Below are 54,203 nucleotides of genomic sequence, written 5' to 3'. Positions count from 1 at the left end.
AGCCTCCTGCAGATCGATGCCGGCTCCTCGGTCGCCTTCACGATGGGAGAGCGCGACGGCTTCGTCTCGGCGCTCTATGGCGCAGGAGCCTGGCTCGTCATCGACGCGGCTTTCGCCCGTCTCTGCACCGGCAGCGCTGCAGGGAGCAGCCGATGAACAACGTCCTGCGCTTTCGCGAGCGCTTTTCCCGGTTCCTGATTGCGATCCTCTGGGCGAACGCAGTCTTTCTGGCCTTCGGGACGCCATCGGCCTCGCCGCTGAACAGCCCGGCGATCGCCTTGGCCGGCGTCGCGCTCGCCGCGCTCGGGACAATGGTCTGGCGCATAGAGCGCACCGGCTGGATCACGCGCCAGATCACCAGCATCGTGACGATGGGCCAGGTCATGCTGATGGTCTATGCCTTCGCCGGCCATCCCTACCAGTCCGACATGCACATGTACTTCTTCGCCATGCTGGCGGTGCTCGCCGGCTGGCTGGACTGGCGCATCTTCATCCCGGCGACGCTTGCCATCGTCGTGCATCATTTTGCGCTGAGCCTGCTGCTTCCCGGCGGAGTCTTCCTCAACGGCAGCCAGATCGACCGCGTGCTGCTGCATGGCGTGATCGTGGCCGTGCAATCGATCGCGCTCAGCTGCGTGGTCTGGTCGCTGCGCCAGTCGCTCGAAATCTCGGAATGCGAGCGCGACAAAGCCGACGCCGCCCGCGCCGTGGCGGATGAGGCACGGCAGGATCTGGCCGAGACCATGGAGCGGGGCGCCCTCGTGCGTCGTCAGGTCCTGCACAGCGTCGCCGACGATTTCGAACGCGAGATCGCCGGCATCGCGCGCGACGTCATCGCCTCCGTGCAATCCCTGCGCACCGCCTCGCAGCAGATGAAGACCGGGGCGCTCGAGGTTTCCGAGCGCTCCAGCGCGGCATCGCAATCTTCGCGCCAGACTTCCTCCAACGTCGTCGCCGTCACGCAGGGCACGGCGGAGCTGGCGCATTCCTTCGCCGAGGTCGACCGCCAGGTCGCGGAGACCACGCGCGTCGTCGGCGAAACCACCCGGCAGGCGCAGGCCGTGCTCGACACGGTCGGCGAACTGTCCCGCAAGGCCGGCCAGATCGGCGACATCACCGATGCGATCTCGACCATTGCCAAGCACACCAACCTGCTCGCGCTCAACGCCTCGATCGAGGCCGCCCGCCTCGGCCATTCCGGCGGCGGCTTCACCATCGTCGCCCAGGAGATCAAGTCGCTCGCCAACCAGACCTGGCGCGCGACCGAGGAGATCCAGAGCCAGATCGGCGCGATCCGCGACTCCAGTTCCGACGCGATCGGCGCGATCGATGCCATGAACGCTACCGTCGGCTCGCTCAACCAGATCTCGGGCAATGTCGCGACCGTGGTCGAGCAGCAGAATGCGGCCGCCGCCAACATCGCCCAGATCATCCGGCGCGCGGCGGACGAGACGGTCTTCGCCGCCGGCCATATCGACATCGTCAGCCGCATCGCCGCGGAAACCGACGAGGCCGCCAGCCATGTCGCCGAATCCGCCGACAAGCTCTCGCGCCAGTCGGTCCATCTCGATACGGAGGTCGCGCAGTTCCTCGGCCGCATTCGCGCTGCCTGAGGGCCGGTTTCCCTGCCGGGCGCGAATGCGCTATGGCGGGGCCATGTCTACCGATGATTTCCTCGCCCGTTTCGGCTCGCCCGGCGCCAGCCAGCCCGATCCCGTCGCCGCCGCCCAGCAGGCGATGCGCAATCCCCTGCCCGCCCGCTTCTACAAGGAAGCCGGTGTCCTGGAGCGGGACGGCCTCTTCCATGTCGCCCTCGACGGCAAGACGGCACGGACTCCGGCCCGCAAACAGCTCGCGGTGACATCCCGCCCCGTCGCGGAGGCGCTCGCCGTCGAATGGCAGGCGCAGGCCGAGCGGATCGACCCCGCACGGATGCCGCTGACCCGGCTCGTCAATTCGGCGCTCGACGGCGTCGAGGATCAGCAGGAGGCCGTGCGCGCCGAGATCGTCCGCTATGCCGGCTCCGATGCGCTCTGCTACCGCGCCGGCGAGCCCGAGGCGCTGGTCGAGCGGCAAAACCAGATCTGGCAGCCGATCCTCGGCGATATCGAGGCCTTGATCGGCGCCCGCTTCCTGCTGGCGGAAGGCATCGTCTTCGCGCAGCAGCCGCAAGAGACGCTCGCCGCCGTCACCCGGCAGGTCGCGAAGATCCCGGCCCCGCTCGCGCTCGCCGGCGCCCATAACGTCATGACGCTGACCGGCTCGGCCATCCTCACGCTGGCGCTGGCGAACGGACGGATCGATCCGGACGCCACCTGGGATGCCGCCCATCTCGACGAGGATTACCAGATCGGCATCTGGGGTCAGGACGAGGAAGCGGCCGAGCGCCGCATCATCCGTCGGCGCGAGTTCGATGCGGCCGTGCTGTTGCTGCTGAAAGGCTAGGCGCGATGAAAATGGGGCCGGCGGCGACATCTCCCGATGCTTACGTCGAGGCCCTCTCCGGCTGGCAACGCGCCCTCGTCGAGCAATTGCGGCGGGATGTCCGCGCCTCCGCCCCGCTCGACGAGCGGATCAAATGGACCCATCTCGTCTACTTCTCCAACGGCCCGCTGCTATTGATCCGCGCCGAGGACAAGCGCGTCCTGTTCGGGTTCTGGCGCGGCAAGCGCCTGCGCGAGATCGCGCCACGCCTCAAGGCCGGTGGCAAATACGAGCTGGCGACCTGGGAATTGCGCGAGGGCGACAGCGTCGACCCCGCACTGGTGACGGCACTGGTGCAGGAGGCCGTCCGGCTGAACGACACGCTCGGCAACCCGGCCGCGCCTTCCGCATGATTGCGGTTCCGGCTTCAGCAAACGTCGCAATGGACTCATGCGCGATGGCCGCTTAAGCCGGCTTTCGAGACGCGATTTCCGGCCGGGAGCCTGCCGCCATGAAGGACATCCTCGAACAGCTCGAAACCCGCCGCGAGGGCGCCCGCAAGGGCGGCGGCGAACGCCGTATCGAGGCGCAGCACAAGCGCGGCAAGCTGACGGCGCGCGAGCGCATCGAGCTCCTGCTCGACAAGGACTCCTTCGAGGAGTTCGACATGTTCGTGCAGCACCGCGCCGTCGATTTCGGCATGGACAAGGCCGAGAAGATTCCCGGCGACGGCGTCGTCACCGGCTGGGGCACGGTCAATGGCCGCACCGTCTTCGTCTTCTCCAAGGATTTCACCGTCTTCGGCGGCTCGCTCTCCGAGACGCACGCCCAGAAGATCATCAAGATCCAGGACATGGCGCTGAAGATGCGCGCGCCCATCGTCGGCCTGTTCGATGCCGGCGGCGCCCGCATCCAGGAGGGCGTAGCGGCGCTCGGCGGCTATGGCGAGGTCTTCAAGCGCAACGTGCAGGCGTCCGGCGTCATCCCGCAGATCTCGGTGATCATGGGCCCCTGCGCCGGCGGCGACGTCTATTCGCCCGCGATGACCGATTTCATCTTCATGGTCCGCGATACCTCCTACATGTTCGTGACCGGCCCGGAGGTGGTGAAGACCGTCACCAACGAGACCGTGACCTCCGAAGAGCTCGGCGGCGCCAAGGTCCACACGAGCAAGTCCTCGGTCGCGGACGGCTCCTTCGAGAACGATGTCGAGGCACTGCTGCAGGTGCGCCGCCTGCTCGACTTCCTGCCGGCGAACAACACGGCCGGCGTGCCGGAATGGCCGAGCTTCGACGTGCCCGACCGCGTCGACATGAGCCTCGATACGCTCGTCCCGGACAATCCGAACAAGCCCTACGACATCAAGGAACTGATCCTGAAGACGGTCGACGAGGGCGACTTCTTCGAGATACAGGCGGCCTATGCCGGCAATATCGTCACCGGCTTCGGCCGTATCGAGGGCCGCACCGTCGGCATCGTCGCCAACCAGCCGATGGTGCTGGCCGGCGTTCTCGACTCCGACGCCTCGCGCAAGGCCGCCCGCTTCGTGCGCTATTGCGACGCCTTCGAGATCCCGATCGTCTCGCTGGTCGACGTCCCCGGCTTCCTGCCCGGCACGGCGCAGGAATATGGCGGCCTGATCAAGCACGGCGCCAAGCTGCTCTTCGCCTATAGCGAATGCACCGTGCCGCTGGTCACGATCATCACGCGCAAGGCCTTCGGCGGCGCCTATGACGTGATGGCCTCGAAGCATATCGGCGCCGACGTGAACTATGCCTGGCCGACGGCGCAGATCGCGGTGATGGGCGCCAAGGGCGCCGTCGAGATCATCTTCCGCGGCGGCGATGCCGAAACCATCGCGCGCCAGACCAAGGAATACGAGGACCGCTTCATGTCCCCCTTCGTCGCGGCCGAGCGCGGCTATATCGACGAGGTGATCATGCCGCACTCGACGCGCCGCCGCATCGCCCGCGCGCTCGCCATGCTGCGCACCAAGAGCGTGGAACGCCCCTGGCGCAAGCATGACAACATCCCGCTCTGAGCGGAAGCTTTACGACCAGCGCCTGAACACGGCGCTGGCATTCACTCCGCCGAAGCCGAAGCCGTTCGAGATGGCGTGCTCCATCGCGAGCGGTCGCGCCTCCTTCGCCACGAGATCGAGCCCGGCCGCAGCTTCGTCCGGGTTTTCGAGGTTGAGCGTTGGCGGGGCGATCTGGTCGCGCAGGGCCAGGATCGTGAAGATCGCCTCCAGCCCGCCGGCAGCGCCGAGCAGATGACCGGTGGCCGATTTCGTCGCGCTGATCGCGATGCCGCCCTCATCGCCGAACACGGCCTTGATCGCGGCGAGCTCGCCGCGGTCGCCGACCGGCGTCGAGGTCGAATGGGCGTTGAGGTGGACGACATCGGCCGGCTGGAGCCCTGCCTGCCTCAACGCCGTCTCCATGGCGCGCCGCGCGCCTGAGCCATCCTCGGGGCCTGACGTGATGTGATAGGCATCGGCGCTGGTGCCATAGCCGGTCAGCTCGGCCAGGATGGTGGCGCCCCGCGCCTGCGCATGCTCCAGCGCCTCGATCACCAGAAGCCCTGCACCCTCGCCCATGACGAAGCCGTCGCGATCCCGGTCGAAGGGCCGCGAGGCCTTCTCAGGCTCGTCATTGAAGCCGGTCGAGAGTGCGCGGGCCGCCGCGAAACCGCCGAGCGCGACGAGATCGACGCAGGCCTCGGTGCCACCGCAGAGCGCGATATCGACCTCGCCCGCCCGGATCATGCGCGCCGCGTCGCCGATCGCCTGCACACCGGCCGCGCAGGCCGTGACGGGCGCACCGATCGGCCCCTTGAAGCCATGCTCGATCGAGACATGACCAGCGGCGAGGTTGACCAAGAAGGACGGGATCGTGAAGGGCGAGAGCCGGCGCGCCCCGCGCTGATCGGTGGTCCGCACCGCCTCGGCGATGGCCGGGAAGCCGCCGATTCCGGAAGCGATCACCGTCGCCGTGCGCTCGCGTTCGGCCTCGCTCTGCGGCTGCCAGCCGGCCTGCGTGAGTGCCTCCCTGGCGGCGACCAGCGCGAACTGGATGAAGCGGTCCATCTTGCGCTGGTCCTTCGGCGCGATCACCGCCTCGGGGTCAAATCCGCCCTCGGGATCCTCGGCCTTGGACGGAACGACGCCGGCGACCTTGGCCGGCAAGGTTTCTACGATCGCATCCGGCAGGCGGCGCAGGCCGGAGCGCCCCGCGAGCAGGCGCTGCCAGGCGATCTCGGTTCCGCAGCCAAGTGGCGAGACCACGCCCATTCCGGTGACGACGATACGGCGCATGGAAAGCTCCTATATGCGTGAGGCCGGCGCAACCGCATCCCGCGCCGCCACGATGGCGAGGCGTTGCAGCATGCCGGGGCTGGCCTGCGGGCCGGCGATGACGGTGACGTTGTCGGGATTCACGGGCTGCAAGCTCTGCGCATCGGCATAGGCCGGCACGACGGCCCGCCCGCTTTCGCGATCGGCGAGCAGCAGGGCCTGCCCCTCCGGCGCGAGATGGCGGTTGCCGAAGGCGACCAGCGCCGCGACGACGGGAAAGAAGTCCCTGCCCTTCTCCGTCAGCACATACTCGTAGCGCTTCGGCCGCTCGCTATAGAGCCGCCGCTCGAACAGCCCGGCTTCGGTGAGATGCTTCAGCCGCCGCGCCAGCATGTTGGGCGCGATGCCGAGGCTGCGCTGGAATTCGTCGAAGCGGGTGAAGCCCTGCAGCGCATCGCGCAGGATCAGGATGCTCCACCATTCGCCCACGGCCTCGACGGCGCGGGCGCAGGGACATTCGGCAAGCGGGATGAGCCGGGGCTGCATGCGCCCCAGCTAATGCAGTAACTATCATTTTGCAAGTCACTATTGCGACCTGCATGCGGCGCGACAGCTCTTTTCAGTCCAGCGTGCTCCGGAACCGCATCAGCGCGAGCCCCGCATAAACCGGTACGAACAGGCTGAGATAAAAGACCTCGTCGCCGATATCGGCGAGGCCCGCCCCCTTCAGCATGATCGCCCGGATGATCCGCAGGAAATGCGTCAGCGGGAAGAGTTCGCCCAAAGCCTGCGCCCAGCCCGGCATGCCGGCGAAGGGGAACATGAAGCCGGACAGCATCAGCGAGGGCAGGAAGAAGAAGAAGGTGAGCTGCATCGCCTGGAGCTGCGTGCGCGCCACCGTCGAGATCGTGTAGCCGAGCAAAACCAGCGCCAGCACGAAGATCAGCACACAGGTGAGCAGAAGCCCGAGCCCGCCAAGGAAGGGCACGGCGAAGAGCAGCTTCGCCGCACCCAGCACGATCACCACCTGCACGGCGCCGATGGCGAGATAGGGCAAGACCTTGCCGAGCATGATCTCGCCCGCCGTCGCCGGCATCGCGAGCAGGTTCTCCATCGTGCCGCGCTCGATCTCACGGGTCAGCGCCATCGCCGTCATCATCACCATGGTCATTTGCAGGATGACGCCGAGCAGGCCGGGCACGATGTTGTACTGGGTGATGTTCTCCGGATTGTAGCGCCGGTGCACGACGAAGGAGAGGCTGTCGCCGCCGGCCCCGGCCGGATCGGTGACCGGCTCGCGCCCCTGCGCCCGCTGCAAGGCCCGGCTGGCGATGGTGCCGAGCGCCGAGACGGCGCCGCTTGCCGCGGCAGGATCGGTCGCATCGGCCTCGACCAGGATGCGCGGCTCGTCCGCACGCTCGACGCGGGCGCCGAAATCGCTGGGAATGGTGACGAGGAAGGAGATCTCGCCCTTGGCCATCAGGCTCTCGGCCTCGGCCGCGCTCTGCGGGCGCTCGCCGAAGCGATAATAGTTCGAGACCTCCAGCGCCGAGACCACGGCGCGGGTATAGCGGTCCTGCCCGAGCGCGAGGATCGCCGCCGGCAGGCCGCGCGGATCGTTGTTGATCGCATAGCCGAAGAGCAGGAGCTGGAGGATCGGCACCGCCAGCATCATCGCGAAGGTGATGCGGTCGCGCCGCATCTGCACGAACTCCTTGGCCAGCATCGCGCCGAGCCGGCGGGGCGAGAACAGGCCGGTCATGCCGCCCGCTCCTGCGCGCCGGTCATGAACTTGATGAAGACATCCTCGAGGCTGGTCTCGCCGGGCTCGACCTTGATCCCGGCCTCGCGCTTGAGCGGCTCCAGCGCCGTTTCCAACTTGCCCCGGTCGGTGCCGACGACATGCAGCGTCGCGCCAAAGGGCGCCACCTGCTCGACGCCATCAGCCGCCGAGAGCGCCCGCATCTGCTCGGGCCTCAGCGCGCCATGCACGACATAGGTCACGAGCCCGGAGCCCTGCACGACCTCCTCGACCGTCCCCGTCGCCAGCATGCGGCCATAGGCGATGTAGCCGATGCGGTGGCAGCGCTCGGCCTCGTCCATGTAATGGGTCGAGACCAGCACGGTCAGCCCGTCGCCGGCGAGACGATGGATCTCGTCCCAGAACTCGCGCCGCGCCTTGGGGTCGACGCCGGCCGTCGGCTCGTCGAGCAGCAGGAGCTTGGGCTGGTGCATGATGCAGGCCGCGAGCGCCAGGCGCTGCTTCCAGCCGCCCGAGAGCGTGCCGGCAAGCTGGTCCTTGCGCGAGGTGAGGCCAAGCCCGTCCAGCGTCTTCGCGACGGCCTCGTCGACCGGATCGAGCTCGTAGAGCCGCGCCACGAAAGTGAGGTTCTCGGCGATGGTCAGGTCTTCGTAGAAGGAGAAGCGCTGGGTCATGTAGCCGACCTGGCGCTTGATCGCGGCGCTCTGGGTGCGGACATCGAGCCCGAGCACGGTGCCCTCCCCGGCATCGGGCTTGAGCAGACCGCAGATCATCCGGATCGTCGTGGTCTTGCCCGAGCCGTTGGGGCCGAGGAAGCCGACGATCTCGCCCGTCGCCACCGCAAGATCGACATCGTCGACCACCGTGCGCTTGCCGAAGCGCTTGGTCATGCCGCGCACATCGATGGCGAGCGGCGCGTTCACCGCTGTCCCCTGAGCGTCACATCGACGATCTGGCCGGGCTGCAGGGCCGATTGCGGGCCGCCATCCGGCCGGGCCTCGACCAGATAGACCAGCTTCTGGCGCGTCTGCGCCGAATAGATCACCGGCGGCGTGAATTCGGGCTCCGGCGAGACATAGGTCACGGTCGCAGTCAGCCCGGGCGCGCAGCCGTCGCAGCGGACATCGAGCTTCATGCCTGTGGTCACGCCGGAGATCCGCACCTCCGGCACGTAGAGCATCAGCTTGGCCGCGCCGTCCGGCAGCATCAGCAGCACCGGCGCGCTCGGCCCCGCGAGCTCGCCGACGCGGCGCAGCACGTCGCTCACCCGCCCGGCCGAGGGCGCGACGAGCTGGCGCTGCGACAGCCGCCAGCGCGCCTGCGCCAGGGCGGCCTTGGCCTGCTCGACCGCGTTCTCGCTCGCCTTGATCTCATCCGGCCGCGCCGGCAGGCGCGCCACATCGAGATTGGCTGCATTCTGGCGCACGCTCGCCGCCGCGACATCGCGCGCCGTTTCCGCCTGGTCGAAATCGGCCTGGGTCGAGACGCCGCGCCGCAACAGGTCCTGCCGGCGCTCCAGCGCCCGCTCGGCCTCGCGCTGCTGCGCCTTGGCCGAGGCCAGATTGGCCTCGATCACCGCGATCTCCTCCGGCCGCTTGCCGCTGCGCAGATTGTCGAGCTGCGCCTGCGCCTGGACCAGTCGCGCCTCGCTCTCCCGAACCGCGTTCTCGGCATCGGTCGTCTCCAGCCCGGCAACGACCTTGCCGGCCTCGACGCGATCGCCGCGGCGGATATCGATATGCTCGATCCGGGCCGTATCGATCGGGCCGAGCCGGACATATTCGCCCTCGACATAGCCGGCGATCCGGACGGTATCGCCGCCGCAGGCGGAGAAGCTCCCGGCGATGAGCCCGAAGGAACAGAGGAAGCCGAGGATCATGACCTGTTCTCCCGCATGGCAGCGATGCTCGCGCGGATATTGGCGCGGATAACTCCGGCGATCGCCTCGCTCTCAGCCGGGCCGATGGCGGCCCAGCCCATGCGCCGCATCACGGCGGGCCGGGCGAGCCGGAAATAGAGCACCTGCCCGATCGTCGCGAAGACCGCGAGCTTCGTCTCCTGCGCCTCCGGCGCCATGCCGGTCGCCCCTGCCCAGAGCCGGCAGAGCTGGCCATGGACCGGGCCGACCAGCCCCTCGTAAAGCGTCTCGAAGGCGGAGGTCGGCTCCATCATCTCGCGCAGGACGAAGCGGGCGATGGTCTCGCTTTCCTGCGCCTGCGTCGCGAAGGCGGCGACGCGCCCGACGACGCCGAGCAGCAGCTCGACCGCCATCTCAGGCGCGAGCCCGTCGAGCGGCGGCACCGCAGCGGCGGCACCGAACACCCGCTGCTTCATCGTCGCGACGACCGCCTCGGCACAGGCCTGGCGCAGGCCGTCCTTGCCGCCGAAATGATAGGCGATGCCGGCGCTGTTGACGCCGGCCACTAGGGCAATCTCGCGGATCGAGCTCGCCTCGAAGCCGTGCCGCCCGAACAGGTCGAGCCCGGCCCGGATCAGCGCCTCGCGCGTTCCTGCATCCTTGTCAGAAATGGCTTTCATGCGGTCTCTGTAGCATTGTCGGAGTATTCAATCAATCGATTGATTGAAATCTTACCTATCGAGAATTCCCCTCCCGTCATGGTCGGGCCTGTCCCGACCATCCACGCCTTCCTTCGAGCCGCACGGTGTTCAAGACGTGAATGCTCGCCACAAGGGCGAGCATGACGATCGCGGTGTTTCCGGCAAACCCAAACACACGCCCGCTCGCTTGAGGCCAGCCACGACATGACTCGCCGCCGATAATGGTCTAAGGCGGCAGCCATCCCTTGATCCGCTTCCCGCCCGATGCTCTTCAATTCCTTCGCCTTCCTGCTTGCCTTCCTGCCGCTCGCGCTCGCCCTTCACTGGGGGGCGGAGCGCTTTGCGCCGAGCCTGCGGCTGCCGGTTCTGGTCGTGCTGTCCTTCGCCTTCTACGGTTATTGGGACTGGCGCTTCCTGCCGCTGCTGGCGCTCTCGATCGGGCTGAACTGGCTGATCGCCGAGGCTTTCCAGAAGACCAGGTCGAGCGTTCTGATCACGCTTGCGATCATACTGAACCTCGCCGTGCTCGCGGTGTTCAAGTACTTCAACTTCTTCGCCGATCTCGCTGGAATGATTCCCGGATTGCCAGCGCCGAAATTCGATATCGCGCTGCCGCTCGGCATTTCCTTCTTCACCTTCCACCACATCATGTACCTGACGGATCTTCGGCGCGGGCAGGCGCCGCGCTACGATCTCGTCCGTTACGCGCTCTACATCGCCTTCTTCCCGCAGGTGCTCGCCGGCCCGCTGGTGCGCTGGCGCGAGATCATGCACCAGTTCGACCAGCGGCCCTATCAGCGCCCGGACGCGGCCGAGCGGATCGCGCGCGGGCTGATGCTGCTGACCTTCGGTCTCGCCAAGAAGGTGCTGATCGGCGATCCGCTTGCCGAATACGCCAACCCTGTCTTCGCCGCGGCTGCGGCCGGCAAGGTCATCAGCATGGCGGAAGCCTGGCAGGCGACGCTCGCCTTCACCTTCCAGATCTATTTCGACTTCTCCGGCTATACCGACATGGCGCTGGGCCTTGCCCTGCTCTTCGGCGTCGTGCTGCCGCAGAATTTCGAAGCTCCCTATCGCTCGCTATCGATCCAGGATTTCTGGCGGCGCTGGCACATGACGCTGTCGCGCTTCCTGCGCGACTATCTCTACATCCCGCTCGGCGGCTCGCGCAGCGGCCTGCCGACGCAGATCTGGGCGCTCTTCGCCACCATGGCGCTGGGCGGGCTCTGGCACGGCGCCGGCCTCACCTTCGTCGCCTGGGGCGTGGCGCATGGACTGGCGCTGATCGTCGCGCTGTTCTGGCGCCGGGCCAACCTGCCGATGCCGGCCGCACTCGGCTGGCTGCTGACCTTCCTGTTCGTGGCCCTGTGCTGGGTCCTGTTCCGGGCCACGAATTTTCAGGCCGCGCTCGCCATCTACAAGGGCCTGTTCGGCTTCGGCCCCGTCGGCACCGGCTTCAAGTGGCGCGCCCTGCTGCCGGCCGCCGCCTTCGCCATCATCGGCCCCACCGCCTGGAACCTCGCCCACAAAATGCCGCCGGCCCGCTGGCTGGCGGTCCTGTGCGGGCTCCTGTTCGTCATCATCCTGCTGAAGATCGGCGAAGACGCCAATTATGAGTTCATCTACTTCCAGTTCTGAGCAGGCCGGCGTGCCGGCTTCGGCGGCCCGGTGGACGAACTTCGTCGTGACGCTCCTGGGAGCGGTCGCATTGCTGTCGGCCGCCTTCCTGGCGACGGCCTTCCTGATCGACCCCTACGACACCGGCCGCTCGCCCCTGCATCTCAAGGACGGCGTGCGCCCGCAGGGGCCCCGCACGGCCGCCCCCAGCCGCGGCCGCGATCCCGCGTTCAATGCCGCAATCTTCGGCAACTCCCATGTCCAGCTGCTGTCGCCCGAGCGGCTCGACGGCCAAACCGGCCTGTCCTTCGTCTCCCTGATCGCGCCCGCCTCGGGCCCGAAAGAGGGCCTGACCACGATGGACTGGTTCCTGCGTCACCGGACGCAGCCGGCTAAGGCGATGATTGTCGGCATCGATGCCACCTGGTGCACGCCCAATCCGGACATGCCCAACAACAAGCCGTTTCCGTTCTGGCTCTTCAGCCGCAGCCTCGGCGACTATCTCGGCGGCCTGATGCGCTATGACCTGCTCGAAGAGGTAACTCGCCGCTTCGGCTATCTCCTGTCACGAAACCCCGATCGCGCCCGCACCGACGGCTTTTGGGACTATGAGGCGGGCTATCGCGACCAGGGCTATGAGACCAACCCCGATCTGCGCGCCAAGCTGCGCGAGACCATGGAGGTCGGTGGCGGCAATGTCGAAGGCCCCTTCCCGGCCGCCGCCGCGCTGGAAAAGCTCATGGCGTCCGCGCCGGCCGGAACCGCGCTGATTCTGCTGCGCCCTCCCGCCTACACCACCGCCTTGCCTCGCCCCGGCAGCCGGGACGCAGCCGCCGACGCGGCCTGCCGCAAGGCCTTCGCCGATTTTGCGGCGCGCCGCCCGCGCACGACACTGCTCGACTGGCGCGTCGACCGGCCCGAGATGCACGATTCGAATCTGTTCTTCGACCATACCCACTACCGGCAGCCGATCGCGCGCCTGATCGAAGCCGATCTCTCCCGCGCGATCCGCGCACTGGATTGAGGCATTGGAGTGCGAAACCGCCTTCGGATCGGGCATTCGGCATGTCTTTTCACGAAGCCGTTGAAGTCCTGTCGGAAGCGATTGTTCCGCTTGAGACTGATCGCTATAAGGGCGCCAAATCGGCTCCCCTCCCGCGGCACAGCCGATGGGTGCGTGAGGCGACAAACTAGAGAGCGCGCCCATGTCGAAGCAGATCATCCTCGAGGCGGATTACAAACCGAGCGATGACGAGCCGTTCATGAACGATCGTCAACGCGAATATTTCCGCGGCAAGCTCCTCGCCTGGAAGGACGAGATCCTGCGGGAAGCCAAGGAAACCCTGGTCACCCTGCAGAGCGAGAGCGAGAATCACCCGGACATCGCCGACCGGGCTTCCTCCGAAACCGATCGCGCCATCGAACTGCGCGCCCGTGACCGGCAGCGCAAGCTGATCGCCAAGATCGACGCCGCCATCGCCCGGATCGACGACGGCTCCTACGGCTATTGCGAGGAGACCGGCGAGCCGATCTCGCTCAAGCGCCTGGAAGCCCGCCCGATCGCGACCCTCTCGCTGGAAGCGCAGGAGCGCCACGAGCGCAACGAGCGCGTCTTCCGCGACGATTGAGCGACGGCAGGCTCTCGCAGCTTTTCGAAAGGCCCCGCGCCGGCAGGCGTGGGGCCTTTCGCGTACGGGAACCGCCGCTTCGGCAGTACGTTTTGCGGGGAGCCGCGACTGAACGGAAGGAGATGCTGCATGGACCGTTTCACAGGCGGGTGCCGGTGCGGCGACATCCGGGTGGTGGCAACGGGGCGCCCTTATCGGGTCGGCATCTGCCATTGCCTCGATTGCCGCAAATATCACGGCGCCCTCTTCCATGCGTCGGCGATCTTCCCGCAGGACGCGGTGACGATCGAGGGCGAAGCCCGTGACTATGGCGGGCGGTCCTTCTGCCCCCGCTGCGGCTCCACGGTCTTCGGGCGCAGCGGCGACGAGGTCGAGATCAATCTCGGCTCGCTGGATGCGCCGGACCAGCTCGTGCCGACCTACGAGCTCTGGACCATCCGCCGCGAAGCCTGGCTGCCGCCCTTCCCGCTGAAGAAGCGATATGAGCGCAACCGCGACTCCAGCGGCCGCTCCGAGGACTAGCGCCTGTCCTCGTCCTCAGTGCCCGCTGAAGACGAGAGTCTTGACCGGCAGGACGAGCGCCTGGATGCGCAGCAGCATGGCATGGACCAACCCGGTCGCATCGACGGCATGGAGCGCGATACGACGCAGCGTGCCGGTTTCCTTCGCGGCGATGATATCGTGGTTGTTGCTATAGGCGTTGGCGATGCAGCTGCTGCCGGGCGTCACGCCGTCGAGCCCGCCCTGATAGAGCGGCTCGAGGTAGGTGAGGATTGTTCCCGGCCGGATCACCTGCTGTGCATCGACCAGTTGCTCTCCGCTGCGGATCTGGCCAGCGGCGATGAAATCCTGCACGCCCACCACCACCATCGGGATGACCTGCCAGGGCTTCGAGATGCAGGTCACCTCGGCGACCATGCCGACCTTGATCACCTGCGCTTCGATCTGACCGAAGCCGGCCTGCATCCTGCCCCGGCCCGCTTCTTCAGGGATGATGATCCCGGCCGGGCGCATGAAGGGATTGACGACATCGCCAGCCCGCAACGAGAACTGCTCGACATGCCCGGTGAAACCGGCCCGCACCACAGTCTTGCCCAGTTCCACCTCGGCCTGGACCAATGCTGCCTCGGCGCTCGCGCGCTCGGCCGGCAGCAGCGTCACGATCTTCGTCTGGGCGGCCGCCTGCGAGGCCGTCGCAGACGCAACCGCAGCCTCGCGCCCGGCGACGATATTCTCAAGCCGCTCAAGCTCGCGGGTCGCGACGACATTCTCATTGCGCTGTCTCAGCTCGCGCTTGGTTTGCAGTTCGTCGAGCGCCTGCTGCAGCGCGCTCCTCGCCTCCTGAATCTTGCCGTCATAAGCCAGGATATCGGCCTTCGCGACCGCCAGCGCCGCGTCGACCTCGGCGATCTTGCGTCGGGTGGCCTCGACGGCAGCCTCCTGGCTCCTGCTGTCGAGCGTGAAGATCGGCGCGCCCTTTTCGATCTTCGCGCTGTAACCGACATGAACCTGCGCGACCCGGCCATTGATCTCCGGCACGATCGGGACCGTCCGAAAGAACACCGTCGCGCTGGTCGTCGAGGGGTGGTTGTAGAAGATCACGGTGATGAGGCCGACCGTCAGCATCACGCAGGTGACGAGGCCCCAGCGCAGCTCGAACCAGACGGAATAGAGCGTGAGCTCGCGGCCGAACCGCTTGCCCTGGCCATAGCGGCGATAAAGATAATCGGGGAGGAGCGTGAAGAGCGCGCAGACGAGAAGCTCAAGCATGGTTCTTCTCCTCGACGCTGGCGCCAGCGTAAGGAGCAATCCCGTCCGGCCCCGGGACGGCAGTCTCCGCGTCCGATGCCGCATCCCCGCCGGTGCCCGGCGCGATGCCGGCTATCTTCTCGAGGGAGCCGGCCATCCGGCCGAACATTCCTGGAATGTCGGGCAGATCGATCAGGGCGAGCAGCAGTCCGGCGACCCAGAACGCGTGGATATGCGTGAAGAGCGCGAGCAAGCCGAGAACGGCGACGACCTCGAACTGGATCTTGTGGGTCTTGTGCGCCATCCGCTCGGGCAAGGTGTGAAGGCGCAGGAAAAGCAGCCCGATGCCCAGCACAGCCCCGATGAGGATGATCGCCGCGATCACCATCAGGTAGTCCGTCCCGCCCGGCGCGGTGATGAAGCTCGGCAGGTGATGAGGGGCGGCGGGGTTCACGGCGGCATTCATGACGATACTCCTGTCGCCGGAGGCATAGTCAGAGCTGCCGCGCAGTCCCGCTCGAGTCTCGTCGAGGCGGCAAATCCAGCGTCATCACAACGCAAGGATGTCCCAAGGTCAACATGCCCGGCGTCAATTCAGACTGGGAGCAGGTCGTGCAGAGCGCCGATGCACCATCTGGTGCAAGCTGCTCCAGGTGAGATGGCTTCGAGGAGCCAAGGAAAGCCCCGCGTCGGGAGAACGCGGGGCTTCGGGCCGCCGGCTTTTTGAGCTTGGGGAGCGTGGCAGGCGGCCGGGATGGTGGCGGCTCGGGAGAGACCGCCGCCCGTGCGGCGCGGAGACAAGGGGGAGCGTTCCGCGCCGTCCGGGATTCCGGTGGAGAGGTCAGAAGGGCAGCAGGATATCCATCACCTGCTGGCCGTAGCGCGGCTGCTGGACATCGGTGATCTGGCCGCGGCCGCCATAGGCGATGCGGGCCTGGGCGATCTTGGTCGAATCGATGGTGTTGTCGGATTCGATGTCCTCGGGCCGGATCACGCCGGCGACGATCAGCTCGCGCACCTCGAAATTGACGCGGATTTCCTGCTTGCCCTCGATCACGAGATTGCCGTTGGGCAGGTTCTGGGTGACGACGGCCGCGACATTGGTCGCCAGCGTCTCGGAGCGGTTGACCGAGCCCGAGCCCTCGCTCGAGGAATCGGAATCGAGCTTCAGCAGCGAGGAAGCCTTGACGCCGTCGGCAAAGTACTTGTCGAGCTTGTTCTCCATGCCGAATGCGTTCTCGGCGCCGAGATCCTCGCCGTTCTTGCGGCTGCGCTTGGTGGTGTTGTTGAGCTGGGCCCGGTCGGTGACCTTGACCTTGACGGTGACGAGATCGCCGACATTGCGGGCGCGCTGATCCTTGAAGAAGGCGCGCGAGCCGGTGCGCCAGAGCGAATTCGGCGCGTAGGAGGCATGCGCCACCTCCGGCATCGGCATCTGCACCGGCTTGTAGCCCTTGGCAGCCGTCGGGTCCTCGATCGGCGAGAGCGTCGGCGCCTGGCCGACATTGGCGAGGCGATCACCGATGCCGCAGGCGCCCAGCGAGGCGGTCAGCAGCAGGAGGCCGGAAAGCTTGGCGAGACGGTTGGCGTACATGGCGGTTTCCACGAAACTTTACTGGGCGCTGGCGACGCGGCCGGCAACGGACGGCTGGACGGAGACCCGTCCGGGGCCGGTGACCTTGGCCTGCAGCACGCGCTTGGACTGGGGATTGGTGACGGAGACGACATCGCCCATCGCGCCGGCCTCGCTGGCCTTGCCGCGCAGGGTGATCAGCAGCCCCGGTGCCTCGTAGACGATGGTGACGAGGTCGCCCTTGCCGACGATCTCCTCGCGCTGGACGTCGCTGCCGCGCAGCGGCACGCCGGCGAGCAGGGCGCGGCGCGCCACCTTGTCGATGGCGGCGCGGACATCGCCGATGATCTCGCCGCCCTGCCCCTCGCGCGGGCGGCGCTCGACGGTGACGTCGTCCTTGCCGAGCGTCTCGCCGCGGGCGATCAGGCGCTTGGGCACCACGACCTCCATGGTCTCGACGAGCTGGCCGGAGATGCGCAGCGGCTTCAGACGCAGCGCCGTGCTGCCGGGCACCGCGAGCCGCGCCTGCAGGCGCCGGGAGCGGGCATCGAAGGAGAGATCGACCACGGTGACATCGCCGGTCAGCTCAGGCTCGACCGCGACGCTCGGCGCCCCGCCATCGATCGCCAGCGCGAAGATGCGGGCATCGACGCCGAAGCGCTCCTGCAAGCCGGCCTTCACGGCGGCTTCGAGGTCGAGCGCCGTGACACGGCGCGCGGCCCGCGTCACCACGACCTGGGCGAAGCCCTGGCTCTGGATCTCGCTGGCATCGCGAACGATGCCGGCGGCGCGGGCGGCCTCGACGATGCGGGCGACCTGGATCGTGCCGGTCTCGCCCAGTGCCGGCGCCCGGAAGGCGGCGGTCGCGGCAGCCTCGCCGGCAAGTCCGGGGATGAGGTCTCCGAAGGTGACGAGGTCGCGGCCGAGATTGATCTCGGGGCGCAGCTGGAGCTTGGAGGGCAGCATGGCGGCGGCGGGAGCCGCAACGGCCGAAGCCATCGCGACCGGCGCGGGCTGGGCCTGCTGCGGCGCGGCGAAGGCGGCGGTGCCGGAGAGCAGCAAGGCGACCAGGGACAGGCGGATCATGATGCTTGCCCCCTTAACCGCGGAACATCTGGGTCGTCGCCGACATCATCTGGTCGGCGGCGGTGATGACCTTGGAGTTCATCTCGTAGGCGCGCTGCGCGGCGATCAGCGAGGACAGCTCGGTAACCGCCTGGACGTTGCCTTCTTCGAGATAGTTCTGCTGCAGCGTGCCGAAGCCCTCGCCGCCGCCGAAGCCGTCGATCGGCTGGCCCGAAGCCGCCGTCTCGACATAAAGGTTGTCGCCGATCGACTCGAGGCCGACCTTGTTGACGAAGCGCACGAGCTGGATCTGGCCGAGCTGCTGCGGCGCAGTCTGCCCCGGCACCATCGCCTCGACGATGCCCTGCGCGTTGATGCTGACGCTGGAGGCGTTGTTCGGCACGGTGATGCCGGGCTCGACCTGATAGCCGTCGCGGGTGACGAGCTGCCCCTGCGCGTCGAGGTCGAACGAACCGTCGCGGCTATAGGTGGTGCGGCCATCCGGCATGCGGATGCGGAAGAAGCCCTCGCCGCGGATGGCGAGGTCGTAGGGCTTCTCGGTCGGGGTGATGTTGCCCTGGGTCATGACGCGGCCGGTCGAGACCGTCTTGACGCCGGAGCCGATGAAGGTGCCGGCAGGCGCCTGGGTGTTCTGGTCGGAGGTGGCCGAGCCGGCGCGCCGGAAATGTTCGTAGAGCAGATCCTGGAAATGGATCTGCTGGCGCTTGTAGCCGGTGGTCCGGACGTTCGCGATGTTGTTGGAGATGACCTGGACGTTCATCTCCTGGGCCATCATGCCGGTCGCGGCTGTCTGCATGGCGCGCATGGTGCGTGCTCCCTTCCGCTATCAGGCTTGCTGGTCGGCCAGGCGCGAGATCGCCCGGCTGCGCAGTTCATCGGATTTGCTGATCATGTTGGCGACGCTCTGGTAGTTGCGCTGCACCTCCATCAGGCGGGTCAGTTCGACCACGGCCTTGACGTTGGAGCGCTCGATCGCGCCGGGCTCCAGCCGCGCTTCCGGGCCGGCCGGCTGGGCAGCGACGGTGGAGGAGAACAGGTTGGTGCCTTCGTTCGCCAGCGTCGCCGGATCGGCGAAGCGGACCTGGCGCAGCTTGCCGCGCGTGCCCTGGTCGCTGCTCACGGTGCCGTCGGCGGCGATGCGCATGGAATGCTCGCTGGAGCCGAAGGCGATCGGCCCGGCTTCGCCCATCACCGGCAGGCCGGTCTGGGTCACGAGCCGGCCCTGCCGGTCGATATTGAGGGAACCGGCGCGGGTGTAGCGCTCGCCGTTCGGCGTCTGCACAACGAGGTAGTTGTCGCCCTTCAGCGCGACGTCGAGCGGGTTGCCCGTCATCTCCATCGTGCCCTGCGACAGATCGAGCGGCGTGCCCTTGTCGATGACATAGGACAGCGGCCTGTCGGCCGGCTTGAAGGCATCGGCCTTCGCGCCGGGCATGAGGAATTCGTTGAAGCGCGCGCTGCGCGCCTTGAATCCATTGGTGCCGACATTCGCCATGTTGTTGGCGATGACGTCCAGCTCGCGCGCCAGAGCCACCTGACGCGACAGGCCGATGAGAAGCGCGTTCTCCACGGCTCAACTCCCGATCTTGTCCCGCGGCAACCTCGACGCTCCCCAGCGCAGTCGCCACGGCCCAGTACCGGCAAGCGTCGTGCCAGCATGGTTAATCCATCTAAGCCACTGACATCATTGAATATCGTCATGGAGGCGCCCCCAGCCGCACCACGGCACAAGCTGCTGGAGCGGCAAGAAACGCCCGGCAAATTCTGCCGCCCTTAACGACGCGTTAACCGTAATTGGGGAAGGTGGCTCAAGGGGCGGCAGAACGCGGCCCGACGGCCCGGGACGCGTGACGAGATGGCGAAGAAAGCCAAGGCGAAAGAGGAAGGCGCTGCCGGCGAAGAGGCGCCGAAGAGCAAGAAGAAGCTCTTCATCATCATCGGCGGCGTGGTGCTGCTGGCGGCTGCCGGCGGTGGCGGCTGGTTCTTCCTGAAGAAGCCATCGCCCGAGCAGATCGCGGCCGCCGAGGCCGCCGCCAAGGCCAAGAACCCGATCGCCTTCCTCGACATGAAGGACATGATGATCAGCATGTCCAATGCCGGCCAGGACCGCCAGCCGGTCATGAAGATCAAGGTCGTGCTGGAAATCGCCGATGCGAAGGCGGCCGATCAGGTCAGGCCGCTGCTGCCGCGCATCGAGGACTCCTTCCAGGTCTTCATGCGCGAATTGCGCCCCTCCGACCTCGAAGGCTCGGCCGGCATGTACCGCCTGAAGGAAGAGCTGCTGCGCCGCGTCAACCTGACCGTCCATCCGGCCAAGGTCGATGCCGTGCTGTTCAAGGAACTGCTGGTGCAGTGAGCCGGATTCCGGCCCTGACCGCACCGAGATGACGGCGGAACGATGAGCACCGAGCGCGACAAGAATACGCCGAGCGACGAGCCGCTGACCCCGGAAGGGATGGCGGCCGGCTGGGCCACGATGCCCGACATCATCGAGGAGGATGGCGAGCAGGAAGGCGGTACCGACCGCCTGATGTCGCAGGAAGAAATCGACACGATGCTCGGTTTCTCCAGCGGCGACGACAAGGATGCCCGCAACGGCATTCAGGCGATCGTCGATTCCGGCTCGGTCGCCTACGAGCGTCTGCCGATGCTCGAGATCATCTTCGAGCGTCTGGTGCGCCTGCTCTCGACCAGCCTGCGCAACTTCTTCACGGACAATGTCGAGGTCACGCTGGAGAGCATCCGCTCGGTGCGCTTCGGCGACTACGTCAACTCGATCTCGCAGCCCGCGCTGCTCTCGGTGTTCAAGGCCGAGGAATGGGACAATTTCGGCCTCATCACCATCGAATCCGCGCTGATCTACTCGGTGCTCGACGCGATGTTCGGCGGCAAGCGCGGCCAGCCGGCGCCGCGCATCGACGGCCGCCCCTTCACCTCCATCGAGATCCGCATGGTCCGCCGCGTGATCGAGCTGGTGCTGGGCGATGCCGAGGCCGCCTTCAAGCCGCTCTCGCCGGTGACCTTCACGGTTGACCGCGTCGAATCCAATCCGCGTTTCGTCTCGATCTCCCGGCCCGCCAACGCCGCGATCCGCGTCGAGCTGAAGTTCGACATGGAAGGCCGCGGCGGCGCGCTGCACATCCTCCTGCCCTACGCCACGATCGAGCCGATCCGTGAACTGCTGCTCGAAAGCTTCATGGGTGAGAAGCTCGGGCGCGATCCGACCTGGGAGAACCATCTCGCGACGGAGGTCTGGCAGGCCGATGTCGACGTCACCTGCGTGCTCCACGAGACGCAATTGCCGCTGAAGCGCGTCATGAAGCTGGAGATCGGCGACACGCTGATGTTCGACGCCCGCCCGGACTCGATCGTCTCGCTGCGCTGCGGCGACTTCGTCGTCACCGAGGGCCGCATCGGCCGGGTCGACGACAAGATCGCGGTGCAGGTGGTCAACCCGCTCCGCCGTTCCAAGACGACGCTAGCGGCCTTCGACAGCCTCGCCAGCCATCTCGGCGCCACCACCTGAAGAGGACACATGACGATCAACCTCATCGCCGACGTGCTTGTTGCCTCGCTTCTCGTCGCCACCATCATCACCTGCTTCATCCTGACCAAGCGCATCGAGCGCCTGAAGGCGGACGAGGCCGGCATGCGCCAGACCGTCGGCGCGCTGATCACCGCGACCGACAATGCCGAGCGCGCCATCGCCGGCCTCAAGTCGACGCTCGGCGACTGCGACCGCACGCTTGAAGAGCGCCTGCGCACCGCCGAGCGCTACGCCGCCGATCTCGCCGCCCAGGTCGAGGCCGGTCAGGCCGTGATGGAGCGAATCGGCCAGATCGTCAGCGCCGCGACCCTGGTCGGCGCCAAGGAAGCCTCGGTCGAGGCCGCCGCCGTGCCGGCCCCGGTCTCCCGCCTTGAGAGCGCGGCCCAGTCGGCAGCCGCCATCCGTGCCCGCGCCGCCCGCCGCCTTGAGGAACAGGCTGCGTGATCGAACGGCCCCGCCTCCTGCCTGCAGTGATTCTCGGCGCCATGGGTCTCCTGGCGCTGAAGCTGCTTGCCTGGACGGCGGAGTCCACGCCCGGCCATATCCCGCCCAACGCGCCGCTGTTCGCGCAGACCGCCACCAAGAGCATCGGCAAGGCCAGGCCCGACATCTTCGATCCGGAGACGACCGGCTCCGTCCCCGCTCCCGATCCGAAGAAGGAGCAGGAGAAGAAGGAGGCCGAGGCCAAGCTGGAAGCCGCCCGCGCCGCCAACCCCAACAACAAGGCCGGCATCATCAACGGCACGGCCCAACCCGTCTCTCCCGCGGAGAAGGCGATCCTGGAGCGCCTCGGCGAGCGCCGCGAGGAGCTGGAAGGCCGGATGCGCGAGCTGGAGATGCGCGAGCGCCTGCTGAACTCCGCCGAGAAGAAGCTCGACGGCCGGGTCGGCGATCTCAAGGCGCTGGAGGAGAAGGCCGGCGGCCCGGCCGCCGCCAAGCCCGCCGCCGAAGAGGCCAAGGCGATCAAGAACCTCGTCATCATGTACGAAGCAATGAAGCCGAAGGACGCCGCGCGCGTCTTCGACCGGCTCGGCCTCGAGGTACTCGTGCCGGTCGTCCAGCAGATGAACCCGCGCAAGATGTCGGAAGTGCTGGCCGCGATGGCGCCCGACCGCGCCGAGAAGCTCACCGTCGCTTTGGCGACCAGCGGGCGCGGCGCAACCATCGAGCGCGTTGCGAACGAAGCCCCCCTGCCCGGCAACGAGCTCCCGGCGATCGCGCCGCAGCGCTGAAGACAGGAAGCAAGCCTCACTCCCGAGATACCCGGCTGGCCCGAAAACCAGCAGCGCGGCAAGCCAGGGCGTTGAGACTAGGAATTCGCGAGCGGCCTCAATAAATTCCGCTCAACGCCTGACCCGGCAGGGGATGGACCTTGCAGATCACCCGCGTCAGCGGCGAAGCGTGGCCCTTGGCCTTGATCTGATACATCGTGCTGTCGCCCCAGCCTGAGCCGTTCGGGGTGAAGCGGAAATAGCCTGTCCCCTTCTTCTGGATGACCCAGCCACGGGTTCTATCCCATTTCACGTCCTTCATTTGCCCTACGGCATAAAGGTCCACGACCGAGTGGCGCGAGTATTGAAAGAGCACGAGCTCATATTGTTTTGATGTAATCGATATTATTATATCGCCATCCTGATATATTCCTAGGACAGCAGTGTCAGGTGTTATCAAGACAAGGGAATCGTTTCCGGTCTTTATTCCGCCATGCCACTCGAAATTAGCTATCGCTCCCATTATGAAATCCGATCATCTCTGGGGTTTCAAGTCGCCATGAAAGCGGAATATGAAATCCAACTCGAATTGGGCCATCATCAATACGAATGAGGAATCCAAAATAAATCCAAAACCATCATTGGTATGGTGACGGCTTCTCAATGGCCGCCCGAACGGCCAGATCCCCGAGGCGAAAGCGGTCCCGCCGGTGGGGGCCTGCGTGGCTGTCGGAGGGGAAATGCCGGGAGAGGCGGCCGCCCGGCGCAGAAGCCACGGCCGTCCGCCCTCGCTGCAGCCGATGAGCCCGTTAAGATGCCATTATGGTTGACGCGCTAGCGTGCCGGAGGGCCGCTGCGTTCTCCGGGCGTGGTGAGGTCCAGTGTCGCGTTGGGTCGAGTATCACGGTTTGCGTCTGTCGCGCTCCCTCGCCTTCGGTATCGGGCTGGCCGCTCTTGCGCTCGCCGCCGGCCTGGAGACGCCTGCCCTCGCGGCCGGCGCGAGCCTGCGTGGCGAAGCCATGCCGGCCGGCTTCGGCCGCCTGTCCCTGACCTTCGACGAGCCCATCCAGACCCGCGTCCGCGTCGCCAACGGTGTGCTGATCGTCGCCTTCGGCGGCCAGGTTCAGGTCGATGTCGCGCGCATTGCCCGCGAATTGCCGAACTACGTCTCCGTCGCCCGCGTCGATCCCGACGGGCGCGGCATGCGCTTTGCGCTGACGCAGTCCTACAAGGCCAATCTGATCGAAGCTGGCGACAAGGCCTTCATCGATCTCCTGCCGCAGAACTGGTCCGGCGTGATGCCCGGCCCGCCGCCGGAGGCCATGGCGGAGCTGACCGAGCGCCTGCGCCTCGCCGAAGCGCGGGCGAAGGAAGCCGCGCGTCAGACGGCTGCCCCTCCGGCCATGCTGACGATGACTGCGGCGAGCCTGCCGACCTTGGAGCGCCTGATCTTCAAGGCCCCGGCGGAGACCAAGCTCGCCAGCAACCTGCAGGATGGCACGCTGAAGCTGGTCTTCGACCGGCCGATGAATGTCGAGGCCGGCGCGATCCGCAGTGCCCTGCCGACCGATATCGACCTCACCGGCCTCGATGCCGGCAAGGAAGCGCTGAGCCTGACCCTGTCCCTGCCCAAGGATTGGCAGATCCGCAGCTTCGACGACGAGACCGGGCTGGTCGTCGATCTGCTGCGCCCCGTGAAGCCGGAAGCGCCTGCACTCGCCGAACTCGCGAAGCCGCCCGCGCCGACGCCCCCTGCCCCGGCCGCGACGCCGTCAACCGAGCCTGCCGCGAAGCCCGCAGCCGTTCAGCCGGCCACGCCGGCCGTCCAGGCCGCCGTTGCAGCGCCCGCCGCCCCCGAAGTGCCGCCGGGTCCGGTCGCGATCAGCGCTGACGGCAAGCGCCTCGATTTCCGCTTCACCCGCCCCACGGGCGCCGCCGCCTTCCTCGATGGCAGCGTGATGACGCTGGTCTTCGACACCCGCGACACGATCGACCCCGCGAAGCTCGCCGGGGTGCTGCCCAAGCTGATCGAGGACAGCTCCGTGAGCCGCGAGGGCAAGGTCACCCTCGTGAAGCTCCGATTGGCCGGCCAGCCGCTGGCCCGCCTCTTCGACAACGGCCCGGCCTGGTCGCTCGACCTCGGCGAGGAGGCGGGCCGTCCCGCCGCTCCCGTCCAGCCGCAGCGCAGCATGGACGAGCGCGGCCAGACCATCGTCGCGGTGCCTCTCGCCGGGCTCACCGGCGTTCACTGGCTCGAAGCCGGCCCCGCCGGCCTGCCCGTCGCCGTCGCAACCGCGACCGGCCCGACCCGGCTCACGCCCAAGCCCTACCAGTTCGTCGAATTCGGCCTGCTCCCGACCGCGCAAGGCCTGGCCGTCCAGGCGCATGCCGACGACGTCGCCGTCCGCGCCGGCACGGAACATGTCCGCATCGGCCGCAGTGGCGGACTCAACGTCTCGCTCGATATCGGCGAGCCCGACCGCAAGGCCGAGGAGAAGGCCGCAAAGCAGGAGCTCGCGCCGCTGCTTGATGGCGACGCCTGGGCCAGGCTGCGCCTCGGCAACCCGCTCGAGCAGGCCCGCGCGTTGTTGCTCGACGTCACCGACGCCTCGCGCCGCCGCAAATCCGAGGCCCGGCTGGCGCTCGCCCGCTTCTATGCGGCCAACGGCCTGATGCCCGAGGCAGCCGGCCCGCTGAACGCCATGCTCGCCGACGACAAGGCGATGCGCGGCAATCGCGAGGCGCTCTTCCTCAGGGGCGTCATCGCCACCGGGATGCATCGCGACCAGCAGGCCCTGGCGGCCTTCGATGCCGATCCGATCAAGGACGATGTCGAGACCGGGCTCTGGCGCGCCCTGGTCGAGCAGCGCATGAACCGCAATGCCCAGGCACTTGTCGGCTTCCGCCGGGCCGAGGCCGTGATCGACCGCTACCCGGCCGACCTCCAGGGCATGTTCCGCGAAGCGACGGCGCGCGCCGCGCTGGCCCAGCAGGATATCGCCGTGGCCGAGCGCCAGATCCAGGCTCTGGCAGACATGCCGAGCGGCGCTTTCGATCAGGAACATCTCGCTCTGCTGCAGGCCCGGCTCGACGATATCGGCGGCCGCCCGGAAGTCGCGATGAACAGCTACAAGTCGCTCTTCGAGGCCAGGAGCCGCCCGATCGCCGCCGAGGCGCAATTGCGCGCCGTCAAGCTCGCCGATGCCGAGAAGCGCACCGACATCAAGGTCGACGAGGCCATCGCCCGGCTGGAGACGGTCTCCGTCATCTGGCGTGGCGGGCGGCTGGAGATCGAGGCGCTGGCCGAGCTCGGCCGGCTCTATGCCGACCAGCATCGCTGGCGCGACGCCTTCATGGTCGCACGCCGCGCGAACGAGACCTTCACCGACGATCCGCTGACCCGGCGCATGCATGACGAGACGGCCCAGCGCTTCGCCGAGCTGTTCAGCGGCAGCGGGCTCGGCAAGCTGCCGCGTATCGAGACGCTGGCGCTGTTCTACGACTTCAAGGAGTTCCTGCCGATCGGCCGGCGCGGCGACGAGATCACACGCCTGCTCGCCGACCGGCTGGTGGAGCTCGACCTGCTCGACCAGGCCGCCGAAATCCTGAAGTACCAGATGGACCGGCGCCTCACCGGCGCGGCGCGCTCCACCGTCGCGGCGCGGCTCGCCATGATCAACCTGATGAGCGGCAAGCCCGCCGATGCTGTCCGCGCGCTCCAGACGACGCGCCTCGTCGAGCTGCCGGCCGACGTCAAGCGCGCCCGCCTGCTGCTGGAGGCCAAGGCACTTTCGGACCTCTCGCGCACCGATCAGGCGCTGGAGATGCTGGAGGCCGAGCGCGGCCCCGAGATCGACCGCCTGCGCGCCGACATCTACTGGACCGGCCGTCGCTGGCGCGAGGCGGGCGAAGCTTATGAGCGCCTGCTCGGCGAAAGCTGGCGCGGCGACGGCACGCTCGGCGACAGCGAGCGCGCCGACGTGATGCGCGCCGGCGTCTCCTATGTGATGGCGAGCGAGAACCTGTCGCTCGACCGGCTGCGCAGCAAGTTCGCGCCGAAGATGGCGCGTGGCGCCGATGCCCGCACCTTCGCCTTCATTACCGGAGCGGACCGGACGCGTGCCGCCGACATCCGCGAGATGGCGCGCGCCACCGCGAATGCCGACACGCTTTCGGACTTCCTGAAGGCCTATCGCGAACGCTACCCGGCCTATGCGGCGCCGATGCGCCAGCCGCAGGCACCAGCCGCCGACAAGCTGCCCTCGCCCGCCGACGGGGCGGCAGCCGAGCCGGCGACGCCGCCCTCGCGGAGTTGAGACCCGGCTCTAGCCTGGACCGGAATTCGTGTCCTCGCCGCGCGCCTTGGCACGCAGGACGAATTGCAGGTTGCGGACATAGACGAAGACGCCGAAGCCCTGGCCGAGGATGAAGACCGGGTCGCGCCGGTAGAGCGCATACATCAGCAGCAGGGCGCCGCCGCCGATCGAGAACCACCAGAAGGTCATCGGCACGACCGAGCGCCCGGCCTTCTCGCTCGCCAGCCACTGCACGACGAAACGCATGGTGAAGAGCCCCTGCGCGACCACGCCGAGCAGGACCCACCAGTCGATATTGTTGACGAAGACGTCGTGGAAATAATTGCCGATGGTCTGCTGCAGGTCGATGAGCATCACATCGTCTCCGAGACGATCTGGGGCACGCGCTTGCGTCGGCGGATCAGCCACCACACGCCGGCAAGATCGAGGATACCCACCCAGAGCCGGTCGAAGAAGCCGTAATTCGAGACGCCGGTCAGCCGCGGCCGGTCGCGCACGTCGACATGCAGCACCTTGTGCCCTTCGCGCGCCATCAAGGCCGGCATGAAGCGATGCAGCGCGTCGAAATACGGCAGGGCGAGATAGGCCTCGCGGCGGAAGCATTTCAGCCCGCAGCCGGTGTCGCGCGTATCGTCCTTGAGGACGCGCACGCGCACGCCGTTGGCGATCTTCGACTGCCAGCGCTTGAAGCCGGTATCCTTGCGCCCGACGCGCTGCCCCTGCACCATCCCGGCCTGAAGCCCGGCCTTCTGCAGGGCCCCGACCATCTCTGGCAGGAAGGCGGGATCGTTCTGGCCGTCGCCGTCGAGCGTCGCGACGATCGCCGAGCGGGCATGGCGCACGCCGCTGCGTACCGCTGCGCTCTGGCCGCAGGACTGGGCGTGGGTGACGACGCGCAGCCAGGGCCGCGTCGCGGCGAGTTCGGCCAGCGCGGCCGCGGTGCCGTCGGTCGAGCCGTCATTGACATAGACGACCTCGAACGGGCCGATCGCCGCACAGGCCTTCTCGATATCGGCGACGAGCGGCGCGATGTTGCCGACCTCGTTGCGCACCGGCACGACGACGCTGAGCAGCGGATGGGAAGAGGGTTCGGTCAAAGGAGGATCATCCGGAAAAACGGCCCGCAAACTGCGTCAGCTTAGCCGAGAGGGCAAGGGCTTCGAGCAGAAGGGGTTCGGGCGCAATGGTTCTCAGCTGGGTGAATTGGCGAAGACGGCGATCTCCAGCCTGCGCCCGCCATTCAGGTTGAAGCCGTTGACCGTGGTCACGAGCCGCGGCTTGATGCTCTGGCCCGCCAGCGCGCTCTTGAAATCATCGGCGAAGCGGCGTTCGACGAAGGCGACGCGGCAGCCGGGCTGGTTCAGGAACGCCGCTGCATCGGCGCCGCTCGTAGCCATCGCCAGCTTCGTGCCGGTCAGGAAGACCAGGCTGGGCTCGCGATAGCCCAGCGTCAGCACGGCCGGATCGGCGCAGCCGACGGACCTCGCCGCCTCGGCCAGCCGCGGCGACAGCTTCAGCGAACGCAGGCTCTCGATGGCGAAGGGATAGACCGCGATGGTCAAGAGCAGGCTCGCCGGTATGCAGCGCCAGAGCGCGCCCTCGAAATCCTGCCTGCGGAAAGCGGCGATGACGCTGATGCCCATCAGCAGGACGAGCGCGAAGAACGGCAGCGCCAGCCACGGCACGGCGCGGTCGAGCGTCCAGTTGCCGAACAGGATCGCGCCCATCAGCGCCAGCGGCACGATCACGACGAGGCAGGCGGTGAGCACGGCGCCACGCCGGTAGCGGTTGATGCCGCCATTCAAGACGGCGAGCAGCAGCAGCGCGGTGATCGCCGGATAGAGCGGCAGCACGTAATGCGGCAGCTTGGTCGGCACCGCCTCGAAGACCAGCCAGGACGGCACGATCCAGGCGATCAGGAACAGGATCTGCGGCTCCTTGCGGCGCACCCAGGCGAAAGGCACCGCCATCGCGGCGAAGGCCGCCGCCGGCCAGTAGGTCGCGAAGAACACGACGAGATAGAGCCCGGGCGGCCCCCAGTGCTTCTCCTGCCCCTCGGCGACCTTCCCGAGCATGTCCTGCCCGACGCTGTCGGCGAAGAAGCTGCCGCCGGTCTTGATCATGATCGCGGCGAACCAGGGCAGAGCGACCACGAGGCAGAGCAGGATGCCGGCGCCGAAACGCAGCGGCTTCAGCCAGCGGAAAGAGCGCTGGCTCGCGCTCAGCACGAGGATGGCGAGGCCCCAGACCATCGGCACGATCGGCCCCTTGATCAGCAGGCCGAGCGCCGTCGCCCCCCAGAACACCAGCCAGTTGCGCCGGTCGGGCACGAAGGCGAGCGAGCGCGTCCAGTCGAGCCAGGTCCGCGCCAGCGCGCCCATCGTGGCGACGGCACAGGCGGCGAGCAGCGCATCGGTCTTGGCGATGCGCGCCTCGACGCCAAGCAGCACGGCGGCCGCCATCAGCGCCCCGCCGAGCAGAGCCAGAGGCGGCGACAGGAAGGCAAGCAGCGCCCAGTAGGTCAGGAGCACGGTCGCGGTTGCGCCGACCAGCGAGGGAATGCGATAGAGCCAGATCTGCGTGCGCGCCTCAGGCACGCCGAGCGTCTCGCCGGCCTTCACCGCCGCGCTCTGCAGCCAGTAGATGCCGACCGGCTTCTTGTGGCGCGCCTCGTCCTGGAAGCGGATATCGACGAAATCGCCGGTCTCCAGCATCTGCTTGCTGGCCTGCGCGAAGCGTGGCTCGTCGCGGTCGAGCGGCTGGAGCGTGCTGTATCCCGGCAGGAAAGCGGCGAGCGACAGCAGCAGCAGGACAATGCAGGCCCGCAGATGGCTGGCCGAAGCCGCTTCCTTGAGGCGGTCGATCGCTGGCGTGAGCGAAAACATCATTCATCCCCGCGGCTGCCGGCCGCATCTTATCCGGAATGCCGGCTGCCGCCCGATGGCGGGCCATTCAGGCACGATCAAGGCGGCGCCGCGCGGGGTTTACGCTGCCGGGCGGAGGTCGGCAAGCGCCGACGCCCGGATAAGCCCATGTGGACGATGGGACGACGCCGTGTCCGCCCCTGCGACTACGGCGCCATTCCCGGGCTCGCCTGTCAGTCGATAGACGGCGGAGTGCCAACGCGGAGCGCCTGGGCCATGCGCGGCGACAGGGTCACGGCCTGTTCCGGCATCGCCGCGACAGGCTCCGCAGGCACCGACACGCTGATCGGCAGCTCACAGGCTGTCCTGGGGCTTAACCCGTAAGAGGAGCCCAGCATCGGCAGGCTGGCCGTCTTGACGAAACCCGGCTCAGCCAGAGCCGGAGATGAAAGGGTGACCGCGAGCGCGGCAACGGCGACGAACCGCAACATGATCGTTCTCCGCATCTCCCCCGCTCCTACAACGAGGCGGGACGCGGCCTGTTCCGTTGAGCAGGAGGCGGGCTCTGCTCATGGGGAAGGCTCGCGTTCCTTTGCCGCCGGCTGGTGGCTCAGGGGCTCGGCATCGGTCATGAAAATGAACATCCGAGAACAATTCCGTTCAGCCGGCGTTCTCCTGCTGACTGCTTCAATTGTCGGAGCAAAGGAGAGTGACAATGCGTCGGATCGCTATCTTCGTTGCCCTTGGCGCCGGACTTGCTGCTGCGACCTCGTCAGCGCATGCCGCCGAGAGCCTCCCGCAGGACATCGCCAAACGCCTCGACGCGGCGCCTGCCGCCTTTTCGATGACGGAGGCGAAGCGTCAGCGCCTGATCATCATCCAGGAGAACGTGGCGCGTGAGCGCTACTACAACCGCCGTTATGGGTATCGCGGCGGCTATGGCCATGGCTATGGATATGGCGGGCCGCCGCCGTGGGCTCCGGCTTACGGCTACCGACGGGGATATTACGAGCGCTGGTAAGGCGAAGCGAATCGCCAAGGTGGCCTGAAAGACCGGCGACACCGGCATGACGGTTCGCGAAATCCCCGCTTGGTCGGCGCAGATCGCAGAAGGTGCTGCAGCGCTACGTCAAGAAGACGATGAAGCAGGTCGCCAATGGCGCCCGCAAACGCCGCGCCGTGCGAACGGACGGCGGCCAAAAATCAGAATGACCAGCAGTATGCTTGTCAGAATGCATCACGGAACAAACGGAATTTCCGCGATGAAATCAATGGCGAGCCCGGCAGGATTCGAACCTGCGACCAGCAGCTTAGAAGGCTGCTGCTCTATCCATCTGAGCTACGGGCCCGAAAGCGAGGGAAGCCCCTCGCCTGTCGGCTTCAATGCGTCCACTGACCAACGCGCGTGAACTTGAAATTGTCGGAATAGGAAACCGTGCGGCGCTTGGCCTCGTTCGGCTGCTCGACGCGATAGGCGATGCCGTTGCGCGTGGCGTAGGCGACAGCCTCGGCCTCGCTGTCGAACCAGAGCTTGAGCTGGCTCTTCATGTCCGAGGACGAGGTCCAGCCCATCAGCGGCTCGATCTGGCGCGGCGCCTCCGGCTCGTATTCGAGCAGCCAGCGCTCGGTCTTGGCCGTGCCGGACTGCATGGCCGTGCGGGCCGGGCGATAGATGCGTGCGGTCATGAAAGCGCTCTGCCGTCACCAAACCTGTGCAGTCCGCGACGCGGACCGCTTCATACACATCCGGAATGATGGTCGGGGCACCAGGATTCGAACCTGGGACCCTCTGCTCCCAAAGCAGATGCGCTACCGGGCTGCGCTATACCCCGACGAGGCATTCCAAACGTTGCGGTTCGCTATCATGCCACAGGCCGCGCCCGCAAGCGAAAGCCAATCATATGGCATCTGGCTTGTGCAGCAGCGCAGCTATCCGCGCGCTCAGAGCTTGTCCGGAAACTCAGCCCTCATCCTGAGGAGCCGCGACAGCGGCGTCTCGAAGGATATTCCAGTGAGCGTCCGAGCCTCCTGAAGCATCCTTCGAGACGCCATTTCTAACGAAATGGCTCCTCAGGATGAGGGCTCAGGGAGTTGCCAAACAGGCGCTCAGCGCTTGAACAGGGCGTGCTCGACCTTGTCGCCCGGCTTGATGCCGAGCTGCTTGCTGACGCCGCCATTGATCTCCAGTACCGAGAGCACCGGCTCGCCCGAGGGAATCGTGCGCGTCGAGAGCGGCTCGGTGCGCTCGGCGATGCGCGCGATCGTGCCGTCGGCCCGGATGAACAGCATGTCGAGGGAGATGTAGGTGTTCTGCATCCACATCGCCACCGGCTCGGTCGCAGCGAAATCGAACAGCATGCCGCGGTCGGCCGGCATGTAGTTGCGGAACATCAGCCCCTTCGCGCGCTGGTCCGGCGTGCGCATCACCTCGACCTGGAAAGCGTGGCGCGTGCCGCCGCTGACGATGACCAGCGATTCGAGCCCCACTGCTGCGGCCGCAGCCGGCTGACCCTGCGCCCGCAACCCCGCGGGAGCCAGCGCAACAAGCGCCAGCAGGGCAGCGGCGAAAGCGGTTCTGACGGCATGCATCGCTTTGGACTCCGTGGCGGCCAAGGCCTTGGTGCTCTATTGGCCTTCGTGCTCTAGAAGCGGCCGATGGCAAATCTTCGGCAGATGGCCGCGTTCGCAGCCTTCCGGTCAAGCCTTTCGTCATCATATGAATGCGGGATGCCAGACAGCACCGGCTGACGGCTTTCTTTCGTCATCCGCTTGCGGCAGTTTCGCCGGACTTCGGGAATTAGGAGATATCCATGATCGCTGCGCGCCCTCGTCGGACGACGCATCTCGCCGGCACGGCTCTGGCCGCCGTCTTCCTGACCTTCGCGTCCTCGGCATGGGCCGCCGATTTCCAGCTCGACAACGTCAAGATCGACCTCGGCAAGCTGGTGATCAACGCGCCGAAGATTGCGGTGAAGGGCTCGACGCTGGAGAAGGACGCGTTCATGGCGCTGTTCACCGGTGCCGGCGAATCGGCCTCCGGCCGGGCGGCCAAGCTGAACGCTGCAGAGATCAGCGCGCCGGAGCTCTCCCTGGTCCAGACGGTCGGCGACCAGAAGCAGACCACGACCTATCGCGACATCCGCCTCACCGATATCCGCGAGGGCAAGGTCGGCCGCGGCGAATCGGCCAGCGCCAGCATCACCGCCGATGGCGGCGCCACCGGCCCGATGAAGGGCGACCTGAAGCGCACCGCCTTCGACGCGCTCGACCTGCGCCAGATCACGCGCGTGCTGACCGAGAAGGCCGCACCCGGCGGCAACGAGGCGATGCTGCCGATCATCGGCAATTTCGAGCAGGACGGCTACAACCTCGACATGGGCAAGGCCGGCAAGATGTCGCTCGGCCGCACGACCGCCCGCGGCTTCGCCGCCAAGGTCGGCCCCGAGCCGCTGCTCGAGGTGATGTCCCGCCTCGCGGCGGCCAGCGAGGATGTCGAGCGCAAGCAGGGCGACAAGAAGGGTGCCGCCGCCGACAAGTCGCCCGCGAAGACCGAGGCCGAACGGCAGCTCGGCCTCTCGGTGCTCGCGCTCTTCGACATGTTCGAATACGGCAGCGGCGAAGCGCGCGACCTCGTCATGAATGTGAGCCCGCCGCCGAAGGCTGGCGCCAAGGCTGAGGCCGTCGACATGCGGATCGCCCGCATGGCCTTCGGCGAGAGCACCCCGGCGAAATCCGGCTTCTCCATGGAAGGCTTCCAGTTCCGCTCGGGCGAGGCGAAGGGCGGCGTCGATTCGATCGCCTATTCCGGCTTCGCCTTCGGCTCCGTCATCAGCGAGCTGCGCGCGGCGCTGGCCGAGCCGGACAAGCCGATCGACGAGGTCGATTTCCGCCGCTTCATCCCGACCCTCGGCACGATCCGCCTCGCCGGCATTTCGATCGACGCACCTGCGATCATCACCGGCAAGGAGCCGGTCAAGATTTCGCTCGGCACCTTCGAGATCAAGGCGGGCGAGCAGCTCAACGGCATCCCGACCAGCGTGGCTCTGACGATCAATAACCTCGTCACCCCGGTTTCCGAGGCCACCGGCAACCCGGCCGCCAAGGACATGATCGCGATGGGCATCCGCTCGCTCGACCTCTCGGCCAAGCTCGACCTCGCCTGGGAAGCGGCCAAGAACGAGATCGCGATCCGCACGCTCTCCTTCGGCAGCGCCGGCCTGGCCCAGTTCGAGGCCTCCGGCACGCTCGGCAACGTCACCAAGGACCTCTTCGCCAGCGACCTCGCCCTCGCGCAGGTCGCCGCGCTCGGCGCCACCGCCCGGAACCTGCAGGTCAAGCTGCAGAATTTCGGCCTGGTCGAGAAGCTGATCGAGAACGAGGCGCGCAAGTCCAAGCGCAAGGTCGAGGATGTCCGCCAGCAGTTCACGATGGTCGCGAGCCTCGGCCTCGCTGCGATCCTGGGCCCGTCCGACGGCGCCAAGAGCGTGGCGGCGGCCGCCTCCCGCTTCGTCGCCAAGCCCGGCACCCTCACCGTCGCCGCCAGCTCCCGGTCGGCTGCGGGCCTCGGCCTTGCCGATATCATCACCATGACGGAGCCGACGGAGATCTTCGAGAAGATCGACCTCAAGGCCGATGCACAGTGACGACCAGGGCGCGATAGCGCCCGAGGACCGCGACTGGCGCCCATCAGGCCTTGAGGCCTGGTGGGCGGGCCTGCCGCAAGTGCCTCGCGGCTGGCTGCGCAAGCGCCTGAACCCCGACAACCAGACCCGGCTGCACCTTGCGAAGCTCGTCGCGAGGCGGCCGGGGCAATTCACGATCGGTCCCTACACCTATGGCCGCCCGAAGGTGCGCTTTCCCGAAAGCGGCGCGCGGCTCTCGATCGGGCGCTATGGCTCGATCGCGGACGGGGTCGAGATCCTGCTCGGCGGCAATCATCGCCTCGACTGGGCGACGACCTATCCTTTCCCCGCCCTGCCCCGGCTCTGGCCGCAGACCGCCGGAATGACCGGCCATGACGCCACCCGCGGCGATGTCGTCATCGGTCACGACGTCTGGCTCGGCTCGCAATGCATGATCATGTCCGGCGTCACCATCGGCCACGGCGCCGTGGTCGCGGCGCGCGCCGTGGTCACGCGCGACGTGCCGCCCTATGCGATCGTTGCCGGCAACCCGGCCCGCGTTGTCAGATTGCGCTTCGACGAGGCCCGGATCGCGGCGCTCCTCGAAACCGCCTGGTGGAACAGGCCGCGCGCCGAGATCGAGCCATTGATTCCGCTCCTACTCTCCGAGCGGATCGACGACCTGCTGGAAGCGCTCAGGAAGCGCCCATCAGCCGGCGCTTGAGCCCGAGCGCCGGTTTCTCGATCAGGTACCAGGACAGCGCCGCCACGACGAGCGTCGCCGCGAGCGACGGCCAGAGCAGCGTCACTGCGCTGAGCGCCGGATAGAGCGCATGCAGCGCCTGCTGAACCGGCCAGCCATAGAGATAGACGCCGTAGGAGAGGTCGGCCGGCGGTTCGACCGAGCGCCGCGTCAGGGCCGGCGCCAGCGCCAGCACAAGGACGCCCCAGGCGGAGACGAGGTAGAGCGCGGCCTTGTAGAGCGGCGTGAAGGACAGCGGCACCAGTGCCAGCAGCGCAACGGCCAGCAGCGGCAGCGAAAGCGGCACCTTCTCGCGATAGAGATAGACCACGCCCCCGGCGAGGAAGATCAATGGCAGGCGCAAAGCCGTCTCCGTGCCCTTCGAACCATGCGGCGCCATGACCTCGCGCAGGATGACGGCCAGCGTCAGCGCCAATAGCGCCGCCAGCGCGAGACGCGGTCGCGCCAGTATCCCCGCAAGCCCCGCGACGAGCACGCCGAGATAGCAGAGCGTCTCGTATTTCAGCGTCCACACCGTCCCCAGCGGGAAGGGCAAAGGATTGGTCTCGAACACGCCCGGCAAGGCCGCCGCGCTTTTGAAGGTGGTGAGCGTGCCCGAGATGAAGCGCCACAGCCGCGGATCGCGGAAATAGGCTGAGACGTCGAGCGTGGTCATCAGCGCACCGAGGACAAGCGCGACGATCAGCGTCGCCGCGATCAGCCCCGGCGCGATCCTGAGCAGGCGCGCCACGACATAGTCGCGCCAGCCGCGCCGCACGAAGCTCATCGTCACCAGGAAGCCGGAGATCGCGAAGAAGCCGTTTACCGCATGCTCGCCCAGCGTGAAGCCGGTGGTCTGGAACCAGGGCTCCTGCTCCACCCGCCCGTCGGTGACGCTGAAGGCATGCGACACCACGACGGCGAGCGCCATGACGAGCCGGAGCAGGCCGAAATTATTGTGCGGATTGGCGAGCGCCGCCGCGACCGTGGACCGGAGCCCGCTCATGGCATCTCCCCCAGCCCCTCATGGGCGAGCGCCGTCTCGCCGCGCTGCCAGGCTCGCGCGCCGGCAGCCGAGCCCGCATGCGCGAACATCTTCTCGCGCTTGAGCATAAGGCCGTAGCCCGCCGCCTTGCCGATATTCTCCAGCATCCGGATCGGCCCCGGCCCGGCGAGCCCGTATTTCCGGGCGATGTAGTGCTCGGACCAGGCAAGATGCCAGCGCGCCTTGAAGCGCCGCTGCGGCGAGGGCGCGGTCGAGCGTCCACGACCATGGCGCGCCTCGGCTTCATGGACATGGACGAGCGCGTGACCGGCATCGCGCATGCGCCGGCAGAGATCATCATCCTCGTAGAACAGGAAGATCGCCGGATCGAAGCCGCCGAGCGCGACGAAGACCTCGCGCCGGATCAGCAGGCAAGCCCCCGACAGAAAAGGAAGGCAGGCATCGCCCTCGGGGATCGCCATCATGCCCGAGCGGTTGAGATGCGGCGGGGACAGCAGCGAGCGGGGCTGCAGGAAGATGCGGCCCGAAGGCTCGACGATGCGCGGCGCCAGCATCCCGGCATCGGGATAGCGCTCCGCCGCCGCGAGCAGCGCCGCAGCCGCTCCCCGCCCAAGCTCCAGATCGGGATTGACGATCAGCACATAGGGCGTATCGGCCGCCGCGACGCCGATATTGTTGGCGCGGCCATAGCCCTCGTTGCGGGCATTCGCGATCACCCGCGCGCCCTTCGCCTCCGCGATGGCGCGGCTGTCGTCGCCGCTGGCATTGTCGACGACGACAGCAGGTACGCCCTCCCCGGCCAGCGCGTCGAGGCAGGCGGGCAGGACCTCGGCGCTGTCATAGCTGACGACGATGGCGGTGATGGCGGCGGCGGGCATTGCCGCCTTGTGGCCATGTCGGGAGGCCGGAAGCAAGCGATTTCAGCGGCGTGCGAGCGCGCCGACCTCGCCCCTGATCCGCTCGCGCTCGCTCGCCTCGCAGCGATGCGGCGCCTTGTAGGACTTCACGGCATAGCCGGCATTGGCCGCGACGAAGCGCTGCCGCTCCTGTCGATCGAGCCGCGCGATGATCCGGCCGCGATCGACCGGCAGGCCGCAATCATAGGCGCGCGAGACGGTGGCGGCGGCATATTCCACCGTGCCCGGCATCGGCCCGGTCGCCGTGCAGGCGGCGAGCGTCGCGCATAGAGCCGCCACGGCGGCTCGCTTCTGGATCGACGATAGCAGCACGGGTGGCTCAGAGCTTGTCGAACTCTCCGGCCCGGATGCGGCCCATCCGTGCCTTCAGCTCCGCCCGCTCCTCGGCCGTGCAGGCCTGCGGCCTGACGCCCTGATTGACCATTTCGGCCTCGGAGACGCCGATATAGGCGGCGCGCGCCGCCGCGATCTGCTGCTCGTCGGCGCCCCTCGCCTTCTCGGCGGCAAGGAAACGGTCCAGCGTCGAGCGCTGCGGCGAGCCCGCCTTGCAGGTCGTGGCGCGCGACACCGTCGTCGCCAGCGCCGAGGCGCGTCCGGCGCTGCTGTCGCCGGCGGCCACGCAGGCGCCGAGCAGCGGCGCGAGAAGGCAGGCGAGCGGCAGCGCCCGCCCGATCGGCAGCAGGGCCATCGAGGTCAGCCGTTCTTCTCGGGAGCGTTGATCCGCAGATGCGCCTCGCGCAGCTGCTTCGGCGTCGCCTCGGCCGGAGCCCCCATCAGCAGATCGACGGCCTGCTGGTTCATCGGGAACAGCGCGACCTCGCGCAGGTTGGTGGCACGCGCCAGCAGCATGATGATGCGGTCCACACCGGCCGCCATGCCGCCATGCGGCGGGGCGCCATACTGGAACGCGCGATACATGCCGCCGAAGCGCTCGATCACCGTCTCCTCGCCATAGCCGGCGATCTCGAAGGCCTTCACCATCGCTTCCGGCTTGTGGTTGCGGATACCACCGGAGGCCAGCTCGAAGCCGTTGCAGGCGATGTCGTACTGGAACGCCTTCAACGAGAGCGGGTCTTCCTCGGTCAGCGCCTTCAGGCCGCCCTGCGGCATCGAGAACGGGTTATGCGAGAAATCGACCTTCTTCTCGTCCTCGTTGTACTCGAACATCGGGAAGTCGACGATCCAGGCAAAGGCGAAGGCGTTTTCGTCGATCAGGCTGAGCTCCTGGCCGACCTTGTTCCGGGCGCTGCCGGCGAACTTGGAGAACTTGTCCGGGTCGCCCGCGACGAAGAAGCAGGCATCGCCGCCCTTCAGCCCCATCTGCTTGATGATGGCGGCGACACGCTCCGGCCCGATGTTGTTGGCGATCGGGCCCTGGCCCTCGCCGTCTTCCTTGACCATCAGGTAGCCGAGGCCGGGCTGGCCCTCGCCCTGCGCCCAGGAGTTCATCCGGTCGCAGAAGGCACGCGAACCACCGCCCGGCGCGGGGATCGCCCAGACGCGGTTCTTCTCGCCTTCGAGGATGCGCGCGAAGACTTTGAAGCCCGAGCCGCGGAAATGCTCGGAAATGTCCTGCATCTCGATCGGGTTGCGCAGGTCCGGCTTGTCGGAGCCATATTTCGCGATCGCCTCGGCATAAGGAATGCGCGGCCAGTTTTTCTGGACGCTCCGGCCCTCGGCGAACTCCTCGAACACGCCGGTGATGACCGGCTCCATCGTCGCGAACACGTCCTCCTGCTCGACGAAGCTCATCTCGACGTCGAGCTGGTAGAACTCGCCCGGCAGGCGGTCGGCGCGCGGATCCTCGTCGCGGAAGCAGGGCGCGATCTGGAAGTAGCGGTCGAAGCCCGCCATCATCAGCAGCTGCTTGTACTGCTGCGGCGCCTGCGGCAGCGCGTAGAACTTTCCGGCATGCAGGCGGCTCGGCACCAGGAAGTCGCGCGCGCCTTCCGGCGAGGACGCGGTCAGGATCGGCGTCTGGAACTCGGAGAAGCCCGAATCCTTCATGCGGCGGCGCATCGAGTCGATGACCTTGGTGCGCAGCATGATGTTGTTGTGCAGCTTCTCGCGACGCAGATCGAGGAAGCGGTACTTGAGGCGCGTGTCCTCGGGATATTCGAGATCGCCGAAGACCGGCAGCGGCAATTCGGCCGAAGGACCGAGCACCTCGATCGCGGTCGCAAAGACCTCGACCGCACCGGTCGGCAGGTTGGCGTTCTCGGTGCCGGCGAGGCGAGCCTTGACCTTGCCGTCGATACGCACGACCCATTCCGAACGCAGCGTCTCGGCATCGGCAAAGGCCGGCGAATCAGGGTCCACCACGACCTGCGTCATGCCGTAATGGTCGCGCAGGTCGATGAAGAGCACGCCGCCATGGTCGCGGATGCGATGGCACCAGCCGGAGAGGCGGACATTCTGGCCGATGTCGCTGTCACGGAGCGCGCCGCAGGTGTGGGAACGGTAGCGATGCAGGGTCACGGGCGTGTCTTTCGGAAATGCGTCGGAGGCCGGCACAACGCGCCAGCCGCAGCTTGCGGCTAAGCACACGCGCGCGCCCGAAATGTCAAGAACGCCCGCGACATCCCGCGGCTCTCTCTGCTAAGACGGCCACATCATGCATCTGATTTCCGATACCGCCGCGCTCTCCGCCGCCTGTGACCGTCTCGCGACCCACCCGTTCGTCACGGTCGATACCGAGTTCCTGCGCGAGACGACCTATTACCCCAAGCTGTGCCTGACCCAGCTTGCCTCGCCGGATGAGGCCGTGCTGGTCGATCCGCTGGCGCCGGAGCTCGACCTCGCGCCCTTCTTCGCGCTGATGGTCAACGAGAACGTCGTCAAGGTCTTCCACGCCGCGCGGCAGGATCTGGAAATCGTCTGGCTGCTCGGGCGCGTGCTGCCGACCCCGCTTTTCGACACGCAGGTCGCCGCCATGGTCTGCGGCTATGGCGACTCGGTCGGCTATGAGCAGCTTGCCAACGACCTCGCCAAGGCCCGCATCGACAAGTCCTCGCGCTTCACGGACTGGTCGCGCCGCCCGCTGACGGAGGCGCAGCTCTCCTATGCCGAGTCGGACGTGACCCATCTGCGCGACATCTATCTCGCCCTGAAGGCCGATCTCGATGCCAGCGGCCGCGAAAGCTGGGTCGCCGAGGAAATGTCCGTGCTGACCTCGCCGGCAACCTACGAGGTCAAGCCCGAGAATGCCTGGCAGCGTCTCAAGGGCCGCATCCGCAAGCCGCGCGAATTGCCGAACCTGATGGAAATCGCCGCCTGGCGCGAGCGCGAGGCGCAGACCCGCGACGTGCCGCGCCAGCGCGTGCTCAAGGACGACGCCATGATGGACATCGTCCAGCGTGGCCCGCGCTCGGTCGAGGCCTTGGCCGAATTGCGCTCCGTCCCCAACGGCTTCGAGCGCTCACGCAATGGCGCCGAGGTCCTGGCTGCGATCGAGCGCGCCGCCGCTCTCGATCCCAAGACCCTGCCCCGGCTGGAGCGCGAGCGCGGCCGGCCGACCAATGCCGCCGTGCTGGACCTGCTCAAGGTGCTGCTCAAGGCCGTCGCCGATGCCGAGCGCGTCGCGCCCAAGATCATCGCCTCCAGCGACGATCTCGACGCCATCGCTTCCGACGACCTCGCCGAGGTGCCCGCCCTTCAGGGCTGGCGCCGCGGCGTCTTCGGGGAGAAGGCCCTGGCGCTGAAGAACGGCTCGCTCAGCCTGCGCATCCAGCGCGGCCGGGTGGTCGTAGGCTGAGCGCCTCTGGCGACGCCGACGACAACACGCTATATTGACCTTAATTCAGACCTGAATTTGGTATTCATTTCAGGATCGGATTAAGGAGAAGCCATGCAGCGTGTCGAAGCCGAGATCGCCGTCAGCGTCTCCGATCTCAAGAAGAATCCGACCGCCGTCGTGGACGGTGCGCGGGGCAGTCCCGTCGCGATCCTCAACCATAATCGCGTCATGGCCTACATGGTGCCGGCCGACACCTATGAAGCGCTGGTGGATGCGCTCGACGATCAGCTTCTCGTCGAAATCATTCGAGCGCGAGCTGGTGAAAAGGGCGAGCCGGTCAGCCTCGATGAGCTATAGGCTCGAATTCCTGCCATCCGCGCGGAAGGAATGGGACAAGCTTGGCGCGACGCTGCGCGAGCAATTCAAGAAGAAGCTTGGGGAACGGCTGGCGCATCCCAGAATAGCGGCCGATGCGCTGCATGGCCTGCCCGATCACTACAAGATCAAGCTGCGCGCCGCCGGTTACCGGCTGGTCTATCGTGTCGAAGACGAGCGGATCACCGTGGTCGTGGTCGCAGTCGGTAAGCGCGAGCACTCTCAGGTCTATGAAGCCGCAAAGAAGCGCTAGGCCGCGCCGGCCTTACCCGCTGCCATAGCTCTTCACCAGCGAACCGGCGACCAGCCCCCAGCCATCGACCAGCACGAAGAAGATCAGCTTGAACGGCAAGGCCACCGTCACAGGCGGCAGCATCATCATGCCCACCGACATCAGGATCGAGGCCACGACGAGGTCGATGATCAGGAAGGGCACGAACAGCAGGAAGCCGATTTCGAAAGCGCGGCGCAATTCCGAGATCATGAAGGCCGGGATCAGCACCTCGACCCCGATATCCTGCGGCGTCTGCGGGCGCGGCCCCTGCGACATATCGAGGAACAGCGCGAGATCCTTCTCGCGGACATGCCTGAGCATGAAGGTCTTGAAGGGCACGACGCCGCGGTTATAGGCCTCTTGCGGCTGGATCTGGCCGGCGACCAGCGGCTGGACGGCCGTCGTGTAGGCCTCGCGCAGGGTCGGCGCCATCACGAAGCCGGTCAGGAACAGCGAGAGCCCGAGGATCACGGCGTTCGGCGGCGCGGTCTGCGTGCCGAGCGCCGAGCGCAGCAGCGACAGCACCACCACGATCCGCGTGAACGATGTCACCATGATCAGGATCGACGGCGCCAGCGACAGGACCGTGATGACGGCGATGAGCTGAAGCGCCCGCTCCGCAACGCCGCCGCCCTGCCCGAGATCGAGCGAGAGCGTCTGCGGCAGCGCCGGCACGGTCTGGAGCACGAGCAGCAGCGCGGCCGCCGCCAGCGCGCGCCCGCCTCTAAACCGTCTCGCTCGTCCGCCGATGAATGTCACGCGCGCCGCCACAGCCCGACTCAACCGACCGGGCGCCGACGAGGCTAGCCACGCGAAAACGCCGCGCAACCGATGCGCGGCGTCATAAGGCTGGAGAGCCGACAATCCTGTTGATGGCCTGCCGCCCGAAGGCGCTCAGGCCGTGCGCTATGCCCTCAGGACTTGGCCTTGGGGTCGCGGCCGAGCAGCCGGGCGAACTCGGCTTCGATCGCGTCCACCGAGAAGGGATCGATTTCCTTCGCGGCAGGCTCTGCCGGCTTTTCAGGCTCGGGCTGCGGCTTCGGAGCTTCGACCGGGGCCGGCTCCTCGACGATCACGACGGTCTCTTCCGCCGCGACGACCGGCTCGTCCTCGACGGCCGGTTCATCCTCAAGCACCGGGGCCGGTTCGGGGTGATGCACTTCGGCCGGCTTCGGCTCGAACGGCTTGGGCTCCGGCGCCTTCTGGATCGGGCGATCCAGCGACAGTCCCAGCGCCGCGGCAAGCTCCGCCTCGACATCGCTCGCGATCGGCTTCTGGCGCGGCGGCACGACCGGAGCCGGCGCCACGACGATCTCGGGCTCGATCTCGGGCTCGAGAACCGGCGGCTCGACGACCGGCGCGGCCTTCATCGGCGGCGCCTTCTGCTCGACGGCAGGCGCGGGGGCAAGCTTTTCGGCGACGACGGGCGGCTCCACGGCCGGAGCAGAGAACTCCGGAGCCGCATCAGTGCCGAGATTGGCCGGACGCACGGCGGAGAACGGGCGCTTCAGGGCCTCTTCGAGCTGGCGCGTCATGTCGTCGAGCTCACCGGCGCTGACGGCGGGCTGCGGCGCATGCTCGCGGGCGAAGCTGGGCGCCGGCCCCGTTGTGAGAGGCGGCGCCGGCATCGGCGGCGCAACTGGCTTGGCGGCCGCGGCAACCGACTCCGCTGCAGCCACGCCAAGCGCGGCGGCGACACCTGCGGTCGCGGCAGTGGCGGCGGCGCCGGTCAGCGGCGGCTCCGTCTGGACCGGAACGGCACGGCTCGGCAAGGGCGGCAGCAGTTCCGGCCCTTCCGGCGCATGGCCGGCGCGGCGGGCCTCATCCCCTGCCCGCATCGCAGGCTCGCTGGGCGGAACCAGCGTCTCGAACGGCGGCAGCGGCCGGTCCGCGGCGGAGTCGACATAGGTCGGCGGCGCGGCACGGCTGCCGCTGCGCAGGATATTGGTCTCGACCACGACATCCGAAGCGCCGCCGATCATCAGCAGATGCTCGATATTGTCGCGCCGGATCAGCACGAGCTGGCGCTGGCGATCGAGGTCGTAGGTATCGACCACGCCGAGCCGGGGTTGGCGCTGGCGGCCGCCGGCCTGCCCGCGCAGCCGCAGGCGCCCGCCCCGGATCTGCCGCATGACCAGCCCGAGCAACGCCAAAAGCACGAGAACGACGACGATGGAGACGATCGCCCTCTGAGGAGTCGTGAGTTCCAATCCGAACAAGCTCTGCAAGGTCTGCCTCTTACGCGACGGCCCGGACGGCCGCTAAATCCCGTCCATGGTTCAACACCTTGCGTATAGCATAACGCTTTCGCTATCGGGAAACATGGTGAACGCGTGGTTAATCACACCCGCGAAAACCCACCCCTTTAACCGGATATTAACCATGCACCCGGCAGGATTTGCCGGGTAGACCGATCGCGCCGGCTACGCAAACGGGGAGCTGGAGCCATGGCGAACGACGGATTCAGCCTCAGTGGCGGCCTGATGCAGGCGCTGAAGACGCGCATGCACTACCAGCAGTCGCGCCAGAAGGTTCTCGCCGAGAACGTCGCCAATGCCGACAGCCCCGGCTTCCGCCCGGTCGACTTGAAGCCGCCGAGCGCCGATCCGTCTCGCGCCGGCGTAGCGGTCGCCCGCACCAGCGCCGGGCACATGAGCCTGAACACCGCCAATGGCGGCTTTGACGGCACCGGCGCCCCGCGCTTCGAGACCACGCCCAACGGCAACGCGGTCAATCTCGAGGACGAGATGCTCAAGGTCGCGCAGAACCAGTCCGACTATCAGCTCGCCGCCTCGCTCTACAGCAAGGGCCTCGGCCTGATGAAGATCGCGATCGGGAAAGGCCGCTGATCATGGACCTGATCAAGAGCATCGCCGTCGCCGCCTCCGGCCTGCGCAGCCAGTCCGGGCGCATGCGCATCATCTCCGAGAACATCGCCAACGCCGATTCGGGCCCGGAACGCGCCGGCGCCGAGCCCTATCGCCGCAAGGTTCCGACCTTCCAGCGCCATATGGACCGCACGCTCGACGCCCAGCTCGTCGCACTCGGCAAGGTCCAGCGCGATCCGAGCGCCTTCAAGACCAAGCACGAGCCCGGCAACCCGGCTGCCGACGCCAATGGCAACGTGCAGATGCCGAACGTGAACTCCTTGGTCGAGATGGTCGACATGCGCGAGGCCCAGCGCAGCTACGAAGCCAATCTCAACCTGATCTCTTCGACGCGCCGGATGATCCAGCGCACCATCGACATCCTGCGCGCCTGATACGCAACGCTCCAGAAGGGGACTGAACAGCCATGGCCACTCCGGGTTTCGCTGCGGGCGCCTATGCCTCCATCCAGGGGATGGGTGCCGGCAATCTGATGCGCAAGCCGCTCGCCACGGGCGGCGCGGAAGCGGGCGGGCCGGATTTCTCCGCCCTGCTCGGCAAGGCGCTCGACGCCACCGCCAATGCCGGGCGCCAGGCCGATGCCCAGACGGCGAGCGTCGCCGGCGGCCGGGCCGATATCGTCAATGTCGTGACGGCTGTGGCCGAGAGCGAGGCCGCGATCGAGACGCTGGTCGCCGTGCGTGACCGCGTCATCGCGGCGTACGAAGAAATCATGCGGATGCCGGTCTGACGGCCAGAGGATCGGACGAATACAATGACTTCCGGAGCCATTCTCGACATCGCCCGTGACGGCATCGTCGTCTTCCTCAAGGTCGGCGGCCCGTTGATGGTGATCGCGCTCGCGGTCGGCCTCATCGTCTCGCTGGTGCAGGCGCTGACCCAGATCCAGGAGCAGACGCTGGTCTTCGTGCCGAAGATCGTCGCCGTCTTTGCCGCGCTGCTGCTGTTTCTTCCGTTCATGGGAGACGCGCTGGCAGGTTATATGGGGCGAGTCGCCGCCCGAATCGCCACGGGCGGATGAGCCCGTCGCGCCTGCTGCCGGCCTTGGCCGGCGCGGCTCCGCGGTACAACCATTGGCGCGCAAGTCCTTGGTGCAAAGGTGCCCGCGGCACGATGCAGATCGCGATCCTGCCCGAGATCAGCGCTATTTTCGTGCTCGTCTTCGCGCGGGTCGGCACGCTCGTCATGCTCATGCCCGGCATCGGCGAGCGCTTCATCTTTTCGCGGGCGCGGCTGTCGCTCGCCTTCTTCATCGCCCTGATGATCGTGCCGATCGCCCGGCCCTCGCTGCGCGTGCCGGGCGATGTCTCCGGCGTCGTCACGTTGCTGATCGGCGAATTGCTGGTCGGCCTCGTCATCGGGCTCTGCGCCCGGCTGGTCATGGCCTGCCTGCAGACCGCCGGCACGCTCGTCGCCCAGACGATGGGGCTTGGCTTCGCCATGACGGTCGATCCGACCGGCGGCATGCAGAACCCCTCCATCGGCAACTTCCTGACGATGCTCGGCATCACGCTGATCCTGACCACGGACCTGCATCACATCGCCATCGCCGCGATCCATGAAAGCTATCGCCTGCTGCCGCCGGGCGGCGCCGTCGACATGACCGACACGATGGCGCTGGCGATCCGCTCGACGGCGCGCGGCTTCGCGCTCGCCATCCAGATTTCCGCGCCCTTTCTGATCTTCGGCCTGCTCTTCAACCTCGGCCTCGGCGTGCTCGCGCGGATGATGCCGCAACTGCAGGTGTTCTTCCTTGCCGTGCCGGCCTCGATCATGGGTGGCATGCTCGTCCTGCTCGTCGTGCTCGGCGTGATGATGAGCGTCTTCATCGCCGATCTCGGCGCCTTCCTCCGTCAGTTCACGGGCTGAGGGGAGCACGATGTCCGAGGACACAGAAAACGAAGACAGAACAGAAGACCCGACCCAGCGAAAGCTGGACGAAGCCACGGAGAAAGGCGACGTCCCCAAATCGCAGGAGATCGGGACCTTCTTCGTGCTCTGCGGCTTCACGCTGGCCCTGATGGTCGCGGCCGGCTGGTCGGCGCGCGAGGCGATGCTGTCCTTGCGCTCCTTCCTGATGAACGCGCATCAGGTCCCCGCCGACGGCGCCTCCTTCATGCAGGTCACGCAGCGCGGCGTGCTCACCGGCTTCATGGCGCTGGGCCTGCCCTTCGCCTTCATCCTCTGCGCCGGCCTTGCCGGCGCGATGCTCCAGCACAAGCCGCTCTGGACCTTCGAGCCGCTGATGCCGAAATTCGACCGCATCTCGCCGATGGCCGGCGCCAAGCGGCTCTTCGGCAAGGAGGCCTGGGTCAATTTCGCCAAGGGGCTCGCCAAGACGGCGCTGATCGGCATCGTCGTCTGGTACACGCTCTGGGCGCAGCACGACCGGCTCGAAGGCTTCGCCCAGATGGGCATCGAGGCGCTGATGCCGGCGGCGCTCTCGCTCGCGATCCAGTTGATGGGCGCGGTGCTCGCTCTCTTCGCCATCATCGCCATCGGCGATTTCGGCTGGCAGCGCTTCTCCTGGTACCAGCGCCAGAAGATGACCAAGCAGGAGATGAAGGACGAGTTCAAGAACTCGGAAGGCAATCCCGAGGTCAAGGCGAAGCTGCGCCAGATCCGCGCCAGCCGCGTCCGCAAGCGCATGATGGCGGCGGTGCCCAAGGCGACCGTGATCATCACCAACCCGACCCACTTCGCCGTCGCCCTGCAATACGAGCCCGGCATGCCGGCCCCGCTCTGCCTCGCCAAGGGCGTCGACGCGATGGCCCTGAAGATCCGCGAGGTCGCCGGCGAGCACCGCGTGCCGATCGTCGAGAACCCGCCGCTCGCGCGCGCGCTCTACGCCACGGTCGACATCGACGAAGAAATTCCTGTCGAACACTATCAGGCTGTCGCCGAAGTCATCGGATACGTCTTGCGCCTGAAGGGCCGCCGCGCCTAACTCGGCATGGATGCGAAGGAAGCTTGGCCGCCGGGTTTCCGCGCGGCCGCAAGGGAACGGACTCCACCGCAATGAGCGGCACCACGGCGACCAATACGATCGATCGCTCGGACAAGCCCGGCCATATCGGGATCATCCTGTTCGTCGCGGCTTTGCTCGTCGGCGCGGCGATCGCGCTCGGCTTCCTCGCCAATGAATGGGCACAGCCGCTGATCCTCGGGCTGCTCGCCCTGCTCTCGGTCGTCGGCGTCTTCGGCCTCTTCGCCTTCGCCATCGGGCTGGTGCAGTTTTCCGGCCGCGCCTCCCGCAACGACCTGACCAAGGCGATCGTCGACCGCGCCGATGACGGCATCGTCGTCACCGAGAGCGAGAACGAAGTCGTCTATGCCAACGAGGCCTATCTCGCGCTGGCGGGCGCGACCGGAGCCAACGACCTGAAGCCGGTCGGACGCCTGCTGACCGGCCGCGCCGACGTCTCCGAGGCGATCTACCGACTCGCCACCGCCGCCCGCGAGCACCGCCGCCTCGTCGAGGAAGTCCGCCTCGAGCCCGCCCTGAGCGGACGCGGCGAAGTCGGCTGGTATCGCGTCCGCGTCTCGCCGGTGCGTCGCGAGGCCTCGACCGCGACGATCTGGTCCGTTTCCGACATCACGCCCGAGCGCGAGCGCCAGGAGAACGCCTTTCAGGAGCTCCAGCACGCGATCGACTATCTCGACCATGCCCCGGCCGGCTTCATCTCGATCGATGCCGATGGCGAAATCTCCTATCTCAACGCCACCCTCTCCGGCTGGCTCGATTTCGACCTCGCCCGCTTCGGCTCCGGCGGCCTGCATCTCGACGATGTCTGCACGCCCTCCGCCGCAGCCCTGATCCAGGCGATCCGCGGCCAGCCCGGCGATGTCCGCGTCGAGGTGCTCGATGTCGATCTGAAGCGACGCAACGGCGCGCCCCTGCCCGTGCGCCTGCACCATCAGGTCGCCTTCGGCCAGGACGGCCGCGCCGGTCCCTCGCGCACCCTCGTGCTCAACCGCACGGCGGGCGAGGCCGGCGCCGATGGCGGCAGCGATGCCGAGGTCCGCTTCGCGCGCTTCTTCCATTCGACGCCGATGGCGATCGCGACCGTCGACGAGGCCGGCGCGATCCTCCATTCCAATGCCGCCTTTGCCCGCCTGATCCCGGCAGGCCTGCGACCGCAAACCATCCACGACCTCGTCGCCTCCGGCGGCGGCCTGAACGAGGCGCTGGCCGAGGTGGTCGCCGGCCGCTCGGGCGGCAACCCGCTCGATCTGGCGCTTGCCGGCGAGGACGGCCGCTCGGCCAAGCTCTACCTCACCCCGGTCGCCGGCACCGAGGGCGGCGACGGCGAGCGCGCCATCGTCTACGCGCTGGAGACCACGGCCGAGCGCAAGCTGCGCGACAACATGGACCAGGCCGGCAAGATGCAGGCCGTCGGCCAGCTCGCTGGCGGCATCGCGCACGATTTCAACAACGTGCTGCAGGTCATCATCAACGCCTCCGAGTTCCTGCTCGCCAGCCACCGGCCGACCGATCCGTCCTTCCCGGACATCATGCAGATCAAGCAGAATGCCTACCGCGCCGCGGCGCTGGTGCGGCAGCTGCTCGCCTTCTCGCGCCGCCAGACCCTGCGCCCGCAGGTGCTGGAACTTGGAGAGGTGCTCTCCGACCTCTCGCTGATGTTGAAGCGCGTCGTCGCCGACAAGGTCACGCTCGACGTCCGCCAGGGCCGCGACCTCTGGCCGGTCAAGGCCGATCTCGGACAGCTCGAGCAGGTGATCGTCAATCTCGCCGTCAACGCCCGCGACGCCATGCCGGACGGCGGCAAGCTCGCGGTCCGCACCCGCAACGTCACCCGCGAGGACTGTGCCTCCTTCGGCCACGAGGCGCTGCCGACCGACGACTATGTGCTGCTGGAGGTCGAGGACACCGGCACCGGCATCCCGCAGGAGCATCTCGACAAGATCTTCGAGCCCTTCTTCACCACCAAGGAGGTCGGCAAGGGCACCGGTCTCGGCCTCTCCATGGTCTACGGCATCGTCAAGCAGACCGGCGGCTATGTCTTCGTCGACTCGACCATCGGCAAGGGCACGGCCTTCCAGATATTCCTGCCGCGCCATGTCCCGAGCCAGGAGGAGATCGCCGCCGAGGCCGCCGCCAAGGAAGCGCCGAAGAAGCTCGCCGCCGATCATACCGGCGCCGGCGTCATCCTGCTGGTCGAGGACGAGGACGCGGTGCGCGCGCTCAACGCCCGCATGCTGGTCTCGCGCGGCTATACCGTCCACGAGGCGGCCTCCGGCGTGGAGGCCCTCGACCTCTTCCTGCAGAACGACGGCAAGATCGACCTCGTCGTCTCCGACGTGGTGATGCCCGAGATGGACGGCCCGACGCTGCTCGGCGAATTGCGCAAGCGCAACCCGAACACCAAGGTCGTCTTCGTCTCCGGCTATGCCGAGGAAGCCTTCCGCAAGAACCTGCCCGAGGGCGAGGAATTCCACTTCCTGCCCAAGCCCTTCACGATGAAGCAGCTCGTCGAGACGGTGAAGGCGGCGATGGGCTGAAGGTCCATTGTAAACTCCCTCAGCCCTCATCCTGAGGAGCCGCGTAGCGGCGTCTCGAAGGATGTTTCAGGAGACTCCGGAGATATCTGGAGCATCCTTCGAGACGCAAGCCTTCGGCTTGCTCCTCAGGATGAGGGCTGAAGCTGCCGGCGCCTCCGACCGGGCGCCGGATATGACCGCGCCCATGCCTCTCGTGACAGCTCCTGACACTGGATACCCCATAGATATCTGTCGTAGTTGGGAGGTATCTGGCGAAGTAACGCGGGATTATCCGGAATTAAACGGAACCTCGCGGAATATGGCCTGCCGAATCCAGCCATGGTACAAGGGGCTGCGGTCGAGCCATGGATAACCGGCCCTGTACCGAGAAGGGGTGCCGACCTTCCGACCGCTCCTCTTTCCTGCTAACGTTCCCTTGCGGTCGAGCCAGCTTTGCCGGTCATGAGCCGAGAGGGGTTAGTGTCCCTCCGACCGCTTCAACCTCATTTCAAGCAGCGTTATAGTCGCGGCGGCCGAGCATACGCACAGCTGCCCCTGTGGCGCGCGGGAGTTACGCCCCGCCGGCCTCTCTTCGCGCCAGACGCACAGCATACTTGTGCACGGCCGAGCGCGATGGCGTTCTTGAAAGCCCGAAGCGCGCGCCGCCCTCCGCAACGGCCTCGGAATAGGTCCGCGTCGGAAGGATGGCGCGCAGGAACTCCGCGACCTCGGCATCGCGCTCGATTGGCGAGCGAGGCGGCCTTCTCAGTCGCGATCACAAAGCCGCGCTTGCGCAGGCCGGTCAGCGCGGCCCCGATCGTGTGAGGCTGCCAGTCTGTCACCGCGAAGAGCCTGGCGAGGCTGGCCCCCCTCGGCGGCCTGCAGCAGGCTCAGCACGATGCCGAGCTTGCTGTCGGGACGGGGCGGCAAAGGCGACCCGGACGCTACCGCACAGTTAGCTTCGGGCTGGGGCGGTTGGGCGGTGGCAGGAGCGGTGTCAGCCTTGCGGCGTCGGCGTGTCATGGCGATCTCCTGGCGATCGATACGGGATCATCCCCGCACCACCGCGACCCCGCCTTAGCGCAACGCCCGCAGGGTCAGCTCATAAGTTCGCCGCGATGTCTCCGCGTCGGCATCGACAGCAATGCGTGCGTGCCCGCGAAGTCCAGTCGAATGTCGCGTGAGTCGGGGCGCTAATCTCGCTTCCAAGAAAGGTGAACCCATGGGGTAGATGCCCCCTCCGGCCTGCATCGTAAGGTGCCTGTGAGCGCCAACGAGGCGTTGGAAGGAGGGCCCATGTCCGACGTCCATGTTCTGGCGATTGATCTCGCCAAGCGAAGCTTCCCGGTTTGCGCGACGGCTCGAGGCTGAGCGGTTCTATGCAACCTCACGGTGTTGCGCGCGAAGCTGATGCAGATGCTGCGGTCGCAGGCCCCTTGTATCGTGGCTATGGAGGCCTGTGCGACAAGCCACGACTGGAGTCGCGTGGCGCAAGGCCGGCATGACGTCCGGTTGAGCCCGCCGATCTATGTGATGCCCTTCGTCAAGCGGCAGAAGAGCGATGCGGTTGCGATCGCGGAAGCTGTTCTGCGGTCAAACATTCATTACGTCGCTGTGAAGAGCACCGTGCAGCAGGTGCGTCACTTTATGGCTTGAGCTCGCGCGTGCTGTGCATCGCTGTGAAATCATTAAGAGACATAGCCACCGCGCGCGCTTTGCGAGAAACCAAGTTCTCAACTAAGTTTGATGCAGCAAGCCCAGCCAGATCGTCCCCGCGGTGATGACGGCGATCGCAGCAGCCTTCTGCGCCGACAAAGGTTCTCCGAGGAACAGCGCTGCCCCGACAACGACCATCGGCATGATCATCGCGGCGAGCGGCATCATGAACCCAAGCGGCAGCCGAGTCATAGCGGAATACCAGAGCGCCGCCCCAGTCACAAGCAGAGCGAAGCCTACCAGCAACGGCACATCGCGCAGAACCGTCCAGGCCGCGCCGAGAGGATCGGCCGCCAGCTGCCCGGCTATATCGAGCACGGTGAAGCGCGCCTTGATCAGCAGCTGTGAGCAGATCATGCTGATGCAGGCAAAAGCAAGCGCGAGTAGCGCGAACTGACGTGTCATCGTGTTGCGTAGCCCATTCGCGCGCATTGCGCCCATAACCTGTGCTCTTGCGTCATTACCCCTCCTGTGGCAATCGCTGAGTGGAGGTCGCGTCTGTTGCGGCTAGCATCCCGACAGAGCGACATGAGCAGTCACAACCTCATTCCGTTCAACCAGCCTCGCATACTCGGGCGTGAGTTGGACTACATCAAGGAAGCAGTGAGCCGCAGGCAACTGGCTGGCGATGGCCATTTTACGGAACGCTGCCAGCAGATGCTGGCCGAAATAACTGGCGTCCACTCGGCGCTTCTGACGCATTCCTGTACGGCTGCTCTCGAGATGGCCGCCATACTGTGCAAGATTGGGCCAGGCGACGAGGTGATCATGCCCTCGTTCACCTTCGTGTCGACCGCTAACGCCGTCGTGCTACGTGGCGGGATTCCTGTGTTCGTCGATGTCCGCGCTGACACGCTCAACCTCGATGAGACCCTCGTCGAGGCGGCAGTGACCGAACGTACCAAGGCGATCTGGCCCGTGCACTACGCGGGCGTACCCGCCGAAATGGATGCAATCAATGCGATCGCGCAGAAACACGATCTTCTGGTGGTTGAGGACGCGGCTCAGGCGCTCGGCTCGACCTATCACGGCCGCGCCGCCGGAAATCTCGGCGACCTCGCGGCGCTTTCCTTTCACGAGACCAAAAGCGTTATCTCCGGCGAAGGCGGCGCAATCCTTCTGCCGAAGATGGATCACGTCGAACGGGCAGAAATCATTCGCGAGAAGGGCACGAACCGGAAGCGGTTCTTTCGCGGCCAAGTCGACAAGTACACCTGGGTTGACATCGGTTCGTCCTTTCTCCCGGGGGAATTGATAGCGGCTTTCTTGTTTGCCCAACTCGAGCATGCATCGCGCACCATGGCCGACCGGCTAATGAGCTGGCAGGTCTACGACGAGGCGCTCAGGCCTTTCCACAATTCGGGAATCAAGTTGCCTAGCGTGCCCTCGCACTGCACGCATAACGGCCACATTTACTACCTGGTTATGCCTGACATGCGCAGCCGCACCGAACTGATAGCGCTCTTGCGGCAGGAAGGCATCACCGCGCCGTTCCATTATGTGCCACTGCATTCCGCTCCCGCCGGGCGCCGCTTTGGGCGGGTAGCCTCGGCCATGACACAGACCGACATCGCTGGCGAGCGACTTGTGCGCCTGCCGCTTTTCATCGAGATGGGCGAAATGGCCTTCCAGGTCGCCGAGGCGGTGACACGGCAGCTGCGGGCTGTGACCGCGTGACAGCCAGCGGCGGAGACGGCGTCCCGGCGAGAACCGTGGTCGTGACGCAGTCGAACTATGTCCCGTGGCGCGGCTGGTTCGAAATGCTCGGCCGCGCCGACTGTTGGGTGGTGCTCGACAGCGTCCAGTACACGAGGCGGGACTGGCGCAACCGGAATCGGATCAAGACGAAAGACGGTCTCGCCTGGCTGACGATTCCGGTGCGACCCGGCAACCACCGCGAGACGGCGATCGACGAGGTTCTGATCGACGGTACGGCGTGGATCGATCGCCATCTCGAGACGCTCAGGCATGCCTATCGCAAGGCAAAGCACTTTGACGATGTCATGCCCTGGCTCGAGGCACAGTTCCTGGCGGCGCGAGAGATGGGGCGGCTCAGCGCGTTCAACGTCCTCCTCACGCAGTCCTTTCTCGCTCGGCTTGGCGTGGACGTGGTGGTTCGGCGTGACACCGACCTGTTGGGCCGCGACGTGCTCTCCAGCCTCGATCCGACGCAGCGTCTGGTGCGGCTCGCGGTGGCCGTGGGGGCGGAGCGCTACGTCACGGGGCCGGCGGCGCGTGGATACATGGACGAGACGGCTTTCGCGACGCAGAGCATCTCTGTTGAGTGGATGGACTATGGATTGCAGGAACCCTACCCCCAACTATGGGGAAAGTTCGAGCCGGCCGTCTCGATCATCGACCTGATGATGAATCTCGGCGACGATGCGCCCGAGTGGATCGGTCGCCGCGGCCCATCCGCCCCAGGTAACTGAGGCGGGCCGGTTCGGGCCGCGCCTTCAGGCCGACTGCAGAGCGAGCAGGTGCCGCCGGTCGACCTTGCCGTTGGCGTTCTTCGGCAGTTCCGGCACGATGATCAGGCGCGCGGGACCATGTAGTCCGGCAGCATATGCCCGAGCGCTGTGAGGATCGCTTTGTCGTCGGCCGGGCCGGCACAGGCGACGTAGGCAATCAACTTGCCATAGGCCGCATTGGTTCGCTGGTAGATCACTGCTGCCTGATCGACTGATCTGAGCCCTTAAAACTGGACCGCTTTGGGTTAGAGTTTTCCGCGTCGTTTCCCTTGGGCTGGGAGGAGCGGAAGACGATGAAGGATTCGAAGTTCTCGGACGCCCAG

At 67.0% G+C, this 54,203-nt stretch carries 58 protein-coding genes, 2 tRNA genes and 1 pseudogene (1 of these 61 running past the window's edge); 30 read left to right on the top strand and 31 right to left on the bottom strand.

From position 1 onward, the window contains the following. The 5 genes from WFK61_RS22765 to WFK61_RS22745 form a co-directional block, all read left to right on the top strand. Nucleotides 1-156, top strand: partial view of a hypothetical protein gene (locus tag WFK61_RS22765; RefSeq protein WP_336814342.1) — the 3' portion only. 159 nt of this gene lie to the left of the window's left edge; 156 of the gene's 315 nt are visible here — the last part of the coding sequence; its start codon lies off the left edge, out of view; it ends in the stop codon at nucleotides 154-156. Further along, nucleotides 153-1,613, top strand: coding sequence for a methyl-accepting chemotaxis protein (locus WFK61_RS22760; protein ID WP_336814341.1), 1,461 nt, complete (start codon nucleotides 153-155; stop codon nucleotides 1,611-1,613). The genes WFK61_RS22765 and WFK61_RS22760 overlap by 4 nt, the downstream gene beginning before the upstream one ends. A 43-nt stretch (nucleotides 1,614-1,656) precedes the next feature. After that, nucleotides 1,657-2,445, top strand: a complete 789-nt coding sequence (locus WFK61_RS22755; protein WP_336814340.1) for an ATP12 family chaperone protein — start codon at nucleotides 1,657-1,659, stop codon at nucleotides 2,443-2,445. Between the two features lie 5 nt (nucleotides 2,446-2,450). Continuing rightward, nucleotides 2,451-2,837 (top strand): DUF1801 domain-containing protein, encoded by a 387-nt coding sequence (locus tag WFK61_RS22750; protein WP_336814339.1) that lies wholly within the window; start codon nucleotides 2,451-2,453, stop codon nucleotides 2,835-2,837. 98 nt (nucleotides 2,838-2,935) lie between these two features. Continuing rightward, the gene (locus WFK61_RS22745) at nucleotides 2,936-4,465 is read left to right on the top strand and encodes an acyl-CoA carboxylase subunit beta (RefSeq protein WP_336814338.1); all 1,530 of its coding nucleotides are present in this window, start codon (nucleotides 2,936-2,938) and stop codon (nucleotides 4,463-4,465) included. 9 nt (nucleotides 4,466-4,474) lie between these two features. Here WFK61_RS22745 and fabF read toward each other — a convergent pair whose 3' ends face one another. From fabF to WFK61_RS22715, 6 genes are all read right to left on the bottom strand, one after another. Further along, nucleotides 4,475-5,740 carry a beta-ketoacyl-ACP synthase II gene (gene fabF / locus WFK61_RS22740; protein ID WP_336814337.1) on the bottom strand — a complete coding sequence of 422 codons (1,266 nt, stop codon included), beginning with the start codon at nucleotides 5,738-5,740 and terminating at the stop codon, nucleotides 4,475-4,477. A 9-nt stretch (nucleotides 5,741-5,749) separates the two neighbouring features. Next, the gene (locus WFK61_RS22735; protein WP_336814336.1) at nucleotides 5,750-6,265 is read right to left on the bottom strand and encodes a winged helix-turn-helix transcriptional regulator; all 516 of its coding nucleotides are present in this window, start codon (nucleotides 6,263-6,265) and stop codon (nucleotides 5,750-5,752) included. Nucleotides 6,266-6,338: 73 nt separating this feature from the next. After that, a complete protein-coding gene (locus WFK61_RS22730) occupies nucleotides 6,339-7,481 on the bottom strand; it encodes an ABC transporter permease (RefSeq protein WP_336814335.1) in 1,143 nt (380 codons plus the stop codon). Further along, a complete protein-coding gene (locus WFK61_RS22725; RefSeq protein ID WP_336814386.1) occupies nucleotides 7,478-8,371 on the bottom strand; it encodes an ABC transporter ATP-binding protein in 894 nt (297 codons plus the stop codon). Before WFK61_RS22725 ends, WFK61_RS22730 begins: the two co-directional genes overlap by 4 nt. Nucleotides 8,372-8,400: 29 nt before the next feature. Then, complete coding sequence (locus tag WFK61_RS22720; protein WP_336814334.1) at nucleotides 8,401-9,360, bottom strand: HlyD family secretion protein; 960 nt, start codon at nucleotides 9,358-9,360, stop codon at nucleotides 8,401-8,403. Beyond that, nucleotides 9,357-10,019 carry a CerR family C-terminal domain-containing protein gene (locus tag WFK61_RS22715; protein ID WP_336814333.1) on the bottom strand — a complete coding sequence of 221 codons (663 nt, stop codon included), beginning with the start codon at nucleotides 10,017-10,019 and terminating at the stop codon, nucleotides 9,357-9,359. The genes WFK61_RS22720 and WFK61_RS22715 overlap by 4 nt, the downstream gene beginning before the upstream one ends. A 285-nt stretch (nucleotides 10,020-10,304) precedes the next feature. Here WFK61_RS22715 and WFK61_RS22710 point away from each other — a divergent pair, with 285 nt between their 5' ends. The 4 genes from WFK61_RS22710 (at nucleotide 10,305) to WFK61_RS22695 (ending at nucleotide 13,807) form a co-directional block, all read left to right on the top strand. After that, nucleotides 10,305-11,678: an MBOAT family O-acyltransferase gene (locus tag WFK61_RS22710; RefSeq protein ID WP_336814332.1), complete on the top strand. Its 1,374-nt coding sequence runs from the start codon at nucleotides 10,305-10,307 to the stop codon at nucleotides 11,676-11,678. 46 nt (nucleotides 11,679-11,724) lie between these two features. Beyond that, nucleotides 11,725-12,681 (top strand): hypothetical protein, encoded by a 957-nt coding sequence (locus tag WFK61_RS22705; RefSeq protein WP_336814331.1) that lies wholly within the window; start codon nucleotides 11,725-11,727, stop codon nucleotides 12,679-12,681. A gap of 181 nt (nucleotides 12,682-12,862) precedes the next feature. Continuing rightward, a complete protein-coding gene (dksA, locus tag WFK61_RS22700; RefSeq protein ID WP_257732254.1) occupies nucleotides 12,863-13,285 on the top strand; it encodes an RNA polymerase-binding protein DksA in 423 nt (140 codons plus the stop codon). 129 nt (nucleotides 13,286-13,414) lie between these two features. Next, nucleotides 13,415-13,807: a GFA family protein gene (locus WFK61_RS22695; protein ID WP_336814330.1), complete on the top strand. Its 393-nt coding sequence runs from the start codon at nucleotides 13,415-13,417 to the stop codon at nucleotides 13,805-13,807. A 15-nt stretch (nucleotides 13,808-13,822) separates the two neighbouring features. On the opposite strand, the gene WFK61_RS22690 is transcribed toward WFK61_RS22695, so the two are convergent. The 6 genes from WFK61_RS22690 to flgF all read right to left on the bottom strand — a co-directional run bounded on the left by WFK61_RS22690 (nucleotide 13,823) and on the right by flgF (nucleotide 19,263). Next, entirely contained in the window at nucleotides 13,823-15,055 is a 1,233-nt protein-coding gene (locus tag WFK61_RS22690) for an HlyD family secretion protein (protein ID WP_336814329.1), read from the bottom strand. Beyond that, nucleotides 15,048-15,500 (bottom strand): hypothetical protein, encoded by a 453-nt coding sequence (locus tag WFK61_RS22685; protein WP_336814328.1) that lies wholly within the window; start codon nucleotides 15,498-15,500, stop codon nucleotides 15,048-15,050. Before WFK61_RS22685 ends, WFK61_RS22690 begins: the two co-directional genes overlap by 8 nt. Before the next feature lie 375 nt (nucleotides 15,501-15,875). Continuing rightward, the gene (flgH, locus tag WFK61_RS22680; RefSeq protein ID WP_336814327.1) at nucleotides 15,876-16,628 is read right to left on the bottom strand and encodes a flagellar basal body L-ring protein FlgH; all 753 of its coding nucleotides are present in this window, start codon (nucleotides 16,626-16,628) and stop codon (nucleotides 15,876-15,878) included. A gap of 18 nt (nucleotides 16,629-16,646) precedes the next feature. Beyond that, the gene (gene flgA / locus WFK61_RS22675; protein ID WP_336814326.1) at nucleotides 16,647-17,693 is read right to left on the bottom strand and encodes a flagellar basal body P-ring formation chaperone FlgA; all 1,047 of its coding nucleotides are present in this window, start codon (nucleotides 17,691-17,693) and stop codon (nucleotides 16,647-16,649) included. A 13-nt stretch (nucleotides 17,694-17,706) separates the two neighbouring features. Then, nucleotides 17,707-18,498, bottom strand: a complete 792-nt coding sequence (gene flgG, locus WFK61_RS22670; RefSeq protein ID WP_291652833.1) for a flagellar basal-body rod protein FlgG — start codon at nucleotides 18,496-18,498, stop codon at nucleotides 17,707-17,709. Nucleotides 18,499-18,519: 21 nt separating this feature from the next. After that, nucleotides 18,520-19,263, bottom strand: a complete 744-nt coding sequence (gene flgF / locus WFK61_RS22665; protein WP_336814325.1) for a flagellar basal-body rod protein FlgF — start codon at nucleotides 19,261-19,263, stop codon at nucleotides 18,520-18,522. Nucleotides 19,264-19,548: 285 nt separating this feature from the next. Between flgF and fliL the strand changes: the two genes are divergently transcribed. Genes fliL through WFK61_RS22645 form a run of 4 tightly spaced genes read left to right on the top strand, consistent with a single transcriptional unit; the run spans nucleotide 19,549 to nucleotide 22,472 of the window. Next, on the top strand, nucleotides 19,549-20,049 hold the full coding sequence (gene fliL, locus WFK61_RS22660; protein ID WP_336814324.1) for a flagellar basal body-associated protein FliL: 501 nt from the start codon (nucleotides 19,549-19,551) through the stop codon (nucleotides 20,047-20,049). A 42-nt stretch (nucleotides 20,050-20,091) separates the two neighbouring features. After that, nucleotides 20,092-21,219 (top strand): flagellar motor switch protein FliM, encoded by a 1,128-nt coding sequence (fliM, locus tag WFK61_RS22655; RefSeq protein WP_442896359.1) that lies wholly within the window; start codon nucleotides 20,092-20,094, stop codon nucleotides 21,217-21,219. Between the two features lie 9 nt (nucleotides 21,220-21,228). Beyond that, entirely contained in the window at nucleotides 21,229-21,684 is a 456-nt protein-coding gene (locus WFK61_RS22650; protein WP_336814323.1) for a DUF6468 domain-containing protein, read from the top strand. After that, nucleotides 21,681-22,472 (top strand): MotE family protein, encoded by a 792-nt coding sequence (locus WFK61_RS22645; protein ID WP_336814322.1) that lies wholly within the window; start codon nucleotides 21,681-21,683, stop codon nucleotides 22,470-22,472. Before WFK61_RS22650 ends, WFK61_RS22645 begins: the two co-directional genes overlap by 4 nt. Before the next feature lie 97 nt (nucleotides 22,473-22,569). Here the strand turns inward: WFK61_RS22645 and WFK61_RS22640 are convergent, their stop codons facing one another. Then, nucleotides 22,570-22,764, bottom strand: a complete 195-nt coding sequence (locus tag WFK61_RS22640) for a hypothetical protein (protein WP_336814321.1) — start codon at nucleotides 22,762-22,764, stop codon at nucleotides 22,570-22,572. A 568-nt stretch (nucleotides 22,765-23,332) separates the two neighbouring features. Here WFK61_RS22640 and WFK61_RS22635 point away from each other — a divergent pair. Continuing rightward, on the top strand, nucleotides 23,333-26,767 hold the full coding sequence (locus WFK61_RS22635) for a hypothetical protein (RefSeq protein ID WP_336814320.1): 3,435 nt from the start codon (nucleotides 23,333-23,335) through the stop codon (nucleotides 26,765-26,767). Nucleotides 26,768-26,776: 9 nt separating this feature from the next. Here the strand turns inward: WFK61_RS22635 and WFK61_RS22630 are convergent, their stop codons facing one another. The 4 genes from WFK61_RS22630 to WFK61_RS22615 form a co-directional block, all read right to left on the bottom strand. After that, nucleotides 26,777-27,121, bottom strand: coding sequence for a lipid-A-disaccharide synthase N-terminal domain-containing protein (locus WFK61_RS22630; protein ID WP_149128446.1), 345 nt, complete (start codon nucleotides 27,119-27,121; stop codon nucleotides 26,777-26,779). Beyond that, on the bottom strand, nucleotides 27,121-27,864 hold the full coding sequence (locus tag WFK61_RS22625) for a glycosyltransferase family 2 protein (RefSeq protein ID WP_336814319.1): 744 nt from the start codon (nucleotides 27,862-27,864) through the stop codon (nucleotides 27,121-27,123). Before WFK61_RS22625 ends, WFK61_RS22630 begins: the two co-directional genes overlap by 1 nt. A gap of 93 nt (nucleotides 27,865-27,957) precedes the next feature. Further along, nucleotides 27,958-29,655, bottom strand: coding sequence for an ArnT family glycosyltransferase (locus WFK61_RS22620; RefSeq protein WP_336814318.1), 1,698 nt, complete (start codon nucleotides 29,653-29,655; stop codon nucleotides 27,958-27,960). Nucleotides 29,656-29,864: 209 nt separating this feature from the next. Then, complete coding sequence (locus WFK61_RS22615) at nucleotides 29,865-30,122, bottom strand: hypothetical protein (protein ID WP_336814317.1); 258 nt, start codon at nucleotides 30,120-30,122, stop codon at nucleotides 29,865-29,867. Between the two features lie 224 nt (nucleotides 30,123-30,346). Between WFK61_RS22615 and WFK61_RS22610 the strand changes: the two genes are divergently transcribed. Further along, nucleotides 30,347-30,652, top strand: a complete 306-nt coding sequence (locus tag WFK61_RS22610) for a hypothetical protein (RefSeq protein ID WP_336814316.1) — start codon at nucleotides 30,347-30,349, stop codon at nucleotides 30,650-30,652. A 251-nt stretch (nucleotides 30,653-30,903) separates the two neighbouring features. On the opposite strand, the gene WFK61_RS22605 is transcribed toward WFK61_RS22610, so the two are convergent. The 4 genes from WFK61_RS22605 to WFK61_RS22590 all read right to left on the bottom strand — a co-directional run bounded on the left by WFK61_RS22605 (nucleotide 30,904) and on the right by WFK61_RS22590 (nucleotide 32,220). Beyond that, nucleotides 30,904-30,980, bottom strand: a tRNA-Arg gene (locus tag WFK61_RS22605). 31 nt (nucleotides 30,981-31,011) lie between these two features. Continuing rightward, nucleotides 31,012-31,317 (bottom strand): ETC complex I subunit, encoded by a 306-nt coding sequence (locus tag WFK61_RS22600; RefSeq protein ID WP_047574221.1) that lies wholly within the window; start codon nucleotides 31,315-31,317, stop codon nucleotides 31,012-31,014. A 69-nt stretch (nucleotides 31,318-31,386) separates the two neighbouring features. Further along, nucleotides 31,387-31,463, bottom strand: a tRNA-Pro gene (locus WFK61_RS22595). A 274-nt stretch (nucleotides 31,464-31,737) separates the two neighbouring features. Then, entirely contained in the window at nucleotides 31,738-32,220 is a 483-nt protein-coding gene (locus tag WFK61_RS22590; RefSeq protein WP_336814315.1) for a DUF192 domain-containing protein, read from the bottom strand. Nucleotides 32,221-32,441: 221 nt separating this feature from the next. Here WFK61_RS22590 and WFK61_RS22585 point away from each other — a divergent pair, with 221 nt between their 5' ends. Together WFK61_RS22585 and WFK61_RS22580 are read left to right on the top strand one after the other, a co-directional pair. Further along, the gene (locus WFK61_RS22585; protein ID WP_336814314.1) at nucleotides 32,442-34,274 is read left to right on the top strand and encodes a hypothetical protein; all 1,833 of its coding nucleotides are present in this window, start codon (nucleotides 32,442-32,444) and stop codon (nucleotides 34,272-34,274) included. Then, the gene (locus tag WFK61_RS22580; protein WP_336814313.1) at nucleotides 34,264-34,977 is read left to right on the top strand and encodes a CatB-related O-acetyltransferase; all 714 of its coding nucleotides are present in this window, start codon (nucleotides 34,264-34,266) and stop codon (nucleotides 34,975-34,977) included. Before WFK61_RS22585 ends, WFK61_RS22580 begins: the two co-directional genes overlap by 11 nt. On the opposite strand, the gene WFK61_RS22575 is transcribed toward WFK61_RS22580, so the two are convergent. From WFK61_RS22575 to aspS, 5 genes are read right to left on the bottom strand one after another with little or no spacing between them, the layout of a single operon-like run. Continuing rightward, on the bottom strand, nucleotides 34,949-36,001 hold the full coding sequence (locus tag WFK61_RS22575; RefSeq protein WP_336814312.1) for an acyltransferase family protein: 1,053 nt from the start codon (nucleotides 35,999-36,001) through the stop codon (nucleotides 34,949-34,951). The two genes, WFK61_RS22580 and WFK61_RS22575, sit on opposite strands and share 29 nt — an antisense overlap. Beyond that, entirely contained in the window at nucleotides 35,998-36,879 is an 882-nt protein-coding gene (locus WFK61_RS22570) for a glycosyltransferase family 2 protein (RefSeq protein ID WP_336814311.1), read from the bottom strand. Before WFK61_RS22570 ends, WFK61_RS22575 begins: the two co-directional genes overlap by 4 nt. Nucleotides 36,880-36,921: 42 nt before the next feature. Continuing rightward, nucleotides 36,922-37,230: a hypothetical protein gene (locus WFK61_RS22565; protein WP_336814310.1), complete on the bottom strand. Its 309-nt coding sequence runs from the start codon at nucleotides 37,228-37,230 to the stop codon at nucleotides 36,922-36,924. Between the two features lie 7 nt (nucleotides 37,231-37,237). Beyond that, nucleotides 37,238-37,606 (bottom strand): hypothetical protein, encoded by a 369-nt coding sequence (locus WFK61_RS22560; protein WP_336814309.1) that lies wholly within the window; start codon nucleotides 37,604-37,606, stop codon nucleotides 37,238-37,240. A gap of 5 nt (nucleotides 37,607-37,611) precedes the next feature. Next, nucleotides 37,612-39,390, bottom strand: a complete 1,779-nt coding sequence (gene aspS, locus WFK61_RS22555; protein WP_336814384.1) for an aspartate--tRNA ligase — start codon at nucleotides 39,388-39,390, stop codon at nucleotides 37,612-37,614. 142 nt (nucleotides 39,391-39,532) lie between these two features. On the opposite strand from aspS, the gene rnd reads away from it, so the two are divergent. From rnd to WFK61_RS22540, 3 genes are all read left to right on the top strand, one after another. Next, a complete protein-coding gene (rnd, locus tag WFK61_RS22550) occupies nucleotides 39,533-40,672 on the top strand; it encodes a ribonuclease D (RefSeq protein ID WP_336814308.1) in 1,140 nt (379 codons plus the stop codon). Between the two features lie 93 nt (nucleotides 40,673-40,765). Next, on the top strand, nucleotides 40,766-41,011 hold the full coding sequence (locus tag WFK61_RS22545) for a type II toxin-antitoxin system Phd/YefM family antitoxin (RefSeq protein WP_336814307.1): 246 nt from the start codon (nucleotides 40,766-40,768) through the stop codon (nucleotides 41,009-41,011). Further along, nucleotides 41,001-41,282, top strand: a complete 282-nt coding sequence (locus WFK61_RS22540; RefSeq protein ID WP_336814306.1) for a type II toxin-antitoxin system RelE family toxin — start codon at nucleotides 41,001-41,003, stop codon at nucleotides 41,280-41,282. The genes WFK61_RS22545 and WFK61_RS22540 overlap by 11 nt, the downstream gene beginning before the upstream one ends. Before the next feature lie 12 nt (nucleotides 41,283-41,294). Here WFK61_RS22540 and fliP read toward each other — a convergent pair whose 3' ends face one another. Together fliP and WFK61_RS22530 are read right to left on the bottom strand one after the other, a co-directional pair. Next, nucleotides 41,295-42,062 carry a flagellar type III secretion system pore protein FliP gene (fliP, locus tag WFK61_RS22535; RefSeq protein ID WP_442896358.1) on the bottom strand — a complete coding sequence of 256 codons (768 nt, stop codon included), beginning with the start codon at nucleotides 42,060-42,062 and terminating at the stop codon, nucleotides 41,295-41,297. A 155-nt stretch (nucleotides 42,063-42,217) separates the two neighbouring features. After that, nucleotides 42,218-43,531, bottom strand: coding sequence for a hypothetical protein (locus tag WFK61_RS22530; protein WP_336814305.1), 1,314 nt, complete (start codon nucleotides 43,529-43,531; stop codon nucleotides 42,218-42,220). A gap of 219 nt (nucleotides 43,532-43,750) precedes the next feature. Here WFK61_RS22530 and flgB point away from each other — a divergent pair, with 219 nt between their 5' ends. From flgB to cckA, 7 genes are all read left to right on the top strand, one after another. Continuing rightward, nucleotides 43,751-44,152, top strand: coding sequence for a flagellar basal body rod protein FlgB (flgB, locus tag WFK61_RS22525; protein WP_336814304.1), 402 nt, complete (start codon nucleotides 43,751-43,753; stop codon nucleotides 44,150-44,152). A 2-nt stretch (nucleotides 44,153-44,154) separates the two neighbouring features. Continuing rightward, nucleotides 44,155-44,565, top strand: a complete 411-nt coding sequence (flgC, locus tag WFK61_RS22520) for a flagellar basal body rod protein FlgC (protein WP_257732286.1) — start codon at nucleotides 44,155-44,157, stop codon at nucleotides 44,563-44,565. 32 nt (nucleotides 44,566-44,597) lie between these two features. Beyond that, complete coding sequence (gene fliE, locus WFK61_RS22515; protein WP_336814303.1) at nucleotides 44,598-44,921, top strand: flagellar hook-basal body complex protein FliE; 324 nt, start codon at nucleotides 44,598-44,600, stop codon at nucleotides 44,919-44,921. Nucleotides 44,922-44,945: 24 nt separating this feature from the next. Further along, a complete protein-coding gene (fliQ, locus tag WFK61_RS22510; RefSeq protein WP_336814302.1) occupies nucleotides 44,946-45,212 on the top strand; it encodes a flagellar biosynthesis protein FliQ in 267 nt (88 codons plus the stop codon). A gap of 92 nt (nucleotides 45,213-45,304) precedes the next feature. Continuing rightward, nucleotides 45,305-46,060 (top strand): flagellar biosynthetic protein FliR, encoded by a 756-nt coding sequence (gene fliR / locus WFK61_RS22505; RefSeq protein WP_336814301.1) that lies wholly within the window; start codon nucleotides 45,305-45,307, stop codon nucleotides 46,058-46,060. Between the two features lie 10 nt (nucleotides 46,061-46,070). Then, entirely contained in the window at nucleotides 46,071-47,138 is a 1,068-nt protein-coding gene (flhB, locus tag WFK61_RS22500) for a flagellar biosynthesis protein FlhB (RefSeq protein WP_336814300.1), read from the top strand. Between the two features lie 71 nt (nucleotides 47,139-47,209). Beyond that, nucleotides 47,210-49,714, top strand: coding sequence for a cell cycle histidine kinase CckA (gene cckA, locus WFK61_RS22495; protein ID WP_336814299.1), 2,505 nt, complete (start codon nucleotides 47,210-47,212; stop codon nucleotides 49,712-49,714). Between the two features lie 497 nt (nucleotides 49,715-50,211). Here cckA and WFK61_RS26155 read toward each other — a convergent pair. After that, a pseudogene (locus tag WFK61_RS26155) lies at nucleotides 50,212-50,562 on the bottom strand (DUF3489 domain-containing protein); the annotation flags it as partial. A 523-nt stretch (nucleotides 50,563-51,085) separates the two neighbouring features. Between WFK61_RS26155 and WFK61_RS22490 the strand changes: the two are divergent. After that, nucleotides 51,086-51,349, top strand: coding sequence for a hypothetical protein (locus tag WFK61_RS22490; RefSeq protein WP_336814298.1), 264 nt, complete (start codon nucleotides 51,086-51,088; stop codon nucleotides 51,347-51,349). 81 nt (nucleotides 51,350-51,430) lie between these two features. Here the strand turns inward: WFK61_RS22490 and WFK61_RS22485 are convergent, their stop codons facing one another. After that, nucleotides 51,431-51,814: a hypothetical protein gene (locus tag WFK61_RS22485; RefSeq protein ID WP_336814297.1), complete on the bottom strand. Its 384-nt coding sequence runs from the start codon at nucleotides 51,812-51,814 to the stop codon at nucleotides 51,431-51,433. Between the two features lie 123 nt (nucleotides 51,815-51,937). Between WFK61_RS22485 and rffA the strand changes: the two genes are divergently transcribed. Both rffA and WFK61_RS22475 read left to right on the top strand, forming a co-directional pair. Then, a complete protein-coding gene (gene rffA, locus WFK61_RS22480; RefSeq protein WP_336814296.1) occupies nucleotides 51,938-53,086 on the top strand; it encodes a dTDP-4-amino-4,6-dideoxygalactose transaminase in 1,149 nt (382 codons plus the stop codon). Between the two features lie 35 nt (nucleotides 53,087-53,121). After that, nucleotides 53,122-53,841, top strand: a complete 720-nt coding sequence (locus WFK61_RS22475) for a WbqC family protein (RefSeq protein ID WP_336814295.1) — start codon at nucleotides 53,122-53,124, stop codon at nucleotides 53,839-53,841. A 101-nt stretch (nucleotides 53,842-53,942) separates the two neighbouring features. On the opposite strand, the gene WFK61_RS22470 is transcribed toward WFK61_RS22475, so the two are convergent. Next, nucleotides 53,943-54,077, bottom strand: a complete 135-nt coding sequence (locus WFK61_RS22470) for a hypothetical protein (RefSeq protein WP_336814294.1) — start codon at nucleotides 54,075-54,077, stop codon at nucleotides 53,943-53,945. Between the last annotated feature and the right edge of the window lie 126 nt (nucleotides 54,078-54,203).

Source organism: Allobosea sp. MMO-172 (genome assembly GCF_037147855.1).
Taxonomy (GTDB): Bacteria; Pseudomonadota; Alphaproteobacteria; order Rhizobiales; family Beijerinckiaceae; genus Allobosea.
The sequence above is the reverse complement of the archived record's forward strand: the minus strand, read 5'-3'. Positions and strand labels throughout refer to the sequence as shown.

What these genes read in the sequence shown, in the direction of transcription:
- WFK61_RS22760 (WP_336814341.1), top strand. Translation starts at nt 153, where the DNA reads ATGAACAACGTCCTGCGCTTTCGCGAGCGCTTTTCCCGGTTCCTGATT.
- WFK61_RS22580 (WP_336814313.1), top strand. Translation starts at nt 34,264, where the DNA reads ATGCACAGTGACGACCAGGGCGCGATAGCGCCCGAGGACCGCGACTGG.
- WFK61_RS22575 (WP_336814312.1), bottom strand. Translation starts at nt 36,001, where the DNA reads ATGAGCGGGCTCCGGTCCACGGTCGCGGCGGCGCTCGCCAATCCGCAC.
- WFK61_RS22615 (WP_336814317.1), bottom strand. Translation starts at nt 30,122, where the DNA reads ATGTTGCGGTTCGTCGCCGTTGCCGCGCTCGCGGTCACCCTTTCATCT.
- flhB (WP_336814300.1), top strand. Translation starts at nt 46,071, where the DNA reads ATGTCCGAGGACACAGAAAACGAAGACAGAACAGAAGACCCGACCCAG.
- flgC (WP_257732286.1), top strand. Translation starts at nt 44,155, where the DNA reads ATGGACCTGATCAAGAGCATCGCCGTCGCCGCCTCCGGCCTGCGCAGC.
- cckA (WP_336814299.1), top strand. Translation starts at nt 47,210, where the DNA reads ATGAGCGGCACCACGGCGACCAATACGATCGATCGCTCGGACAAGCCC.
- WFK61_RS22730 (WP_336814335.1), bottom strand. Translation starts at nt 7,481, where the DNA reads ATGACCGGCCTGTTCTCGCCCCGCCGGCTCGGCGCGATGCTGGCCAAG.
- WFK61_RS22630 (WP_149128446.1), bottom strand. Translation starts at nt 27,121, where the DNA reads ATGCTCATCGACCTGCAGCAGACCATCGGCAATTATTTCCACGACGTC.
- fliM (WP_442896359.1), top strand. Translation starts at nt 20,092, where the DNA reads ATGAGCACCGAGCGCGACAAGAATACGCCGAGCGACGAGCCGCTGACC.
- WFK61_RS22690 (WP_336814329.1), bottom strand. Translation starts at nt 15,055, where the DNA reads ATGCTTGAGCTTCTCGTCTGCGCGCTCTTCACGCTCCTCCCCGATTAT.
- WFK61_RS22695 (WP_336814330.1), top strand. Translation starts at nt 13,415, where the DNA reads ATGGACCGTTTCACAGGCGGGTGCCGGTGCGGCGACATCCGGGTGGTG.
- fliR (WP_336814301.1), top strand. Translation starts at nt 45,305, where the DNA reads ATGCAGATCGCGATCCTGCCCGAGATCAGCGCTATTTTCGTGCTCGTC.
- WFK61_RS22735 (WP_336814336.1), bottom strand. Translation starts at nt 6,265, where the DNA reads ATGCAGCCCCGGCTCATCCCGCTTGCCGAATGTCCCTGCGCCCGCGCC.
- WFK61_RS22720 (WP_336814334.1), bottom strand. Translation starts at nt 9,360, where the DNA reads ATGATCCTCGGCTTCCTCTGTTCCTTCGGGCTCATCGCCGGGAGCTTC.
- WFK61_RS22485 (WP_336814297.1), bottom strand. Translation starts at nt 51,814, where the DNA reads ATGACACGTCAGTTCGCGCTACTCGCGCTTGCTTTTGCCTGCATCAGC.
- WFK61_RS22560 (WP_336814309.1), bottom strand. Translation starts at nt 37,606, where the DNA reads ATGGCCCTGCTGCCGATCGGGCGGGCGCTGCCGCTCGCCTGCCTTCTC.
- WFK61_RS22725 (WP_336814386.1), bottom strand. Translation starts at nt 8,371, where the DNA reads ATGACCAAGCGCTTCGGCAAGCGCACGGTGGTCGACGATGTCGATCTT.
- WFK61_RS22620 (WP_336814318.1), bottom strand. Translation starts at nt 29,655, where the DNA reads ATGATGTTTTCGCTCACGCCAGCGATCGACCGCCTCAAGGAAGCGGCT.
- flgH (WP_336814327.1), bottom strand. Translation starts at nt 16,628, where the DNA reads ATGTACGCCAACCGTCTCGCCAAGCTTTCCGGCCTCCTGCTGCTGACC.
- WFK61_RS22590 (WP_336814315.1), bottom strand. Translation starts at nt 32,220, where the DNA reads ATGCATGCCGTCAGAACCGCTTTCGCCGCTGCCCTGCTGGCGCTTGTT.
- WFK61_RS22715 (WP_336814333.1), bottom strand. Translation starts at nt 10,019, where the DNA reads ATGAAAGCCATTTCTGACAAGGATGCAGGAACGCGCGAGGCGCTGATC.
- WFK61_RS22650 (WP_336814323.1), top strand. Translation starts at nt 21,229, where the DNA reads ATGACGATCAACCTCATCGCCGACGTGCTTGTTGCCTCGCTTCTCGTC.
- WFK61_RS22600 (WP_047574221.1), bottom strand. Translation starts at nt 31,317, where the DNA reads ATGACCGCACGCATCTATCGCCCGGCCCGCACGGCCATGCAGTCCGGC.
- flgB (WP_336814304.1), top strand. Translation starts at nt 43,751, where the DNA reads ATGGCGAACGACGGATTCAGCCTCAGTGGCGGCCTGATGCAGGCGCTG.
- WFK61_RS22745 (WP_336814338.1), top strand. Translation starts at nt 2,936, where the DNA reads ATGAAGGACATCCTCGAACAGCTCGAAACCCGCCGCGAGGGCGCCCGC.
- WFK61_RS22610 (WP_336814316.1), top strand. Translation starts at nt 30,347, where the DNA reads ATGCGTCGGATCGCTATCTTCGTTGCCCTTGGCGCCGGACTTGCTGCT.
- WFK61_RS22710 (WP_336814332.1), top strand. Translation starts at nt 10,305, where the DNA reads ATGCTCTTCAATTCCTTCGCCTTCCTGCTTGCCTTCCTGCCGCTCGCG.
- fliQ (WP_336814302.1), top strand. Translation starts at nt 44,946, where the DNA reads ATGACTTCCGGAGCCATTCTCGACATCGCCCGTGACGGCATCGTCGTC.
- rffA (WP_336814296.1), top strand. Translation starts at nt 51,938, where the DNA reads ATGAGCAGTCACAACCTCATTCCGTTCAACCAGCCTCGCATACTCGGG.
- WFK61_RS22585 (WP_336814314.1), top strand. Translation starts at nt 32,442, where the DNA reads ATGATCGCTGCGCGCCCTCGTCGGACGACGCATCTCGCCGGCACGGCT.
- WFK61_RS22570 (WP_336814311.1), bottom strand. Translation starts at nt 36,879, where the DNA reads ATGCCCGCCGCCGCCATCACCGCCATCGTCGTCAGCTATGACAGCGCC.
- fliE (WP_336814303.1), top strand. Translation starts at nt 44,598, where the DNA reads ATGGCCACTCCGGGTTTCGCTGCGGGCGCCTATGCCTCCATCCAGGGG.
- WFK61_RS22540 (WP_336814306.1), top strand. Translation starts at nt 41,001, where the DNA reads ATGAGCTATAGGCTCGAATTCCTGCCATCCGCGCGGAAGGAATGGGAC.
- flgG (WP_291652833.1), bottom strand. Translation starts at nt 18,498, where the DNA reads ATGCGCGCCATGCAGACAGCCGCGACCGGCATGATGGCCCAGGAGATG.
- rnd (WP_336814308.1), top strand. Translation starts at nt 39,533, where the DNA reads ATGCATCTGATTTCCGATACCGCCGCGCTCTCCGCCGCCTGTGACCGT.
- fliL (WP_336814324.1), top strand. Translation starts at nt 19,549, where the DNA reads ATGGCGAAGAAAGCCAAGGCGAAAGAGGAAGGCGCTGCCGGCGAAGAG.
- flgA (WP_336814326.1), bottom strand. Translation starts at nt 17,693, where the DNA reads ATGATCCGCCTGTCCCTGGTCGCCTTGCTGCTCTCCGGCACCGCCGCC.
- WFK61_RS22685 (WP_336814328.1), bottom strand. Translation starts at nt 15,500, where the DNA reads ATGAATGCCGCCGTGAACCCCGCCGCCCCTCATCACCTGCCGAGCTTC.
- fabF (WP_336814337.1), bottom strand. Translation starts at nt 5,740, where the DNA reads ATGCGCCGTATCGTCGTCACCGGAATGGGCGTGGTCTCGCCACTTGGC.
- WFK61_RS22750 (WP_336814339.1), top strand. Translation starts at nt 2,451, where the DNA reads ATGAAAATGGGGCCGGCGGCGACATCTCCCGATGCTTACGTCGAGGCC.
- WFK61_RS22545 (WP_336814307.1), top strand. Translation starts at nt 40,766, where the DNA reads ATGCAGCGTGTCGAAGCCGAGATCGCCGTCAGCGTCTCCGATCTCAAG.
- WFK61_RS22755 (WP_336814340.1), top strand. Translation starts at nt 1,657, where the DNA reads ATGTCTACCGATGATTTCCTCGCCCGTTTCGGCTCGCCCGGCGCCAGC.
- dksA (WP_257732254.1), top strand. Translation starts at nt 12,863, where the DNA reads ATGTCGAAGCAGATCATCCTCGAGGCGGATTACAAACCGAGCGATGAC.